The sequence below is a fragment of the Streptomyces deccanensis genome (assembly GCF_022385335.1).
In the GTDB taxonomy this organism is placed as follows: Bacteria; Actinomycetota; Actinomycetes; order Streptomycetales; family Streptomycetaceae; genus Streptomyces; species Streptomyces deccanensis.
The window spans coordinates 7,729,973-7,787,643 of sequence record NZ_CP092431.1 but is presented as its reverse complement, the minus strand read 5'-3'; the positions used below and the strand labels follow the sequence as shown (position 1 = coordinate 7,787,643).

Annotated in this window: 53 protein-coding genes and 1 pseudogene (1 of these 54 cut by a window edge); 34 read left to right on the top strand and 20 right to left on the bottom strand. The window is 68.5% G+C overall.

The genetic code is table 11. From position 1 onward, the window contains the following. The 4 genes from L3078_RS34530 to L3078_RS34515 all read left to right on the top strand — a co-directional run. Positions 1-3,259, top strand: partial view of a hypothetical protein gene (locus tag L3078_RS34530; RefSeq protein WP_239757844.1) — the 3' portion only. The gene continues 53 nt to the left of window position 1, outside the view; only the last 3,259 of its 3,312 coding nucleotides appear in the window; its start codon lies off the left edge, out of view; its stop codon occupies positions 3,257-3,259. Positions 3,260-3,298: 39 nt separating this feature from the next. Further along, positions 3,299-6,442 (top strand): RNaseH domain-containing protein, encoded by a 3,144-nt coding sequence (locus L3078_RS34525; RefSeq protein ID WP_239757843.1) that lies wholly within the window; start codon positions 3,299-3,301, stop codon positions 6,440-6,442. A gap of 465 nt (positions 6,443-6,907) precedes the next feature. Beyond that, positions 6,908-7,474, top strand: a complete 567-nt coding sequence (locus tag L3078_RS34520) for an ATP-binding protein (protein WP_239757842.1) — start codon at positions 6,908-6,910, stop codon at positions 7,472-7,474. Between the two features lie 609 nt (positions 7,475-8,083). Further along, positions 8,084-8,914, top strand: a complete 831-nt coding sequence (locus tag L3078_RS34515) for an RNA methyltransferase (RefSeq protein WP_239760576.1) — start codon at positions 8,084-8,086, stop codon at positions 8,912-8,914. 10 nt (positions 8,915-8,924) lie between these two features. Here L3078_RS34515 and L3078_RS34510 read toward each other — a convergent pair whose 3' ends face one another. The 13 genes from L3078_RS34510 to L3078_RS34445 form a co-directional block, all read right to left on the bottom strand. Then, entirely contained in the window at positions 8,925-9,926 is a 1,002-nt protein-coding gene (locus L3078_RS34510; protein WP_239757841.1) for a glycosyltransferase, read from the bottom strand. Beyond that, on the bottom strand, positions 9,923-10,822 hold the full coding sequence (locus L3078_RS34505) for a glycosyltransferase family 2 protein (RefSeq protein WP_239757840.1): 900 nt from the start codon (positions 10,820-10,822) through the stop codon (positions 9,923-9,925). The genes L3078_RS34510 and L3078_RS34505 overlap by 4 nt, the downstream gene beginning before the upstream one ends. Then, positions 10,819-11,574 carry an HAD family hydrolase gene (locus tag L3078_RS34500; protein ID WP_239757839.1) on the bottom strand — a complete coding sequence of 252 codons (756 nt, stop codon included), beginning with the start codon at positions 11,572-11,574 and terminating at the stop codon, positions 10,819-10,821. Before L3078_RS34500 ends, L3078_RS34505 begins: the two co-directional genes overlap by 4 nt. Next, positions 11,571-12,593 (bottom strand): NAD-dependent epimerase/dehydratase family protein, encoded by a 1,023-nt coding sequence (locus L3078_RS34495; RefSeq protein ID WP_239757838.1) that lies wholly within the window; start codon positions 12,591-12,593, stop codon positions 11,571-11,573. The genes L3078_RS34500 and L3078_RS34495 overlap by 4 nt, the downstream gene beginning before the upstream one ends. Before the next feature lie 108 nt (positions 12,594-12,701). Then, positions 12,702-13,913 (bottom strand): polysaccharide pyruvyl transferase family protein, encoded by a 1,212-nt coding sequence (locus L3078_RS34490; protein ID WP_239757837.1) that lies wholly within the window; start codon positions 13,911-13,913, stop codon positions 12,702-12,704. Positions 13,914-13,930: 17 nt separating this feature from the next. After that, positions 13,931-14,986, bottom strand: coding sequence for a glycosyltransferase family protein (locus tag L3078_RS34485; protein WP_239757836.1), 1,056 nt, complete (start codon positions 14,984-14,986; stop codon positions 13,931-13,933). Beyond that, a complete protein-coding gene (locus tag L3078_RS34480) occupies positions 14,983-16,026 on the bottom strand; it encodes a glycosyltransferase family 2 protein (protein WP_239757835.1) in 1,044 nt (347 codons plus the stop codon). The genes L3078_RS34485 and L3078_RS34480 overlap by 4 nt, the downstream gene beginning before the upstream one ends. Continuing rightward, positions 16,023-16,715, bottom strand: coding sequence for a phytanoyl-CoA dioxygenase family protein (locus L3078_RS34475; protein WP_239757834.1), 693 nt, complete (start codon positions 16,713-16,715; stop codon positions 16,023-16,025). The genes L3078_RS34480 and L3078_RS34475 overlap by 4 nt, the downstream gene beginning before the upstream one ends. Positions 16,716-16,732: 17 nt before the next feature. After that, positions 16,733-17,737 (bottom strand): NAD-dependent epimerase/dehydratase family protein, encoded by a 1,005-nt coding sequence (locus L3078_RS34470; RefSeq protein ID WP_239757833.1) that lies wholly within the window; start codon positions 17,735-17,737, stop codon positions 16,733-16,735. 244 nt (positions 17,738-17,981) lie between these two features. Further along, the gene (locus L3078_RS34465) at positions 17,982-18,242 is read right to left on the bottom strand and encodes a hypothetical protein (RefSeq protein ID WP_239757832.1); all 261 of its coding nucleotides are present in this window, start codon (positions 18,240-18,242) and stop codon (positions 17,982-17,984) included. A 97-nt stretch (positions 18,243-18,339) separates the two neighbouring features. Next, entirely contained in the window at positions 18,340-18,846 is a 507-nt protein-coding gene (locus L3078_RS34460) for a GNAT family N-acetyltransferase (protein WP_275593234.1), read from the bottom strand. A gap of 14 nt (positions 18,847-18,860) precedes the next feature. Then, a complete protein-coding gene (locus L3078_RS34455; RefSeq protein WP_239757831.1) occupies positions 18,861-19,712 on the bottom strand; it encodes a serine/threonine-protein kinase in 852 nt (283 codons plus the stop codon). Between the two features lie 613 nt (positions 19,713-20,325). Next, positions 20,326-20,742 carry a hypothetical protein gene (locus L3078_RS34445; protein WP_103544221.1) on the bottom strand — a complete coding sequence of 139 codons (417 nt, stop codon included), beginning with the start codon at positions 20,740-20,742 and terminating at the stop codon, positions 20,326-20,328. A gap of 611 nt (positions 20,743-21,353) precedes the next feature. Between L3078_RS34445 and L3078_RS34440 the strand changes: the two genes are divergently transcribed. The 14 genes from L3078_RS34440 to L3078_RS34375 all read left to right on the top strand — a co-directional run bounded on the left by L3078_RS34440 (position 21,354) and on the right by L3078_RS34375 (position 36,867). Next, the gene (locus L3078_RS34440; RefSeq protein ID WP_239757829.1) at positions 21,354-22,757 is read left to right on the top strand and encodes a helix-turn-helix domain-containing protein; all 1,404 of its coding nucleotides are present in this window, start codon (positions 21,354-21,356) and stop codon (positions 22,755-22,757) included. Positions 22,758-22,820: 63 nt separating this feature from the next. Further along, positions 22,821-23,819, top strand: a complete 999-nt coding sequence (locus L3078_RS34435) for an asparaginase (RefSeq protein ID WP_239757828.1) — start codon at positions 22,821-22,823, stop codon at positions 23,817-23,819. Positions 23,820-23,852: 33 nt separating this feature from the next. Beyond that, on the top strand, positions 23,853-24,320 hold the full coding sequence (locus L3078_RS34430; protein ID WP_239757827.1) for a PPC domain-containing DNA-binding protein: 468 nt from the start codon (positions 23,853-23,855) through the stop codon (positions 24,318-24,320). A 546-nt stretch (positions 24,321-24,866) separates the two neighbouring features. Further along, positions 24,867-26,105: a helix-turn-helix domain-containing protein gene (locus tag L3078_RS34425; protein ID WP_239757826.1), complete on the top strand. Its 1,239-nt coding sequence runs from the start codon at positions 24,867-24,869 to the stop codon at positions 26,103-26,105. Between the two features lie 109 nt (positions 26,106-26,214). Further along, complete coding sequence (locus tag L3078_RS34420) at positions 26,215-26,655, top strand: hypothetical protein (RefSeq protein WP_239757825.1); 441 nt, start codon at positions 26,215-26,217, stop codon at positions 26,653-26,655. Next, a complete protein-coding gene (locus tag L3078_RS34415) occupies positions 26,655-26,849 on the top strand; it encodes a hypothetical protein (protein ID WP_133910671.1) in 195 nt (64 codons plus the stop codon). The genes L3078_RS34420 and L3078_RS34415 overlap by 1 nt, the downstream gene beginning before the upstream one ends. 216 nt (positions 26,850-27,065) lie before the next feature. Continuing rightward, on the top strand, positions 27,066-28,070 hold the full coding sequence (locus L3078_RS34410) for a hypothetical protein (protein ID WP_239757824.1): 1,005 nt from the start codon (positions 27,066-27,068) through the stop codon (positions 28,068-28,070). A gap of 76 nt (positions 28,071-28,146) precedes the next feature. Further along, positions 28,147-29,676, top strand: coding sequence for an amino acid permease (locus tag L3078_RS34405; protein ID WP_239757823.1), 1,530 nt, complete (start codon positions 28,147-28,149; stop codon positions 29,674-29,676). Beyond that, on the top strand, positions 29,676-31,106 hold the full coding sequence (locus tag L3078_RS34400; protein WP_239757822.1) for a glutamine synthetase family protein: 1,431 nt from the start codon (positions 29,676-29,678) through the stop codon (positions 31,104-31,106). Before L3078_RS34405 ends, L3078_RS34400 begins: the two co-directional genes overlap by 1 nt. 32 nt (positions 31,107-31,138) lie before the next feature. Next, the gene (locus L3078_RS34395) at positions 31,139-31,636 is read left to right on the top strand and encodes a helix-turn-helix domain-containing protein (RefSeq protein WP_239757821.1); all 498 of its coding nucleotides are present in this window, start codon (positions 31,139-31,141) and stop codon (positions 31,634-31,636) included. A 134-nt stretch (positions 31,637-31,770) separates the two neighbouring features. After that, entirely contained in the window at positions 31,771-32,655 is an 885-nt protein-coding gene (locus L3078_RS34390) for a phosphotransferase enzyme family protein (RefSeq protein WP_239757820.1), read from the top strand. A gap of 178 nt (positions 32,656-32,833) precedes the next feature. Further along, the gene (locus L3078_RS34385; RefSeq protein ID WP_239757819.1) at positions 32,834-33,880 is read left to right on the top strand and encodes a phosphotransferase enzyme family protein; all 1,047 of its coding nucleotides are present in this window, start codon (positions 32,834-32,836) and stop codon (positions 33,878-33,880) included. A gap of 201 nt (positions 33,881-34,081) precedes the next feature. Continuing rightward, entirely contained in the window at positions 34,082-36,052 is a 1,971-nt protein-coding gene (locus tag L3078_RS34380) for an ABC transporter ATP-binding protein (protein ID WP_239757818.1), read from the top strand. Between the two features lie 509 nt (positions 36,053-36,561). Continuing rightward, complete coding sequence (locus L3078_RS34375) at positions 36,562-36,867, top strand: hypothetical protein (RefSeq protein WP_239757817.1); 306 nt, start codon at positions 36,562-36,564, stop codon at positions 36,865-36,867. Positions 36,868-36,991: 124 nt separating this feature from the next. Here the strand turns inward: L3078_RS34375 and L3078_RS34370 are convergent, their stop codons facing one another. Then, positions 36,992-37,432 (bottom strand): pyridoxamine 5'-phosphate oxidase family protein, encoded by a 441-nt coding sequence (locus L3078_RS34370; RefSeq protein ID WP_239757816.1) that lies wholly within the window; start codon positions 37,430-37,432, stop codon positions 36,992-36,994. Positions 37,433-38,139: 707 nt separating this feature from the next. Here L3078_RS34370 and L3078_RS34365 point away from each other — a divergent pair. Genes L3078_RS34365 through L3078_RS34355 form a run of 3 tightly spaced genes read left to right on the top strand, consistent with a single transcriptional unit; the run spans position 38,140 to position 41,030 of the window. After that, the gene (locus L3078_RS34365; RefSeq protein ID WP_220645590.1) at positions 38,140-38,682 is read left to right on the top strand and encodes a hypothetical protein; all 543 of its coding nucleotides are present in this window, start codon (positions 38,140-38,142) and stop codon (positions 38,680-38,682) included. Between the two features lie 12 nt (positions 38,683-38,694). Next, positions 38,695-39,801: an MAB_1171c family putative transporter gene (locus tag L3078_RS34360; RefSeq protein WP_239760574.1), complete on the top strand. Its 1,107-nt coding sequence runs from the start codon at positions 38,695-38,697 to the stop codon at positions 39,799-39,801. A 29-nt stretch (positions 39,802-39,830) separates the two neighbouring features. After that, a complete protein-coding gene (locus tag L3078_RS34355) occupies positions 39,831-41,030 on the top strand; it encodes an amidohydrolase family protein (protein WP_239757815.1) in 1,200 nt (399 codons plus the stop codon). Between the two features lie 42 nt (positions 41,031-41,072). Here L3078_RS34355 and L3078_RS34350 read toward each other — a convergent pair whose 3' ends face one another. Beyond that, entirely contained in the window at positions 41,073-41,978 is a 906-nt protein-coding gene (locus L3078_RS34350; protein ID WP_275593191.1) for a helix-turn-helix domain-containing protein, read from the bottom strand. Between the two features lie 817 nt (positions 41,979-42,795). Here L3078_RS34350 and L3078_RS34345 point away from each other — a divergent pair. The 11 genes from L3078_RS34345 to L3078_RS34295 all read left to right on the top strand — a co-directional run bounded on the left by L3078_RS34345 (position 42,796) and on the right by L3078_RS34295 (position 51,838). After that, positions 42,796-43,848 carry a hypothetical protein gene (locus L3078_RS34345; protein ID WP_239757813.1) on the top strand — a complete coding sequence of 351 codons (1,053 nt, stop codon included), beginning with the start codon at positions 42,796-42,798 and terminating at the stop codon, positions 43,846-43,848. Further along, positions 43,845-44,600, top strand: a complete 756-nt coding sequence (locus tag L3078_RS34340; RefSeq protein WP_215449500.1) for an ATP-binding protein — start codon at positions 43,845-43,847, stop codon at positions 44,598-44,600. The genes L3078_RS34345 and L3078_RS34340 overlap by 4 nt, the downstream gene beginning before the upstream one ends. 122 nt (positions 44,601-44,722) lie before the next feature. Continuing rightward, positions 44,723-45,340 carry a WhiB family transcriptional regulator gene (locus L3078_RS34335; RefSeq protein ID WP_239757812.1) on the top strand — a complete coding sequence of 206 codons (618 nt, stop codon included), beginning with the start codon at positions 44,723-44,725 and terminating at the stop codon, positions 45,338-45,340. Then, complete coding sequence (locus L3078_RS34330) at positions 45,337-46,980, top strand: hypothetical protein (RefSeq protein ID WP_239757811.1); 1,644 nt, start codon at positions 45,337-45,339, stop codon at positions 46,978-46,980. Before L3078_RS34335 ends, L3078_RS34330 begins: the two co-directional genes overlap by 4 nt. A gap of 14 nt (positions 46,981-46,994) precedes the next feature. After that, entirely contained in the window at positions 46,995-47,168 is a 174-nt protein-coding gene (locus L3078_RS34325; protein ID WP_239757810.1) for a hypothetical protein, read from the top strand. Between the two features lie 62 nt (positions 47,169-47,230). Then, positions 47,231-47,503: a hypothetical protein gene (locus L3078_RS34320; RefSeq protein WP_239757809.1), complete on the top strand. Its 273-nt coding sequence runs from the start codon at positions 47,231-47,233 to the stop codon at positions 47,501-47,503. Then, positions 47,500-48,162 carry a plasmid mobilization protein gene (locus L3078_RS34315; protein WP_239757808.1) on the top strand — a complete coding sequence of 221 codons (663 nt, stop codon included), beginning with the start codon at positions 47,500-47,502 and terminating at the stop codon, positions 48,160-48,162. The genes L3078_RS34320 and L3078_RS34315 overlap by 4 nt, the downstream gene beginning before the upstream one ends. Then, positions 48,159-49,886 carry a relaxase/mobilization nuclease domain-containing protein gene (locus tag L3078_RS34310; RefSeq protein WP_239757807.1) on the top strand — a complete coding sequence of 576 codons (1,728 nt, stop codon included), beginning with the start codon at positions 48,159-48,161 and terminating at the stop codon, positions 49,884-49,886. The genes L3078_RS34315 and L3078_RS34310 overlap by 4 nt, the downstream gene beginning before the upstream one ends. A gap of 81 nt (positions 49,887-49,967) precedes the next feature. Further along, a complete protein-coding gene (locus tag L3078_RS34305) occupies positions 49,968-50,414 on the top strand; it encodes a hypothetical protein (RefSeq protein WP_239757806.1) in 447 nt (148 codons plus the stop codon). A gap of 102 nt (positions 50,415-50,516) precedes the next feature. Continuing rightward, complete coding sequence (locus L3078_RS34300; RefSeq protein ID WP_239757805.1) at positions 50,517-51,215, top strand: hypothetical protein; 699 nt, start codon at positions 50,517-50,519, stop codon at positions 51,213-51,215. Between the two features lie 125 nt (positions 51,216-51,340). Then, a complete protein-coding gene (locus tag L3078_RS34295) occupies positions 51,341-51,838 on the top strand; it encodes an NUDIX domain-containing protein (protein ID WP_338059539.1) in 498 nt (165 codons plus the stop codon). A gap of 147 nt (positions 51,839-51,985) precedes the next feature. On the opposite strand, the gene L3078_RS34290 is transcribed toward L3078_RS34295, so the two are convergent. Beyond that, positions 51,986-52,879, bottom strand: coding sequence for a hypothetical protein (locus L3078_RS34290; protein WP_239757803.1), 894 nt, complete (start codon positions 52,877-52,879; stop codon positions 51,986-51,988). 48 nt (positions 52,880-52,927) lie between these two features. Next, positions 52,928-53,371, bottom strand: a complete 444-nt coding sequence (locus tag L3078_RS34285; protein WP_239757802.1) for a hypothetical protein — start codon at positions 53,369-53,371, stop codon at positions 52,928-52,930. A gap of 246 nt (positions 53,372-53,617) precedes the next feature. On the opposite strand from L3078_RS34285, the pseudogene L3078_RS34280 reads away from it, so the two are divergent. Then, positions 53,618-54,828 (top strand): annotated as a pseudogene (locus L3078_RS34280) (IS110 family RNA-guided transposase). 109 nt (positions 54,829-54,937) lie between these two features. Here the strand turns inward: L3078_RS34280 and L3078_RS34275 are convergent. The 3 genes from L3078_RS34275 to L3078_RS34265 form a co-directional block, all read right to left on the bottom strand. Beyond that, the gene (locus L3078_RS34275; RefSeq protein ID WP_239757801.1) at positions 54,938-55,624 is read right to left on the bottom strand and encodes an SPDY domain-containing protein; all 687 of its coding nucleotides are present in this window, start codon (positions 55,622-55,624) and stop codon (positions 54,938-54,940) included. Between the two features lie 78 nt (positions 55,625-55,702). Then, positions 55,703-56,011 (bottom strand): hypothetical protein, encoded by a 309-nt coding sequence (locus L3078_RS34270; protein ID WP_420864135.1) that lies wholly within the window; start codon positions 56,009-56,011, stop codon positions 55,703-55,705. Positions 56,012-56,106: 95 nt separating this feature from the next. After that, positions 56,107-56,460, bottom strand: coding sequence for an SPDY domain-containing protein (locus L3078_RS34265; RefSeq protein WP_420864134.1), 354 nt, complete (start codon positions 56,458-56,460; stop codon positions 56,107-56,109). Between the two features lie 331 nt (positions 56,461-56,791). On the opposite strand from L3078_RS34265, the gene L3078_RS34260 reads away from it, so the two are divergent. Continuing rightward, positions 56,792-57,424, top strand: coding sequence for a DUF2461 family protein (locus L3078_RS34260; protein ID WP_239757799.1), 633 nt, complete (start codon positions 56,792-56,794; stop codon positions 57,422-57,424). Positions 57,425-57,671: the final 247 nt, after the last annotated feature.

The window sequence follows — 57,671 nt, the reverse complement described above, 5'->3', positions numbered from 1 at the left end:
GGCGAGCCACCTCTTCCCGGCAACCAGCGATGACGGCACACCCATCGCGTCCTTCCGGCACGTGGCCCTGCTCGCCGAACGCAAACCCTGGTCGTTGAAGCATTGGGAGCAGCTCACAGCAGACGAATACCGCGTCTTCGCGCGCGTCGTGAAAAAGCTGCCCTCTTCCTACACGTCGGCCGACGCTGTTCGCGTTGCGTTCCGGGCCATGCTGGGCGACGACAGCGAACATTCCGTGGACCTGACCGACGGACTGTTTGAGCTGCCCTCCGACGGCACGACCGGGTATGTGCTCTGCTACCTGCCCGAGCCGCCACTGGACTACGCCGGCAGCATCATTCGCGGCTACTACTCCATGGGCAAACGCCCGCGCGCGCTGGCATTCGCCGGCCCGGGCCACTACACGACCCGTGTCGCCTACCTCGGCAAGGATCTCGGCCGGGCCACTGTCGGCCTCACCTTCCCCTCAGCCCCGGACTTCGACGAGGCGCCCGGTCACGACGCCCTTCCCCGCGTCGTCACCGTTCCTGAGACACCCGAGCTCTCGTTCACCAAGAAAGAGATCCTGGAGGTCGCTGAGCTCCTCAGCCGTCCCGAACGCAAGTCCGGGACCAAGTACATCCGCCGGACCGTGAAGAAGTTCCTGAAGAAGCTCCGTTGCCCCAGCGGCAAGGTCAAGGCCCTTGAGCTGATGAACGGCAGCTTCCAGATCCTCAACGCGCCCACCGGCAGCGGGAAGACGGTCCTGGTACGGGTGCTGGCCGCGCTGATGGCCAAGCGGGACCTGCGCCTGGGGATTGTCGTCCCGGACGTCAAGGCCACCTTGAAGATGAAGCGGGACATCGGCAGCGATCTCGACTGGCTGTACGAATTGGAGGAGCTTTCTGAGCCCAAGACTTGCGCTGCGCTGATGTCGCCGGCCAAGCGCCACGAACGTGCCTTGGAGTACGGGGCGCTCATGAAGGACACGCCCATCGAGCAGTGGGACGGCAAGAACCTGGAAGATCTCGCCGAGGTGGGCTACGCGTGCGCCCAGAAGGCGTACATGACAGTCCAGGACCCGTTTCCGGCCGGCGAGGAGAACTGCCTGACGCTGAGCAAGCCCGGAGAAAGTGGCACCTACGCCTGTCCGTTCATCCCGGTATGCGACAAGTTCCGGCCTCTCTACGAAGCGACCCGCGCCAGCGTCATCGTCACCAACCACATGAACTTCGTGGAAGGAACTCTCCGCACCGGCGTCGTCTTCGACGACGACTCCTTCCAGAACACGCCCCGAGGGACCCGAGGAGCGTCCGTGTTCGAAGCAATGGCACGCATGTGTCACTTGCTCGTCGTGGACGAGGTGGACGCCCTCCAACTAAGTGCCATCAAGGGATGCGCCAAGGAAGCGGTCCTCGCGTCCCTGATGAAAAAGTCCCTGCTGGACATCGTCGATGACGACAGACGCAATCTCCCACCACACCTGCGCGAACTGCTCGCAAACCCCCTCAGCCACTCCCGCTTGACCGCCGAGAACCTGCTTCTGTGGCTGGCGACCAAACAGTTGATCCTCAACCCGCCCGCGCTCAGCAAAGCCCAAGACGACAAGGACGACGCCTACCGCGACAACAGGGGATGGCGGACCGCGACGTCCCGGGACCGGGAGATCATCAACTACCTGTTCCCCGACGACCACGACGTCGACGAGCCGATCCCCGACGAGCTGTTCACCCTGCTCAACCAGCTCATGCCCGGCAAAGACTCGGACGAAGACCAGCCCGTCGAGGTGCTGCCGATGCCGGAGGGAGCCGACTGGGAGCGTCTTACCGACCAGCTCTACGACCTTGTCTCTCCACGCGGCCGGCACAACCTGCTTCCCATAAAGCAGGCCATGCACGAGTCCATTGAGGAGACGGTCACCGAGGACACCGTACGTGCCCGTCTCGTCAACCTCATCACCGTGCGCGCCATCCTGCTGGAACTGGGACAGGCTCTTTCTCTCCTGCGTGAACAGGCACAGAAGGTCCAGGACCACGACAGCGCCGCAGCCCGGGACATCCTCGCCATGACCTACCGGAGCACGGTCTCCAAGCTGTACCCGACCGGCATGCTGGGCCGCGACATCCACGGATACCAGGTGACCGGAATCGGTGACGACAGCAAGCCGACAGCCGAGCTCCGCGAGAGCGCCACCATCGGTGACCCTCACACGTTCATCAGCGAACTCGGCCGTCTGACCTCGCTGATGGCGGCCGGGGTACGACGTCCCGTCCTTGGCCTGTCGGCCACTGCGTTCTTCCCCCACGCCTCCGGAGAGCACGTCCATGCCCCCGTGGCCTGGTGGATGCCAGACGTCAAGGAGTCCATCAGAGCCAACAGACTGCCCGTCACCAACAGCGAGGTGCCCGGCGGCGAGGGAATCCAGATCGCCGGCCTCTACGACGAGCACAAGCTCTCGGCACTACGGGAAATGGGCCAGGCGATCTACGAACAACAGCTTCGGGGGCGTCTCGACTGGCTGGCCCGCAACGACCCCGACCGAGCCCGCTGCATCCTCCAGGTCAACGGCTACAAGCAAGGGCTCTACCTCGCCATCGGCATGGCGCAGGCGGAAGGGATGACACATCGCGTATGCGTGCTGCTGCGCCGTGAAGATCTCGCGGAGTACAGAAACATCCTCCCCAAGGGCGTGCGCGCGATCGTCGCCGAGGAGCTGGAGGACTTCCACGAGTTCGGCGACATCCTCATTGCCCCCATGGCCCGGATCGCCCGCGGCCTGAACATCGTGGTCGAGACCCGCTCGGCCATCAGCGACGTCTACCTGTGCGTCCGGCCAGTCCTCAGCATCGAGGACCCCGCGTGGATGCATGGCAGCGTCAACGCATGCGGCCAACGTGCCGCGCGCTCCTTCAGCGGGGACGACCCGTGCGAGGCGATCGAGCACGCCCGTACCGCAGCCCGTGAGCACCTGGTGAAAATCCTGCGCTCTCCCACGCGGTTCTCCAGCATGCATCAAGATCTTCAGATGGAGTTGATCAGCTCGATGCTCGTGGAGCTGATCCAACTCGCCGGGCGGGCACGACGCGGCGACACCGACATGGATCTATTCGTGGTCGATCAGGCCGCCTTGGGCACCAAATACACGACGGGCCTCGCAGAGGTCATTCAACTCATCTACGATGCTTGGTCACCGGAGGAACGCGAGATGATGAACCGTTTGTACGGTCGAGCCATCATCGAATTCCTGCGCTACGCCGAGGTCTCGCACTCTTTCTCCTGACCCCGGCCGGTCTGATCGAAGAGAGGTTCCGGCAGCCGCATGGCCAAGCTCACCACCATCTACACCTCTTCTCTCCTCCTGAACGACGCTGTGCTGGCGGGCCAGTACGCGTACCTGTGGTCCTTCCACGACTGGAGCGACTTCGGCGGAGAAGGACGAAAAGACAAGCCGGAGATTCTCGTCGAGTGGCACAAGTATGGTGCGTGGGCTGGGGAGAGCCGGAAGAACAAGAATCTCCCCGAGGGTGTGGACGTGGCGATGCTCTGGCCGCTCAGTATCGCCACCACCGCCTTGCAAGCCCTCGCCGAGGGCTACGTCTACCTCGACAAGCACTTCCGCTACATGATCTCTCTCAAGGAGATCGACCCCGTCAAGCTCGCCAAGGTGTTCACCTACCTCGAAGCCGCGGTCAAGGGCACGTCGCTCGACAGCGCCTCCGACACCGGGAAATCCACCCTGCCGGGCCTGGTCCGTGCCACCACGCCGGCGAAGCTCTCCCTGGCCGATGTCATCCTCAACCACGGCAGCCTCGCCCCCAACCCGCCCGACTGGGCCTACCAGGCCGTGCGCTGGTGCATGGCCGACAAGTTCGCCGGGACTCCCTTCACCGAGTACGCCATGACGCCGGTGACACCGAAGATCAAGGAGTCCGAACCGGCAGAGGACGAGAGGGAACCAGAGGAGACAGCCAAGCCCCGGCAAGCGGGATGGGCAAAGGACACCGAAACCGCCGTCACCCTCGCCTACCGGCCGCTCAGCGACGGCAGCGTCATCGCCTGGGACCACCCCTTCGGCCCCGCCTTCGCACACATCGGGCACCCGCCAAGCGCCGAAGCGACACAACAGATCGCTGGCAACTGGTCGGAGCTCGCCGAAGACTGGAGCGCCCGGGACTACACGCTCTCCCGCGTTGACACCAAGATGGCCACCTTCACCGGCTACACCAACCCGGTCATCCACTTCCACGGCAGCAACCGGCGCATCAGCAACGCCGTCATCTACGCCAAGACCGCCATGGTGGACTGCGGCGGCGACAAGCCGGTCCTCTCCCTCAAGCTGGACGGCCCCGGAGGCTTGAAGTCCGCCAACCGATACGGACTGGAGATCGCCGCCCGTCTGGACGTCGACCACACGGGCCTGCTCGCGGTCCAGACCCGGGCCAATACGGAGATCGACAACCGCAGCAGCGGCAAATCACTCACCATGGAGGCGCCCGGCAAGGTCCGGCCCCTGCACGCCACCACGCCCAAGAGCAACGGTGTCGGCACCGGCACCGGCACCCATCACCACCGTCTGATCATGGAGCACCTCCACGCCTCCTTCGCCCCGGAACTAACCGGTAACAGCGACAGCGAAAGCGACGCGGTACCAGTGATGACCCTGGTCAGTGACAGCAAAGGCTTCGGCAAGCGGTACTTGCAGGACACATCCCACCTGCAGTGGGCGCAGGGGAAGGCAAGCGACGACGAGAACAGCAAGAAGACAGCTGCCCGTTTCCAGGACAAGGTCGGCCTCCCCTCCCCGGACTCCATCCAGCGTTCGATCGAAAATCAGGGTGAGAACGAGCTGGTGTATCTCGGCCTGTGGTACCGGTATCCCACGCGGCAGCGCATGGTGCAGGCACTCGCCTGCGCCTACGGCATCGATCCCGAGACCATCAAACCCTCACGCAGCGAGATTGAACTCCGCCCCGGTATCCGCTTGGTGCTCCACAAGGCAGAAAAGCTCCTTCAGCACGGCACAGAACGCGCTGGCATCCGCCGCGCCGAAGTCAACACGATCATCAACCGCTACAAGGAGCCGGGGACCCGCCTGGTTGTCTGGTGCGAAACCGAGATGCCCCGCACCGACCAGGACGGTGCAAACACGCCGGCCAACGGCAGCCGCACGGCTCGGAAGAGGGCTGAGGAGACCGAGAGGAACGAGAAGGACGCCAAGCACGCGGTGCGTGGGCTCTTCGCTGAAGCACGCGTGCCCAGCCAATTCACCGTGGGCGCCAAGCTCCAGTACCGCAAGGGCACGGCCGGCCCCGTCCTGACCGAGATCCCCGCCCAGAAGAAGGAGTACCACAAGGACCACGCCGCGTTCAGCGCCGTCCTTGACATGCACCGCAGCCTCGGCGTTGTCGACGACCGGTACGAGGCCATCTTGCACCCCGAAAAGAACCCGCTGCCCCGCATCGCCTACTGCGGCCTGCACTGCCGTATGCAGACCAAGAGCAACCTCTACCGGGGCGAGCCCCTCTGGATCACCACTGCTGCCGTGCTCATCCCACCCAGCAAGCCCGGCGGCGTGTGGACCATGCTCGGCTGGAGCAACATCACCAACACCTGGGCCCCGTACTACGACGCGAACACCGCCTTCCACGCCAAGAACTACCCCCTGCACAACGAAAAAGACGCGAGCAAGACGCGAATGGACCGATGGTGCGAGGTCGGCAGCGACGCTGCCCGTGCGCTGGTACAGCTCCAGCAGAGGCCCGAAATGGCCGGTCTCGATCTCGCCGTCATGCTCGACGGTCACGCATGGCGTCGCATTTACCCTGGCTTCCACAACAGGAGTTTCGGCCTGACCCGCGACAGCCTGCCTGAGGAAGACAAGCGCCTCTGGACCCCAAACCAGGAAATTACGGACGAGCGTCTGCACCCGATCAGCTACATCCGCGTCAACACCATGCAGGACGAACTTCCCCGCTTCGTCTACGCCGAGAAAGAGGCCATGACCAAAGGCCGACTGGCCAAGGGACTCGACCCCTTCATCAAGGTCAGCCAGTATCTGGCCTGGCCCGGCCACCGGCCCGAGGGACACCCCTGGTTCCTCTTCAGCGAATCCCGCACCCACAACCGCAGTCGCCTCGGGGACGACCGCACCCGCTGGCGCGCAAGCGACGAGAGGGACGCGCGGGGTGATAGCGAACTCAACGGCAACTGGCACTCCATCACCACCCGAGAGATCAATCCCATGTTCACCCGCCGCCACTCCCGGGAAGACCTCGCCCGAGCCACCGCCTGCCTCTCCCACCACGCCCTGGCCTGGTCCGAGCGCACCCGCTACCCCGCCCCCCTGCACGCCGCACTCCAGATGGACCTCGACCACCCCCAGTACAGGCGATCCGCCCCCAGTAACGGGGAAGCCGACCAGGAACAGAGGGACATCCTCAACTCAGCAACCGGAGCCAGCTGAACGCCGGCGCACAAACCGTTCCGCATCCAGAGCCCCCAAACGCGATCAACTCCGCCCAGCCAGCCACGCAAGGTTGGCACGAGGAGACTCACTTCGAAGCTTCCGGGCTCCTTGACCTCTTCCCACTCGGCCGGCGGCAGGAACGGGGGGACTCCCGCGAAGCTCCCTCACTCCCGCGCTCCGAATGGAAGATCACGCCGCGGACGACCGCTGCAGGTGGCCGCTGCCATGTTCAGCGCGGCAGGCGATCGTCACGGCCGTGACCTGACACAAGGTGTGGCGGGGTACGGTTCACTCAAGGGACTTCACCTCGACAGCCCCGACGAAGGCTGGCCTCGTATCACAACTCGCCGCAGCGTCAAGGCATCATGCGTGGCCAGCCTACGGACAGACTGTCCTCACACAGCTCTTGCCGGGTGGAAGGCTTCTTTCTCCTGAGGCCGCTACCAAGGTGAGGTTGTCGTCATGGCACGTCGCGATCCCGAACGTCCGAAGTACGGATTCACGGTTGCGGCGGCTGTCGACGCTGTCCCGGGGGCGCGCCGCCAAGTCACCGTGCTGGCCCAGGACTTGGGCCTTGTCTTGTCAGGTCAAACACTGCAGAACATCGAGTTGCTGGCGAGCGAGCTGATCGCCAACGCCGTCCTGCACACAGATGCTCCCTGCGACGTCGCTGTGACGCGGACTGATGAGCGGCTTCGAGTCGAGGTCACGGACACCGATCCCCTCTTGCCGAGTGCTGTTGAGGCTGGGCCAGATGAGGAGAGCGGTCGGGGGCTGCTGCTCGTGAATGCTTTGGCTGACGCTTGGGGGACGCGACCGGAACGGAACGGCAAGACGACATGGTTCGAGATCACGCCGGAGCCTTCGGCCGAGGACACGGACGACTACCTTGCGGATGCACCTCCTTCACCGCACGCGGGTGAGGCTGCCGTCCGACGAACCGAGTGTCCCGCTCGAATGGCGTCGTCGGTCAACTCTCGGTCGTCGTTCGGCGCAGCAACTGCTGAGAATCAACATCAGGCTGCCTGAAGCTGCAATCCGAAACGGCCGCCCCTGGTGAGCGGCGCTGAACGCCTCGCTCGGTGCGCTTGACCGCCTACCACACGACGCACGTCGAACGCCGGACACCGTGATCGTCGCCCAAGCTGGCGTCACTGAGTACTCCAGGCGGTGTTCCCGAGCGTCCTAGATTCGGCGATCCGAAAATGGGTGCCGGCGCACATTTCACGTGGGCCAACGGAACAGCCCCGCAGTTCTGCCTGTTCGACTGGGAAGCCTGGGGATGCCTCCCGCGGACTGGACGCTGCCTGGCTGTGGGGGAAGTCGCCTGCCATCCCGGAGTTGCCCACGCGTACGCGCCGTGAGCGGCACCGCAACTTGGAAAGCCGGGACGGAAAACTCATAGCTCTGTTCTTCCGCGCCACGTTTGTGGGCCCCCACGCTGACGCTGATGACTCTCGGCTTGGTCGTTGCCGACAGGACGATCTCGTGTGCGTTGCCGCCCAAAGCCAAGACGCGTGCACAACGGATGGACACGTACGGTCACGATCCAGACCCGTGTAACCTGCTGGGTGCCCAGTGCCGTGTTCCGCCTGGGACGACCGGTTTCGCAATGATCATCTTCGGCTTGGAGGACGGGTGGCAGTGCAGCGGATCACGACCCGCAATGCCCGTTTCCAGCAGCTGCAGACGCTGCTCAACAACCGCACCAAGCGAGGGCGTGCCAAGGAGTTCCTCGTTCAGGGCGTGCGGCCGATCACGATGGCCGTGGAGCACGGCTGGACCGTTCGGTCCCTGCTCTACGACGCCAGCCGCCCGCTCTCCCGATGGGCCGAGGATCTACTGCGCGGTGTCGGCGCCGAGCGCGTCGCGATGGCGCCGCAGTTGCTCGCCGAGCTCAGCGAGAAGGCCGACGGGGCTGCGGAGGTCCTGGCGGTGGTCGAGATGGCGCCGGACAGCCTGTCGCGGATCAAGGTTCGCGACGACTTCCTCGGTCTGGTCTTCGACCGGCCGACGCAGCCCGGCAACATCGGAAGCATCGTGCGGTCAGCCGATGCCTTCGGCGCGAGCGGGCTCATCGTGACGGGGCACGCCGCGGACCCGTACGACCCCAAGTCGGTCCGTGCCTCCACGGGATCGTTCTTCGCCGTGCCCGTGGTGCGGAGCCAGTCGCACCACGAGGTCATGGAGTGGCTGGAGAAGGAGCGCGCTCAGGGGCGGCCGGTCGCCGTCGTCGGCACGGACGAGGACGGCGATGCCGAGGTCTCGGAATTCGATCTGACCCAACCGGTCCTGCTGCTCATCGGCAACGAGACCGCGGGCCTCAGCGCGGCCTGGCGAGAGAGCTGCGACCACGTGATCAGCATTCCGATGACAGGCTCGGCCAGCTCCCTGAACGCGTCGAACGCCGCCTCCGTCGTTCTCTACGAAGCGCGCCGTCAGCGTCTGGCGAAGCAGCGCACGGCGTGACCTTCCGAGGTCACGTCCAGACCTCGCCGCTGACCGCTCTCTTGTAGACCGCCAGGTACTGGCGGGCGATGGTGTGGTGGCCCCATCGGTCCACCGCTGTTTCGCGCACGGCCTGGGCCGTGGGAAGGGAGGCCAGCACCGCCTTCGCGTCGCCGGGTGTGATCTCCCGCCCGGTCGGCAGCACCGTACCGACGCCGGGGACGATCTCTGGCAGGCATCCGTTGTCCGTGGCGATCACCGGGGTGCCGCTGGCGGCGGCCTCCGAGACCACGGTGGCGCCGGGCTCGATCCATCGTCCGCCGAACGGTCCTCCCCACGGCTGGGACAGCACGAGCTGCGCTCGGGCGCGTGCGACCAGTCGGGTACGGGCGCTGCCGCCGACCTCGCCCACATAGCGGATGGTGTGCGGGAAGTCGGCCAGCAGCGCGTCCAGGTAGTCCTTCTCCCAGGCCGGTCCGGCGACCGTCAGCGGCACGCCGGCGGCGTGCGCGAACGCCGCTGCCTCGCGCACGCCCTTGTGCGCGGAGACCCGGCCCAGGAAGAGGAGATAGTCGTCCTTCGCCTCCTGGAACTGACAGCGTGCGGGGTTGACCGGTAGCCGGATCACCGGGGCGGAGACGGACCCTGCGGCAGTGCGTTGTGCGCGGGAGAGGTAGATGCCGTTGGTCTGGAGCTCCGGCACGCTGTTGAGGTGGTGTGTGCTCACCGTGGGTCTGTGGTTGCCAGCTGGTAGTGCGGCGGTGTTCGAGTGGTCGTGGACGATGGCCGGGCCGAAGGCTTCGATGGCGGCGTGGATGTCGGCCGTCTCCACTGTGTCGGAGACCGTGACGCCGTCCTGGACCGGGCTTCCTGGAGCTCCGAGGAGGAGGATCTCGCACCCGGCCTCCAGCAGTCCGTCCATGAGCGTGGCGACGACCCACTGGATGCCGCCGTAGCCCTGGGGCGGCACGGTGATCCACTGGCTGGGGTCGGCGCCGTAGCGGTACGGCGGGATGACCATGGCTACCTTCATCGGTCGCTCCTGGTTTCGGCGTCGGCGGCGCTGGTCCGGCTCCGTGTGACGGCCTCCCGGCACACTCCGAGAAGAACGCTGGCGGTGTAGAGCAGGGCGAGGGCGGCCCGCACCGGACGGGTGCCGTTCCCCGAGCGGTTGCGGTGCCATTCCTTGGCGATGCCTCGCCGCGCGTCGTTACGCCGTGCTTCGCTGCGGCCCTGCCAGAAGGCGCGGCGCAGCAGGTAGGACAGGGTCAGCCGGTGGGCAGGGATCAGATGTTGCACCTCGGCGTCGTGCAGGATCGTCGCGGTCGCACCGCGCGCGGTGATCTCCCGTACGAAGGTGGTGTCCTCGGCGGAGATGAGGGAGCCGCCGATCCGGCCGAGGCGCTCGTCGAAGCCGACTCCCAGCAAGCGGGCGTGCTCGACGTCGATGGCGAAACTGCCGCCCCAGATCGACGCCGGCTGGGCCGGCGCGTGGGAGCCGAGGTAGTGCAGTTGTCCCGAGGTGAGGAACCATGGGCGGCGGTGCCCTTGAAGGTGGGCGGTGATCCTCGTCCCGGTGACGTGTGCGCCGGCGGTCAGGGCTTCGCGTATGCGGGTCAGTGCCTCGGCGGTGGGGACGATGTCGTCGTCGAGGAAGACGACGTGCTGCGTCGTGGCCTCCTTCATGGCCTTGTTGCGGCTGTGGGCGAGGCCCTGGTTCCCCTCGTTGCAGATGACGCGGATGCGGGACGGAGGCGGCGAGGCGTCTGTGGGCAGCGTGGGCAGGTGCTGGGCGGGCATGTCCGCGATGACCAGGAGGCGGTCCCTGGGGCCCATGGCCGCGGCCGTGCGGGTGACAGCTGGCGGCAGGCTGTCGGGGCGGTTGCTGCAGATGACGATGGTGAGAGGTAAGTCGGCGCCGAGGGTCATGGGCGCACCTCCTGGCGGGGGCGTGGGCTGCGCTCTTGAGGGCTGATGGTCCGCAGCACATCGGCCAGGTCTCCGAGGGCGGCGATGGCCCAGTGCCTCGTGCTTCCCTCGGTTGTGTGGACGCGTTGGACTTTCAGCTCCCGGTAGGCGGTCACGATCTCGGGAGCGACCCCAGCAGGCGCGCTCCAGCCGCTGCCGACGTGGACGATCGCTGCCGAGCAGCCGAGAGCGAGTGCAGGAGCGGCGTCGTGGTCGGGGCGGTCGCCGATGACCATGGTGTGTTCTGGCTTCCAGCTCAGCCGGTCCATGGCCCACTTGAAGAGGCGGGGGTCGGGTTTGGCGTAGCCGACGCGGGAGTCGAGCGCGACGAGTTGGACTTGCTGCTCGATTCCGAGGGCACGCAGGGCGGCGAGGCATTCCGGGGGCTGGTTGGCTACGATGCACACCTCGTACTCCTCGGCGAGGTGGCTGAGGGCGTCGACGGCTCCGGGAACGGGCTGGACCAACGAGGTCCAGCGCTCGCGGACGCCCTGCCAGCTCTTCGTGCCGTTGGGCGGGAACAGGCTGGGCGGGGGTGATCCGGGCGCCCGGCCCTGGTAGAAGTCGCGCATAGCCTGGAGGAAGGCGTCCATGGTGAAGGCGGGATCGTCCGCGCGCGTGAGCTCCCAGACGCCCTGGAGCCAGGCGAGGTCGAAGGGCTCGTCGTAGTAGAGGACGCCGCCGACGTCGACGGCCAGGGTGCGGCGCGTCATGACGTGGCCGCCCGTCCGGCGGCCCAGGTGAACCACTCGGGCTGGTCCGCGGTGTCGTTCTCGATGCTGAGGGAGGTCGCAGGCTCCACGGGGCCGTGTTCACGGGCCCAGGCCGCGGTGCGGCGCAGACCTTCGGCGAGCGGGGTGTCGGCCCAGTCGCCGAGCGTCTTACGGGCGAGGCTGTTGTCGGTGTACGCGGCGTGGACCTCGTCGCGGGCCGCCAAGTGCTTGATGGGGTGGTCGGGGACGCCCATGGCAGTGCGCACGGCGTGCGCCATGTCCAGCACGGTGCTCGTGTGCGAGGAGCCGACGTTGAAGACCTGGCCCCAGGCGGCCGGCTGGTCGGCGGCGGCGAGGAAGGTGCCGACGATGTCCGGGGCGTAGGTGAAGGCGCGGATCTGCTGGCCGTCTCCGTACACGCTGATCGGCTCGCCGCGCATGATCTGGTTGAGGAAGATGGCGACGGCGTTACGGTACGGGTCGCCCATGTTCTGCCGCTCGCCGTAGACGTTGTGCATGCGCAGGGCGAAGTACGGCAGGCCCTGCAGCTGCATGGTGACGGCGAGTTCGCGCTCCACGGCGAGTTTCCCGTTGCCGTAGCTGTCGGCGGGGACGGGCCGCTCGTCCTCGCGCATGGGGACGTGTCCGTGGCCGTACACGGCGACCGACGAGGCGAAGCCGAAGAACCTGACCTTGGCGGCCAGCGAGGCGTTGATCAGGTTGATGCTGCCGAGCAGGTTGACGGAGTAGTTGTGGTGCTTGACGGCGTGGCTGATGCCTTCGGCGGCGAAGGCGGCCAGGTGGTAGACACCGTCGAAGCGGTACGAGGCGAAGAGTTCGGCGACCGTGGCCTGGTCGGCGACCGAGTCGACGACGAGGGTCGCGCCGGCGGGCACGTTCTCGGTCTTGCCGCCGTCGAGGTTGTCCAGGACGACGACGTCGTCGCCGCGCTCGATCAAGGACGCGGCAAGGTGGGACCCGATGAAGCCGGCGCCGCCGGTCACCAGATGTGTGGGCATGGCGTGTCTCCCTTGGCGTGAGTGGGTCCCGCTGCGGCCCAGGGGTGGGCCGTAGCGGGTCGTGCGCGATGCGGTGCGGGCAGGCGGACCGCCTGTGCGACTGGTGGTTCAGGCTCCGAGGAGCTTGTTGATCTGAGCGAAGTCGCTGCGGGCGCGGTCCGTGATCAGTGGGAGCCGCTGCCGCAGGGTGGTGCGCAGAGCGGTTGCGGCGGTGTCGTTGACGAGCCGGTCGATGACCGTGGTGTCCTGGGCGAAAGCGCGGACGTCCGCGTTGATGCCGGCAACGTCGACCGTGTCGCCGTAGGTTTCGGCGAGCACCCCGTTGAACTTGTGCGAGTGGCCGATCGCGATCGCCGGGGCGCCGCCGGACAATGCGCCGATCGCGGCATGCAGGCGCTCGGAGATCACGAGCTCGGCCTGTGACAGCACGCCCTTGTAGTCGGATGCCGTCAGCGCCCCCGGCAGCGCCATGACCTCGGGCAGGCCGGCGGCTTCGGCGATACGGGCGGCGAGGATCCGGTCGTCGTTGTGCGGGCGGGAGTCGTGGCAGTGCGGCACGAGGACGACCGGCATCTTCCGGGTGCGGACGAGGGAGGTGGCCAGTCGCGTCAGTGCTGCCACGTGCTGGGACTCCTCCAGGGTGCTGAAGCGGGTGATGCCCTGGCTGGGGGCGAGGCAGAGATAGGGGTCTTCGGGAGCGAGCCCCAGAGGCCCGAGCACGGCCGCTATTCGCTCGCCGGTAGCGGCCGGCAGCAGGAAGGCGGGGTCGGAAGACAGTCGCACACGGTGTTCGGGAAGGCCGAGCTTGCCCACGACGTAGTCGAGGGAGACGCTCTCCCGGACGGTGAGGAGAGCGCACCGGGCGGCGACCGCGCGCCACGCCTCGGCATCGGCCGGGTCGTCGAAGGGGCCGACGGACTGGCCGATCATGACCGTCGGGATGTCCCGCTGTTGCGCGGCGGTGAGGGCACGAAGGTACGGCGTGGAGACCCCGTAGTCCGAGGTGTGCAGGTCGCCCCCGGTGGCGATGACCAGATCGGTTTCGGCGAGGAGCTGTTCGCGGCGTTCGGCCAGTTCGGCGGGGCTCTCCTGGGGGCGCATCTGCTGCCAGGACCGGGAGACGACGAACGGGTCGGCCACGCAACGGGCGCCGGTGGGGGCGAGGGATTCCGCGTCGAGCACCGGGGTCTGGGTGAGGACGGTGACGTTGTCGCCTCCCCCGGGGCCTTCGGTATTCAGCTGCTCGATGACGGAGCGGGCCAGGGCCTCGACGCCGCGACTCTCACAGCTGGTGATGCCGGTGATCAGGACGTTGGACACAGCAGACCTCTCGGGGATCATCGGGTGAACCGGATGAGTTCGGCCAGAACCGTGCGGTAGTTGAAGCGTTCGTGTACGCGGCGCTGGATGGTCGCCAGCCGCTCGCGGTACCGGATCGGTTCACGGATCATCCGGGCGAGGCTGTCGGCCGGATCGTCGCCGAGCAGGAAGAGCTCCACGTCGTCCCCGTAGAGCGCGGACAGGTAGCCCAGGTCCGGCCAGAGTGCGGGGATGCTGCCCGAGGCGAGGGTTTCGAACATGCGGGGGGTCAGCAGCTCCATCCGCGCGAGCAGCGGACGAGCCAGTACCGGCGTGATCGCCGCCTGGGACATGGTGGAGACCACGTGACCGAACGGAACGGGTGGCGCCACCTCGACACCGTGGTCCCGCATCCAGCCGGACACGTTGGCGGTGGCGGTCGGGTGGTCGGGGTGCGGGGCGCCGGTCCACCAGCGTCCGCACACGCGGATGCGTCGGATCGGCGGCTGGGCGGCGGCTGCGGCCCGGATGAGGCTGGTCATCTCGTTCCAGCGCCACCAGTTCGCGCCGACGTACTGCAGCTCGTACGGCAGTGCCCGCGGGGGCGGGAGGTTGCTGGCGAGCCGGTGGATGTCCGGCATTCCGAAGTAGCTGAAGAACTCGGCCCCGTCGGGAAGGCATTCGTTCATGCGCGGCTGCAGGATCAGATCGCTGAGGTCGGCATACAGCTTGTGCCAGGACTCGGTGGTGTCCGCACCCGCGTTGTCGTCCGCGTCGGCGGTGACGTACGGGCCCCAGTGGCCGTCGGGATCCACGATGATGCGCCGCTGCCGCGGCACGACCTCGCAGAGTTCACGCTGCTGGGTCGAGAGGAACTGTCTGCTCTCGAAGACGAGGACCAGGTGGGTGGCCCAGCTGATGTCGTCCACGAGCGGCAGGTGGCCGTTCACCGTGCCGTCCAGGCGCGACAGTTGGCTTGAGACGGCGACCTCGCATCCGGATGCCGAGGCAACCCGGGCGTACTCGGCGATCATGTGGCTGGAGCCCGCGTTCCAGTGGAAGACGCCGGCGAACAGAATCCGGGGCGTGGTCATCGCGCACCCCTTGCCTGCGGTTGAGCGTGGCTGCCCGTCGGCGAGCCGAGCCGGAGGTGGGCACGTCGCCGGGCCCGGATCAGAGGTGCGCGGCGCACGAGCCAGCACACGGCTTTCGCGGTTTCCCAGGTCCCGCGCCACCAGGTGGTCACTCCGCCCACGCCACGTCCGCGCAGATCGTCCCTCAGCCACCGGGACGCCAGGCGCAGCATGGGCAGCGGGCGCCAGTCGATGTCGGTAAGGAGGTAGTAGTAGCGGTTGCGGCGCATCTGGATGCGCCGGTAGCTGCTGCCAGCCGTTCCTCCACCGCCGAAGTGCTGTATGCCGACGTCGAGCAGGAGCGCGACGCGCCATCTGGCCCAGCGGGCGCGGCGGCACAGGTCGGTCTCCTCGTAGTACGTGTGGAAGACCTCGTCGAGGAGTCCGACGGTGCGCAGCAGCGCGGCGCGTACGAAGAAGGCGGAGCCCTGGACGTAGGCGTGCTCCAGGGTGTTCGGGGCCCGGCCTTCGGGTGGGCTGGCCGGCGAGGGGTGGTTCGGCCAGTCGCCAGCGAAGGCGTGCTGCTCGCCCCAGCGCAGAGCGGACTTCGACCAGTCGTTGTACGCGCCCAGAGCGGCGCTGCCCGACTCGTCGTACTCGTACTGCATGGGGCCGACCACGCCGTAGTCGGTCCAGGTCTCCATGAACTCGGCCAGGTCGCGCACCAGCGACTTCGGGGTCTGGGTGTCCGGGTTGACGAGGAAGACGTAGTCGGCGCCCTCGGCGAGGGCCGCGCGCATCCCGATGTTGTTGGCGCGGGCGAAGCCGACGTTGCTCTCGTTCTGGATGACCCGCACCTCGGGAAAACGGTCCTGGACGAAGGCCGTGCTGCCGTCGTGGGAGTCGTTGTCGACGTACCAGACCGTCAGGTCGACCCCGGGGACGTCGCTGTCCAGGAGCGTGGCGAAGCAAGGCTCAAGCCAGCGGGACTCGTTGGTGCCCACGGTGATGGTGGCCACCCGCATCTTGGGACTCTCGGTCGTGGGCTTGGGCGTGGTCACGGCAGCTCCCGGTTGGCGGGGGCGAACTCGATGACGATGCTGCGGCGGATCCTCGGGGAGGTGTTGCGGCGCGAGGCGTGGGCGATACGTACGTCGTGTACGGCGATGTCACCGGCCGAGAGCGGGAGGGCGCGGACCGGGCCCCGCGCCTGGAGCGCCTCGGCCTCTTCCGCGTCGGGCGTCAGGTGGGAGCCCGGCACGAACTCAAGGCATCCGTTGCCCACGTCGGCGTCGTCGAGGAAGACGCTCAGGTTGCACACGGTGTGCGGAGGAACATTGGTCCGGTCACGATGCCAGGGCACGGGGGCGGCCACTCCCGGCAGCTTGACGATCATGGCGCAGGCGGTGGCGCGTACGGGCCCGCCGAGGATGGCGGCGGCCATCGGGTGCAGAGGGCTGTCGTCGGCGTAGAGGCGTGTCGCCGCCGGGGAGCCCTGGTTCTCCAGGTTGTGGATGCGGTAGAGAACGGGCGCGTCTGTGCCTGCGGGTGTGAAGTGCCAGTAGTCGTCCGATCGGAACCCGTCCTGGGTGAAGCGCCGGATCAGGGCATCAGCCTCCGTGCGGAGGGCTTCGAGGGACTCTCCCGCGATCTTCTGGGATAAGACCGCGTAGCCGTCCGCGCGGAAGTTCTGGAGAAACCCGTCGCCGAGCTGCTGCCTGTGCGACAGGGCCTCGGCGGACTCCGTCATTCGTGGTGCGTGTCGCGTCATCGTTCCCTCACTGCGGTGTCGTTGAGCTGCGCGGCGAACCAGTCGATGGTGTTGCTCAGGCCCTTGCGGGGATCGGTCTCCGGCTTCCAGCCGAACTGCTCCCAGGCGAGGGCGATGTCGGGTCTGCGGCGCTCCGGGTCGTCGACCGGGCGGTCGACGAACTCGACAGGCGCGGCGGACCCGGTCAGTTCACGCACCAGGTGTGCGAGCTCCAAGACCGTGGACTCGGCGGGATTGCCCAGGTTGACGGGGCCGGGGTGGCTGCCTGCGGCCACGGCCAGGATGCCCCGGACCGTGTCGCCGACGTAGCAAAGGGACCGCGTCTGCGAGCCGTCGCCGGTGACGGTCAGTGGCTCGCGCGCCAGCGCCTGGCGGATGAAGGTCGGTACCGCCCGCCCGTCCTCCGCGCGCATCCGCGGCCCGAACGTGTTGAAGATCCGCACGATCGCGGTGTCGACACCGTGCTCGGTTCGGTAGGCGGTGGTCGCCGCCTCCGCGAACCTCTTCGCCTCGTCGTACACGCTGCGCGGCCCCACCGGGTTGACGTTGCCCCAGTAGGACTCCCGCTGAGGGTGCTCCAGCGGGTCGCCGTACACCTCGGAGGTGGAGGCGAGCACGAAGCGGGCCTTCTTCTCTCTGGCCAACTCCAGGGCGCTGAAGGTTCCCAGGGAACCGGCCTGAAGCGTCTGGACCGGCAGACGCAGGTAGTCCTGCGGAGAGGCCGGCGAGGCGAGGTGGAGTACGAGATCGACTTCCCCGGGTATCGGGATCGGGTCGGTGACGTCGTGGACCATCAACTCGAACTGGTCGTCCAGCTGACGGTGTACGACGTTGTCCTCCGTGCCCGTAAGGAAGTTGTCCACGCACACCACCTCGACACCGCTGTCGAGCAGCAGGTCGCACAGGTGTGAACCGACGAATCCACAGCCGCCGGTGACGACCACGCGGCGGAAGGGGGCCCGGTTCGAATCCGGGCCGTGTCTCCGTAAAGAGGTACTCATAGCGCCTCATTCCTCACAATGTGAACGAAAGTTGGCATGGCTGTGCCACACAGCAGGTGTGGCGAGAAGTGCGACGAGCTCAGCGGCGTTCGGCAGGGCCGGCGTGCAGCCGCAGCGCCTGGTGAGCGCGACCAGGAGCAGGCTTCGGTCGGCCTCGGAGATTTCGCCGGTGTCCCTCAGCGGGGGGGGGCGGCGACGCCTGGTCAGTCACTTCGACGACGACATCGCATCGGCCTACCAGGCTTCACCCCGTCGCGCCGGAGTCCCCTGTGGTTCTATCGGCGTCGGCGACGAGTTCGGTCTGTGACCAGAGGCCGTCGTCCTTGACGGCGTCCGGGCCTGGCCAGCCGCTGAAGCAGCGGTGGACGATGCGGCGTGCCACGTCGGCGGCGACCGGTTCGGCCGCCAGGGAACACCGGAGCCGAGGCGTCCTTGTGGACTGCCTGGTGTTGAGCGTCAAGGTCATCATCCGGCCCTTGCCAGACGTGGTCCCTTGCCTACGCACGGCTTCACCTCCATGGGGAGCCACCGCGAGATTCGGAGCACGCGCGGTCGGCCCGCACTCCACAATGACGGTGAACAGCCCTCCTGCTTATGAGTGTTTATGAGCGTGCTGTCGTCGTCCCGTCCGACAGGCGTTCGCGCGTGCGGAGCGTGCTCCTGGCCCCCGGGGCGAGGTTCCTCATGTACGTGATGGCCTCCGCGGAGCGGCCGGTGCGGGTGAATCCGGACTTGATCAGCACCCGCCCGGAAGCGTGGTTGTCGGGGTGGTGCTTGGCGTCAACGGAGGCCAGGCCGAGCGTGGTGGAGGCGAAGTCGAGCACGAGCGCCACCGCCGTGGTGGCGTACCCGTGACCCCATGCGTCGTCTCGAAGGATGTAGCTGAGCGCCGCCGAGGTACGGGCGGGGCGCAGCTTGATCACGCCGACCAGGTCGTCAGCGTGATCGATGCCGAAGCAGTACAGCATTCGCGGCGTCGCACGACGTTCGGCGATGCGATCGGTCACCCAAGCGGCAGCGCTCTCAGCGGTCAGGGGCGCTCGCGGCAGGTACCTCACGGAAGCGGCGCTGTAGATGCGGCGGACCGCTGGCGCGTCGGTCAAGGTCACCTCGCGGAGCGAGATCACGGCTCGACCTTGAGCAGGAGCTCCGCCAGCTCGCCGGCCGTGGGCCTGTCCTCGGGTACGGCAGCGAGCGCGGGGCGGAGGGCGTCCTGGAGCTCGGGCCACACTGCCGGTGCGAACGGCAGACGGCCAGTGGCGATCGCGTCTCGAACCCCGTCCGGGCCCGCGGCCTTCCGGTCGATGCCCGCTGCCTTGTAGTCGAGCGGCCAGCCTCCCGAGGCGCACGTCCACAGGACACCGGCGAGGGCGTACGTGTCGCTGGCGCGCGTCGGTGTCACCGGACCGTCTCCGCGTGCGACGGCGGCAGCGAGTTCCGGCGCCATGAGATGCACGATGCCACCGCTGAAGCCGCTGACCGGCTCCTCGCCCTCGCGCCAGGACCAGGCGAAGTCGATCAGGCGGACGCCCGCCGGGGTGTGGATGCCGTGGGAAGGCTGGAGGTCGGCGTGGATCCATCCGGAGGCGTGCAGGTCGGCGACTGATCGGCACAGGTCAGCGCCACCTTGGAGAGCGGCCTCACGTCCGCCAGTTCCCTCTCGGGCGGGGGTGAAGACCGCCCAGGTGGAGGGGCCGGTGAACCAGGGCGTGACGAGCCACGAGCCGCCGTCGTACGAACCGGAGACCGCCTCGTATCCGGCAACGCCCATGGCCACCAGGGTGGTTGCCTCTCGCATTGTGGCGGCCACACCGTCGCCGTATCCGATTTTCACCGCGACCGTGCCCTCGGGGCCGGCGGCCTTCCAGACCGCGGAGCCACGCCGGTTGGTCAGCTCCTTCAGGTCGACAGTGCCGCCGCAGGCGGCTTCCGCGGCTGCGAGGGCTTCGGGGGGACAGGGAGGGAACGCGACCATGCCTTTACCGCCTGCCAATCGTGTGGGATTCGCTCGAGGACATCGCTCCCATCGTCTACCGCGACCGAGAGAGCATCCGCGAGATCAGGGGTGTCCTTCAGGAACTGCGGGTCGCGGGCTCTCACGGCGGGGCGAACAGGGAGGAACGAACACGGGGGAGGCGGGATCGGGCGGCTTGCTCTGTCGAGCCGCTGCTCGCCTCCCTGGAACTTCCCGAACATGACACCGACAGGGCCGTACAGGTTCTTCAGCGCCCAGTGCGGCCACGCCATCAACTCACGGTGTTCGACTCCTTGGATATCCCCCAGGATGACGACGTTCTCACAGACGAGAGCGCCTCTCGGGCGAGTCGCGAGTGGACGAACCCACTCCGCGGCCTGCACTCCCGCATGGAACAGACCAGCTTCCACGGACTCGGGATCGCTGCTTGCGATCTCGTACACCGTCCAGGCCGTCAGACCGTGCCGAAGGGAAGGTACGAGGTAGGGGCAGTGCGCGGACACACGGTCGAGGTAGCCCGTGATGTCCACGGTCCGCGGAGCCGTGGTACGTGCCTCGACCAGGCGGAGCGCCCTGGCACGGGACCAGGACGCTCCGGGCAGAGGGCCGGTCGTCATCCGGCCGCGAGTGCCGAGATCTTCGGTGCGACGTCGCCGCCGTCGCCCGGGATGGGGCTGCAGTCCCACTCCGCCCACACCTCGCCGGTCTCGCGGTAGCGCGCCATGGCCCGCTCGTCGAGCACCCCGTCCGCGCCGGTGAACCACACCTCGGGCAGCGGGCCGAACATCTCCACGTAGGCGTCGACCCAGGAGATCCGGCCGTAGCCGGTGTTCTCCACGTGGTTGATCAGCCGGCCGGCGCTCTGCGCGCAGAACTCCGCGTACTCGGGCTTGCCCAGGAGCTGGTGCCACTCGGCGTCGATGGCGGCCGAGAACATCTCGGGCGCGACCTGGCCGGCGTCGAACTGCCGGACCGAGACCTGGAAGAACTTGCCCAGCTCGGTCCTCTCGGGGGTCTGGACAGCGGTCACGCTGAACTCCTCTCGTCTGGCGGAAGTGGTCTTGGAACGTGTGCCGGGAATCCCTCGGGACTGACTCCCAAGGCCGGTTGGCACCCGCCGTGCAGTTGATCGCGGAGACTCGGCGGGCCCCGCGCGGCTGCGCCGACCGATCTGGTCGGGGCGCTCGGATGACCGGCATCTCGTGGTGAAGACCCTTCCAGTTCGCACACATCGTGAGCGGACAGGTTGTCCGCAGGTTTCCGGAGCGAGGAGAGTTGACGAATCAGCATGTTGTGCTAGGGGCGGCGAACCAACTGTGCGGATTCGTAGTGCAGTTGAGGGGTCGGTTCAGGAACCCGAAGAAGGGCTTTCAAGGGACCGGCCACCTTGCTACCGAGCTTCTGCCGCCGTGTTTGGGTGATCGGCCGGCGCGGCAAAGTAGTCCTGTGAAAAGTTCGGCAGCTGGGGGATACGCCTGATCACCTAGGGGTGAGACCGGGATGGCTCGCGGGGTGGAACGGCACTGTTCGGTGTGCCGTGCGACGCTCAGCCGATTCAACGTAGGACCGCGGTGTGGGCCCTGCCAGGGGGGTGGTGCAGCACCCCGAGTCGGACGTGAGTTCTGGGTGGAACCCGCAGTCGTGGCGGCGATCCGTGCCTGGGATCTCGGTGTGGTCGTGCGGCTCTTCCGGCAACACACCGGCCTCTCACAGGCAGCGGTCGCCCGGCTCGTCAACATCGACCAAGCCGAAGTGAGCCGGCTGGAGCGCGGCCGGAAGAAGATCCGCGACCGTCGCCAGCTCGCACAGTGGAGCGAGGCCCTTGGGGTGCCTGACGGCCTCCTGGGACCGTTACCCGACGTCGACCGGCCGTCGCCGATGGCGGACAGCCGGGGCAACCACCTGACGCTTCCTGACGGACACGGGCAACTCCTGCTGCCCGCCGGGCGGAACCTGCCGCCTACGGCGCTTCCCACGCTGACAGGGCCAGTCGCCTCCTTACAGGGCGACGCTCTGCTTCTCGCGTCGAGCGGGGAGGCCGAGGCATGGAGTCGGATGCCGCTCAGGGCCCTGCTCGGCGTGCACCACAGCGGAGACGGGACACAGCGGTACTTCGTCACGGACGCGCGCGGGGGCGTCCGTGAGGAAGCCGGAAGCCCCTTCGCCATTCCCATGGCCTACGAGTTCGACGACTTCACCTTGGGGATCCTCTGGGCTGCGGCAGGGTTCGACTCCGCCATCCTTGGCGACGACGCTGCGCTTTACGGAGAACTGGACCTTCCGTCACAGGACTTGTCGGGAGTAGGCCGTCAGTCGGTCACTCTCGACGGCCTCACCGACGGCTCCCAGATGCTCGTCGGCTCGCGGGCATGCGCCCGGTTCATCCTCGACCAGCGCGACGAGCTGGCCGGTGATCCGGTCTTCTGGACCCGCGAACAGCGAGGGGAGGAAGCCGCGACCTGGCTGCTCTTCGAGCACAAGCATCGCTACCTTGAGCTGATGGCTCCCGCGCGAGCACACGACGGTGTCGGGCGAGCTTTCTGCGTTCCCCACCAAGAGATCGCCGCCTCGCCCATGTACGAGCGCGTGTTGCTGTTCCTCGCGATCGCGCTGATGGAGTCGTACGGCATCACGACCTGGGTGACCGACGAGGCGGACCTGCAGCAGACGGAGGGCTTCGCGCTTGTTCCTGGTCACCGGGCCGCCATAGCGACCTGGGTACGCGCTGAATCCGCGCCCCAGACCGCTCTGACTTCCGGGGCGCGATCCCTGCGGGCCTTCGCGGGCATCACGGGCCACGCGCGAGCACATAGCGTCACCATGGGATCGACCTCGGGGGAGCGCTTGGCGGCGACTTCGGACTATCTCGGCCTTGACCGAGCGTGGTTGACGCACCGCTGTGGACAGCTTGCCACTGTGGGAACCACCGGCCTTGCCCGGCCACGAAGCCGCCATCTCAGCCTTGATGCCTTGGACCGGGCCTGCACGTACGTGGCGGCTGAGTTGCGGTCCGAGGCTGGTGCCCCTGTGGGAGCGACCCGATAGCCTGCACGGAAAGATCTCCGAGGACGAGATCCAACCAGGCTGCGTAGATCGGAAGTTGGGGCGATGGCAGGCGTGACACGAACGGTGGCTGTCTACTCTCTCGGCGGCACCATCGCCATGACCACCGACCCGGCGACCGGAGGAGTCGTGCCGGCTCTCTCCGCCCATGACCTTCTGGCGGCTGTCCCCGGCCTGGATGGCCACGGCATCGACCTGCGCGTGCACGACTTCCGCCGGGTGCCCGGTGCCTCGCTCACCTTCGACGACCTCACGGAGCTCGGCACCGAGATCGACAAGGTCCTCGACGGCGGCGACGTCGACGGGATCGTGATCACACAGGGCACCGACACCATTGAGGAGACGGCGTTCTTCCTCGACCTCCGCCACGGTCACAACCAGCCGGTCATCGTTACCGGTGCCATGCGCAACCCCACCATGGCCGGCCCTGACGGACCGGCCAACCTGTACGCGGCCGTCGTCGCGGCAGCCGACCCGCAACTGCGTGGAGCCGGGGTGCTGGTCGTCCTGAATGACGAGATCCACGCGGCACGGCATGTCCGCAAGGCCCACACCACCAGCCCTGCCGCCTTCGCATCACCCGGCGCCGGACCCATCGGCCGGATCACGGAGGACCGGGTACGGCTGGCCTCCCCGCTACCCGAACGACTCGTTCCCCTGGCACCGGCCGTCCGTGACCCACGCGTGGGCCTTTACACGGTCAGCCTCGGCGACGACGGCACGCTGCTCGAAGCCTGGTCCGGCCAGTGCGACGGGCTCGTCGTCGCCGCCTTCGGCGTGGGACACGTCCCTCAGCGACTCGTCGAGAGCCTCGAACGGCTCGCCGTACGCATTCCCGTGGTCCTCGCCTCGCGCATCGGCAACGGCCCGGTCCTGACCGGAACATACGGATTCCCCGGGTCGGAGAAGGACCTGATCAGCCGGGGGCTCATCCCGGCCGGCGACCTCGGCCCGTACCAGGCCCGCCTCCTGCTCCAGGCGTTGCTCGCCCAGGACGTGGCCCGCGAGAGCATCGCTGAGCAGTTCGCCGTTTTCGCGCGCTGATTCCGCACGTCAGCCACGCCCGAGAGGACCCGCATGCGTGCCCATGAACTGACCACCGGCCGGACGTTCGGCGTCACCTTCGACCACGGCGAGGACTTCTTCGACGCGCTCTCCGCGTTCTGCCGTGACCAAGGAGTGCGGCAGGGCTACATTCCCTCGTTCATCGGTGCGTTCGCCGAAGCCGAGATCGTTGGCGCCTGCGAGAAACTCGAAGACCCGGACGCCCCGGTCTGGGCCAAGACGTATGTCACCAACGTCGAAGCCTTCGGTGCTGGGACAATCGCCCACGATCCCGTGACGGGAGGCATCCTGCCGCACATCCACGTCTCCGCCGGACTGAAGGCACAGTCGGCCGACGGCCGAACCAGTCACCTCCTGAGCGCCAAGGTCCAGTTCCTCAGCGAGCTCTTCGTCGTGGAAGTGATCTCACCGGCGATGACCCGGCCTCGAAACCCCGAACTGTACGACGTGCCACTGCTCACTTTCGGCCCTCCGGAGTGATGCCCTCGCGGAACGACAAGGCCGTGATCGTGGACTGCGACGAGCACGCGCGCGGATTCGCCGAGGTAGCGCTCAGTGCGGAGTCGGCTGCTGTGGAGACGCGTGGCGTACCGGCATCCAGTCTCAGCCACTCTCGCCTCCTTCCTCGCACGAGATAGCACGGGTGCCGTACTTCACGAGAGAATGAGGCAACACGCTCAGGTAGTCCCGTCGCGCGAAATGCGTGACCACTGTCCGTAACGGGATACGGCTTGTTGATCGCAGCAGTCGAAGAGAGGCGCGGACAATCTGTCCGTAAGCAATTGCTCCACAGCCCTTGACGACCGGGTCGCAATGGCACTCAAATCTGGACCATTTTCCTCCTCCTTGCCCGTGTTTACGTAAGTTCCTCAAATTGTGCTGGGGGTCTCGGGCGCGACACCAAAGGGCTTCACCCCATGGGCGCCCCGCTGCCAGCTCCGTTAACACTTGGTGACCAGGGGCGCGAGTTGGGGCGTTTTCCGTACCCTGAGGCGAGTGCTCCATCGCGAAGGGACAGATCCACCGATGAGTGAAAACCTGACGCTGGGAGATCGTCTCCGTACAGCACGCAGGACACGGAAACTGTCTGCTGCTCAACTGGCACAGAAAGTCGCAGTCTCCCCAAGCTACGTGCAGAAGTTGGAGTCCGGGGCGCGGAAGGCTTCACCCTCGCTGGTGCTGGCACTCGCGAAGGCGCTGCGCTTCGGCCCCGAGGTCCTGACCGGCCAGCCCTACTACGGTGAGCCGGAAGCCGAAGACGGCGTCCACGCCGTCATCCCTGAACTGCGCCGCCTCCTGCTCTGCTACGACAGCCCCGACGACCTGGAGATCGCACCCCGTGCGCTTCCCGTGCTCGCCTCGGAGGTCGACCAGGTGGCGGCCCTGCGCCGTGACGCCCGCTACGCGCCGATGGGCCCCCTGCTGCCGCCGATCATCACCGAGTTGACGCACGTAGCCCTTGGCGGCGGCAACGGCGACCAGACCAAGGCGTTCTGGCACCTGGCGCGCGCCTATCGTGCCGTGAACTCCCTGGCCCACAAGATGGGTCACCACGACCTGTCGAACACGGCGCTGGAACGCGTCCGTTGGGCGGCCGACCGCTCCGGCGACCCCCTGATGCAGTTCACGGCCGGTTACCTCGTCGCGGGAGCGATGCTCCGCCAGGGCGCGTACTCGCCCGCACGTCGCAAGCTCCTCGCGCTGCGGACCGAGCTGGAGCGGTTCCAGCCGGAACGCTCCTTCACGCAGGACGCGCTTGCCGTCGACGGCGCGCTGTTGCTGAAGCTGGCCGTTCTCGAAGCCCGTGAGAACAACTCCGATCGCGCCGACAACTACCTCCGGGAGGCGGAGCAGGTCGCGGGCATGGCAGGCAACCGCGACTCCCTGGCCTACGAGATGTCGTTCGGCCCGACGAACATCCGCATCCACGAGGTGCACGCGATGATCGACATGGGTGACACCGAGCAGGCTCTCGCCCGCCTCACTGAGTGGTCTCCGGTTTCCGGCGGCGAGTGGGCGCCGCCCAGTACGACCGTCGGCGAACGGTCGAGCCACCACTTCATCGACGTGGCCTCCGCGAAGCTCGCTGTGGGCGATCGGCCCGGTGCCTTCGCGGATCTCAAGCGTGCGCGGAAGGTCGCGCCGAACCACACTAGGTTCCACCCGTCCGTCCGCGAGACGACTGCGGCGCTGCTCAGGATGGACGCCCATCCTTCCAACGAGCTGTCTGCGTTCGGCAGTTGGACGGGACTTAGCACAACCTGAGCCTGTGTCAAGGGCTTTGGTGAGCGAACCCCACGGACAGTCTGTCCGCGCACAATAGCTTGCTGAATGGAATGGTCTCCTCACACCCAGTGGTGAGGAGGCCTTTTCCATGTCCGACGACAATCCCGCAGCTCGCGCGGTCCCGCCGCGCTGGATGCCCATCGGCGAGGAGCCGGAGCTGTGCTCGGCCGGCGAGTGGTGGGATGCCGTACGCGCTGTGGAGGCCGTGGGCCGGCGCGCGATCGAGATCCTCGGCGAGGGTGACGAACCGGTCGGCCCGGTGATCCTGGACCACGAGGGTCCGGAGCCCCGGCTGTACTTCCTGGTTCCGGTGGGCACCGCGGCCCGCTGGGAGGAACCGGGGACCGTTGCGCTGGGACAGAAGTGCCACGTCGTCGTGCCGTCCGCCGAGAGCACGACACCTCCGGGGATGCACTGGCACGTCTTCCCCCAGGCCCCGCGATCGCTGACCCGGGCCGATGCTCTGCGCCGCGCGCTGAGCCAGGCTCGCAGGGAGCGACGGGGGTCCGCGGAGGAAACGGCCTCCTGATGGCTCTGAGCATCTCGTTCGTGCTGTTGCTCGGCATCGTCGTGGTCGTTCTGATCCGCAGCAAGGCCGTGAAACCCGGGCCCGCGATCGTCTGCGCGCTCTTCGGGTTCTTCCTGTCGAGCACGTCGATGGCCCCGAGCATCAACCGGTTCATGACCAGCATCGCGGACATGATCGGCCAGATCCGCTTCTAGGCAGCCCGACCCGGTACCCGACTCGGGCACCGCTTCGCCTCCCAGCGGCGATGCACCACCAACTTCGCGGCCCCACCCCCCAACTCGCCTGAGGCCCCCGATGACACTGACGTTCAACCCAGAGCGCACGACGCCACCTCGCACAGTTCGAACACGCCGGACGAGCGGCCTCGAACTCGCGTTCCGCCGCCGTCCCGTTCACGGCGGGGGACTCTGATGCGCCTCGTGTATCACCCCGCCGGCCACGACGACGACCTGGGCGTGGCCCTGGTTGAGTTGCAGGCCGGCCGCTGGAGAATGGCACGGCAACTGCTGCTGGCCACGGCCACGCATTGGGCACTGCGCACGTCACGCACCCAGTTGCTGGCGGTGGCAGCCGCCCGGTCGGATGTGGTGGGCGTGTGGCTCGGCGAAGAGCCCGGCAGCTATGACGCGCAGTTGATGGGTGCCCGCGTGGCTGTCGAGCGGGCGTTGCGCGCGCACAAACAACGGCATCCACAGACGCTGGAGTTCGAGTTCAGGGCTCGGCGTGATGCGCTGCTGGCGGCTCGTCGCGCGCCGCATGATCCCGTGCCGTGGGTGTGCCTCCTGGCTCTGGCGCAGATCGACACCCGGCAGCTGCGCCAGGAACACCGGGTGAACCCCGGGGAGCCGATGATGCCCAGCGGTCCGTGGGGGCTGTTGTACGAGGTCAACCGGCGTGACCCGTACAACCGGGAGGCCTACCACCGGGTGCTGCAGTTCATGCTCTCCCTGGAGGGCCCGCCGGGTGCCTCCCTGGCCGCGGTCGTCGACTTCGGTCGGGCCGTCGCCTCGCAGCGGCCCGTCGGATCGGCACTGCTGCTTCTGCCCGCGTACGCGCAGGTCGAGCTCCGACGGCGATCGCGCGTCGATCCGCTGTGGCGGCGACAGTGGGCACAGGAGTCGACGCTCGACTACACGCTGACCGCGTTCCACGACTGGTTCCACAAGACGCACGGCGAGCGGCGCTCAGTGGCTGACCTGAGCCTTCTTGCCTACGCGTTGTGGGCAGGCCACAAGTACCTGGAAGCCGCCGAGGTGTTCGAGGCGATGGGCCCGTACGCGGCCCGCGAGCCGTGGGCGTCGGTGCATGAAGGGGCCGTAGGGCCAGACCCGGGTGAGGCGCTGCTCCTTCGAGCGCGCGCCGAGTCCCTTTCCTACGCCCGTACCCGTAGGCCGCGCGCCGGGCCGCACCCATAACCGGAATCCGTTTCCCACGAAGCCGCATTGGCATGAACCTGCCCATTTGTTTCTCTCTGAACTTGGAGGCTGACCTGTGTCTCGCTTGAGTCCGAACCACCGCGCGTCGTCCCGGAAGCCCGATGACGCATACCTGCGGGAGCTCGGCTACGAGCCCGTGCTGACCCGGCGCATGGGGCCGTTCGGAAACTTCGCGATCTCCTTCAGCGTCATCAGCGTCCTGTCCGGCTGTATGACCCTGTACGGCTTCGGCCTGAACACCGGCGGCCCGTCGGTGATGCTGTGGGGCTGGCTCGTCGTCGGCGCCATGGTGATGTTCATCGGCGCCGCCCTCGCCGAGGTGACCTCCGCCTATCCGACCTCCGGGGCCCTGTACTACCAGGCGGAGCAGCTCGGTGGCCGGAAGTGGGGCTGGTACACGGGCTGGCTGAACCTGCTGGGCCTGCTCGGGGCGATCGCCGGCATCGACTACGGGGCCGCGCTGTTCACGGGTGCCCTGTTCAACCTGCAGTGGGGGTTCGAGCCGACGCCGGGCAAGATCATGGTGATCTTCCTGTGCATCCTCGCCCTGCACCTCGCCCTGAACCTGTTCGGGGTCCGGCTGGTCAGCATCCTCAACAGCATCAGCGTCTGGTGGCACCTCGGCGGCGTCACGGTAATCGTCGGCGCTCTGGCGATCGTCCCCTCCCACCACCAGTCCTCGGACTTCGTGTTCGGCGAGTTCGTCAACAACACCGGCTGGAGTCCCCTCTACGCGGCGGTGCTCGGTCTGCTGCTGGCCCAGTACACGTTCTGCGGATACGACGCCTCCGCGCACCTGTCGGAGGAGACGACCGACGCCCAGGTGTCCGCGTCCCGCGGGATCATCCACGCGATCGGCTGGTCGTGGCTGGCCGGGTTCGTCCTGCTCGCCGGGCTCACGTTCGCGATCCAGGACTACGCGGGCACCGTGGGCACGGCGACGGGGGTGCCGCCGGCGCAGATCTTCCTGGACGCTCTGGGTGTGGCGGGGGCGAAGGCACTGCTCCTGGTGGTGATCATCGCGCAGTTGTGCTGTGGCAATGCCGAGACCGCCGCGGCCAGCCGGATGGTGTTCGCGTTCTCGCGTGACGGGGCACTGCCGGGCTCGCACCTGTGGCGGCAGGTCGACCGCCGCACCGGCACTCCGCGCATGGCCGTGCTGCTGGCCGTCGTGTGCGCAGCCGTCCTGGCCCTGCCGAGCCTGTACAGCCCCGTCGCGTACGCGGCGATCACCAGCATCAACGTGGTCGGCATCACCCCGGCCTACGCGATCCCGATCTACCTGCGCATCAAGAACCGGGACCGCTTCCGACCCGGCCCATGGAACCTCGGCAACTGGGGCGTGGCCGTCGGCACGATCGCCGTTGTCTGGGTGGTGTTCGTGACGGTGCTGTTCTGTCTGCCGCAGACCCGCCCCGCCGACGGCGGCCTGGTGTCCGTGGAGACCTTCAACTACGCGCCGGTCGCCCTGCTCGTCGTCCTCGCGCTGGCATGGGCGTGGTGGCGGAAGCAGGGCAGCTCGTACGAGGTGCCGACCCAGAACTTCGACCGCTCGGCGGCCACGTACGAAGACGAGGTCGTCTGATGACGAGAACCACGAGCGGCAACGGCACCGTGGCACGCCTGACCGCCGCGTCCGTCCCCGAGCAGCGCGGGCGCTCCGAGAAGGCGTTCTCCCTGTCCGACCTGCGGAACCTCGTCAAGGCGGGCGCCATCGACACGGTGCTGCTCGCCGTCCCCGATCTGCAGGGGAGGCTGAAGGGGAAGCGTTACGACGCGGACCACTTCCTCAAGCGCGTCGCGCACCACGGCGCCGAGGTGTGCGCCTACGTCCTGGCCACCGACATCGACATGAGCCCGGCGGACGGCTTCGCTCTCACCTCGTGGGAGACCGGCTACCAGGACCTGTCCGTGCAACCGGCCCTGTCGACTCTGAGCCCGGTGCCGTGGCTGCCGCGAACCGTTGTCGTACTCGGCGATGCCGTCCACCACGACGGAACGCCGATCGACATCGCGCCCCGCCAGATCCTCCACCAGCAGCTGACCCGGCTGTCGCGGCACGGTCTGCACCCCAAGGCGGGGATCGAGACCGAGTTCGTCCTCTACAAGGGCACGTACGAGGACGCGGAACAGGCCAACTATCAGGGCCTACGGCCGTTGACGACGGAGAACCTGGACTACGCCCTCGACCACGACCCCGTGTCCGACCGGTTCCTACGCCGTCTTCAGCGGGCGCTTGCCGGCGCGGGGATGCCCGTGGAAGCGATCAAGACCGAGGCCGGTCCCGGCCAGGTCGAGGTGACCTTCCCGTACGGTGGCGCGCTCACCGCGTGCGACCGGCACCCCCTCTTCAAGCACGCCGTACGCACCCTGGGTCTGCGCGCCGGTCTGGCACCCACGTTCATGGCAGCCCCGGAAACCGGCCGGGCCAGCGGCCTGCACCTGCACGTCTCGCTGTGGTCGAAGGCCGTCAGCCAACTTAACGAGCCCGGGAGCGAGTACGGACTGTCCCAGATCGGTCAGCACGCCATCGCGGGTCTGCTCGCCGGCCTGCCCGAGCTGGGCCCGTTCTACGCACCCAACGTCAACTCCTACAAGCGGTTCACGCCCGGCTCGTTCGCGCCGACCACGTTCACCTGGGGCCGCGACAACCGCACCTGCGCGGTGCGCGTCGTCGGCCGCGGTGAAGGGCTGCACCTGGAGATCCGTGTGCCGGGCGCGGACGCCAACCCGTACCTGGCGCTGTCGGCGGTACTGGCGGCCATCGACCACGGTCTCGAGCGGAAGCTCACCCTCGGTCCCGAAGCGACCGGCAACGCCTATCGCGCAGGTGGGATCCCCGTGCCCTCCACCCTCGGACCGGCCCTGACCGCCTTCGAGAACAGCGTCATCGCGCAGAAAGCCTTCGGCGCCGGCGTGGTCGAGCACTACGCCCGTCTCGCGCGCCTGGAACTCGCCCACGACGAACACCTCGTCACCGACACCGAGCGTCAGCGATGGCTGGCTCGCGCCTGACACGCCCCGCCCCACAGAAAGGCCGCACCACCGTGAGTGCCCGCCCGACCCGCCCGCCCGCGACCCTTCCGCTGACACCCGCACAGCTTCGGATCGCCCAGAAGGTCGCGGAGGGCGAGAACACCCACGCGATCGCCTCCGAGCTGTCCATCACCGTCGGCACGATCAACGTGCAGCTGAAGCACTGCGGACAGAAGCTCGGCGTGAGAGGCCGGGCCGCCGTCGTCCACGCCTGCTTCGTCACCGGGCAACTCCCGCGTCCCGAGACGGCCGCTTTCCCGGAGGCCTTCTCGGAAACGAAAATCAAAACATGGCGGATGGTCGCGATCGGTGCGACGTCACAGGAGTTCGCGAACCGGGCCCGCATCAGCCGTGACAGCGCGCTGGCCCGGGTCAGGGCCCTGCGGGAGCGCGTCAAGGCCGAGAACGACCCGCACCTCGTAACGCTCGGCTGGAGCTGTGAGGTGCTCGACGAGTCCCTGACCGAGATGGCCTCCGGGACCGTCCTCCACGTCCCCACCCCCAGATGACCAGCTCAGGCCGCACTGTCAGTGCCCCCTGGCAAGCTACCCACCCACAACAGGACACTGAGCGCATTCGACCCGTCACCCATCGTGGCGCGGGTCGGAGGGCTCGGCGAGCGGAAGGGCGCACCGTGACCGACATGCCCAGCGCACTCCACCACCTGGTGGAGTCGGTGACCGACACGTACACGGTGGTCGCCGAGCACCCCAGGCCCGGCGACATCCGGCCTTCCGTCTGGGAGATCAACGGGCCTGATGGCGAGAGGTGGTTCGGGAAGCTCCACGCGGGCCCGAAGCTCCACCACCGCGAGGTGACCGCGTACCAGAAGTGGACCGTGGCCATGGGCGCCGGCCGTGCACCCGAGCTGGTCGCCGCGGACACGCAGACGCGCACTGTCCTGGTCGCCGCCGTGCCCGGACGCGGTCTCGACACGCTGCGTCTGCCGGCCGAGCAGGAACGGGCGGCCTACGAGCAGGCCGGCGAACTGCTCGCCCGGTTCCACACTGCGGCAGCCGACGAGCCGACACCGGAAGCAACGGAGGAGGCGTGGGACGAGGCGGTCGCCCAACTGCTGGACCGTACGGCGGCGTACGCGCCGGAGCACGACCTCGCGATGGTGCGCACGCTCGCCGAGGAAGCTCCGCCGAGCCTGCCCCAGGTATCCCAGCACGGCGACTACATGCCCAAGAACTGGATGTTGGACGAGACCGAGCAGAGTCTGCGGGTCATCGACTTCGAAAGGGCCGAGTTTCGGTCCGCCGCCTACCGGGACCTGAGCCGGCTGCGCTACCGGATCCTGAGCCACCGCCCCGACCTCAACGCCGCCTTCCACCACGGATACGGCCGCCCCCTCACCACGGAGGAACTCGTCGCATGCCGGGCGTACGGGGCACTGGATGCTCTGGACTCGCTGAACTGGGGGATCAAGCACCGCGACGTCGGCCTGGTCGACGAGGCGCACATCATGCTGGAGAACCTGCGTCTGGAGACCCGCAAGCAGGTGTGGGTCGGGTGGCGTACGTGAACGTCTTCGCTCGAACCTCCGCGGTTCCGCACCTGTTCGGCGTTCGTCGCGATGACTTCGAACTGACCGTCACCAGCACCCTCACCCCCTTCGTCGACAGGCAAGTGCTCACGGAGAACAACGCCTTCACCCTCCTCACGGCATGCCGTCCCTCCGCACACGAAGGTCGGTGATCTGTGTGGACGAAACAGGCTGGGGCGAGACGTTGACCGCTGACGTGCTGGAAGACCGGTACGGGCTGGTCGCCGACATCGTCGAACCGGTGCACATGGGCACGGACACCATCAACCGGCGGGTCCTGACGGACGACGGGCTGCGGCTGTACGTCAAGCAGTACCCGTCGATGGCCGACCTGGACGAGGCGCGCAACGCGTGGGACATGTCGGAATACTGCCGGGCCGCGAAGCTCCCCGTTCCGCGGGTGTGGCCCGACGCCAACGACAACCTGGTCACCATCGCGGGAGGCAGTGCGTGGGCCGTGGTCGACGAGGCTCCCGGACGGGTGAACCTCTCGGCGATGACGGTCCCCCTCGCCGAGCACATCGGCGTCGTCATGGGACGCATGCACCGTGCGCTCGCCGCGTACCCGCTGCCGAAGCGCGTGCAGCAGACCCGCTGGCGGACCGAGCCCGTCGAGGACGCCGCAGCGAGATGCGGCGCCGTGCTGGCCAGAGCCACGAGCCAAGGCCACGACCGTCTCGGCCAACTGCGCGTCGACCTTGACCAGCGGCGTGAGGACCTGCGGGCCCACGTCCACCTGTTGCGGGAACATCTGCCCGAGACCCTGGCGGAACAGGCGCTGCACGCAGATCTCAGCCGCACCAACCTGATCACCCTCGCCGACGTAGTCACCGGAGTCATCGACTTCCGCTGCGCCAGCGCGATGCCGGCCTGGGAGTTGGGGCGGGCGGCGTTCGACCCGCGCACCGTCGCCACCAGCACCGAGTGGGCCGCTTGCGCCCTGGCGATGGCCAGGGCCTACCGCTCGGAGCACCCCAGCCTCCCGATGCGGGAGGTGCGGGCATGCGCCCGGATCGCGCTGCTATACATGCTGTTCAGCTTCTACGGCGCCACCACCGCCGAGTACGACCTGCCGGGGGAGGCGGAGGCGGATCTTCAACGGCACTGGCGTGAGCGCCAGATCGCCATCCGCCGCCTACTCAGTGACCTTGAGGGCCTCGAAGGCGAGCTCAACGGCCTTGAGGCGAGCGGAGGCACGTCGTGACCAACCAGCACCTTCCGACCGCGTTGAACGAAACGGCTGACGAGCGACAGCCTCAACCACCAACGGCACACAGGGGGACGTCTTGGCGTATCAAACCGTGATCGGTCCGCACCTGGTACTCATCCGCGAACAGCGTGATCCGCTGGGGCTCCGTACGCACTCCCCGGCCGGGCACCGCGTGTCGGCGGAGGGCTGGAGCCGATGACAACCATCCCGAAGCCCACCGCGACAACCGCGCCGACCGGCGAGGCGGAGGTCTCGGATGAGGAACTGAAGTTCGTCATCCCCGGCGACCGCCGTATCGAGGCCGCCAACGCGATCACGACCCGTGCGATGGCCCGACGACTGCCCCAACTGATCCGCCGGTCCCTCGCACTGGGCTGGCAGGTCGACCGCGCCGCGGTCATCGCCCTGCTGGGCGTGCAACTCCTCTCGGGGGTGCTGGAAGCGTTCGGGCTGATGGCCACCACCGGGGTGATCAAGCCGCTGATCGCCTCGCAGCACATCAGCGGCGACCAGCTCCGCTCCGCCGTACCCTCCCTTGCCGTCCTGTCGGGGGCCATCGGTCTGCGCGCCCTGCTGGGCATCGCCTCCACCGCGCTGTCGGCCCGGCTGGCCCCGCGTATCGCCCGGGAGGCCGAACTCGAGCTCCTCGACGCGGCGACCAAGGCGGAACTCGCCGCGTACGACAACCCCGGATACAACGACCGCTGGGACGCGGCCGACCGCGGAGTGGAGGTCTCCAGGGACCTCCTCACCGAAGCCCAGTACATCCTCGCCGCATCGGCTTCGCTGATCGCCTCGGCGTTTGTCCTGACCGCCGTGCACCCGATCCTTCTGCCATTGCTCCTCCTGGCGGCCCTGCCGAAGGGCGTGGCCAGCGTGCGTGCGGCGCGCATCAACTACGTCGCCTCGCTCGCCACGACGAAGGACCGGCGGCTGCTGGGCATGCTGCGCTGGTACATGGTCGACAAGCAGACCGCCGACCAGGTCCGCTCCGGCACCATGGCGCCGTTCCTGCTCGACAAGTACCGCACGGCCGGAGCGCGGATCGACAGGACCACCGACCAGGCCACTTGGCGCTCGGCCAGGATCTCCCTGGTGGGCGGGGCAGCGGGAGGTCTCGCCCACGCGGTGGTGTGGGTGGCCCTGGCGCTGCTGGTGTTCGCCGGGCAGATCTCGATCGCCGCCGTCGGCACCGCGTTCCTCGCATTGGGCCGCGTCAGCGCGGGACTGGACGGGGTCGTCGGCTACGGGGCCCAACTCTTCCGTACCGGAATGTACTTGGATGACTGGGCGGACTTCATCGACGAAGCCGGCGGGCATCGCATCGACCGCGGCTCTCAGGCGCCGGCCGCCCCCACCGTCGTACGCGCCGAGAACATCACCTTCCAGTACCCGAGCGCCGACCGTCCTGCCCTCGACGACGTCTCCTTGGAGGTCCGGCGCGGCGAAGTCGTCGCGCTGGTGGGCGAGAACGGCTCCGGCAAGACCACCCTCAGCAAGATCCTGTCGGCTCTGTACCTGCCCGATCAAGGAGCCGTCTCCTGGGACGGAATCGACACCAGGGACTTGGACGCGCACGCCACCTGGGAGCGTGTCGCCGTCGTACCGCAGTCCTACGCGAGCTGGCCTCTGTCGGCGCGAGAGAACATCACCCTCGGCCAGGCCACCGAGGAAGGGGACGCCGCAGTGCTCGCCGCAGCGCATGCCGCAGGCGCCGACGAAGTCATCGACGGGTTGCGCAGCGGGCTGAACACCCTGCTGGCCAAGGAATGGTGGGGTGGGCAGGAGCTGTCCGGCGGACAGTGGCAGAGGATCGCGCTCGCCCGCGCCTTCCATCGGCCAGCAGGACTGCTCGTCCTGGACGAACCGACCGCGGCCCTCGACCCAAGGGCCGAGCACCGCATTTTCACTGGGCTGCGCCGCCTTGCTGCCGACCGCGCTGTCGTCCTGGTCACGCACAGGCTCACCAACGTGACCATCGCCGACCGCATCGTCGTTTTGGACAAAGGCCGCGTCATCCAGCACGGCACCCCCGAGGAACTGCTGGCCCAGGAGGACGGCTTGTTCCGCGAATTGTGGGATCTGCAGAACGAGCGCACCGGTCGTGTACCTGCCCCGGCTGGCTCCGAAGAGAACGTGCCACTGAACCAGCCAGCCCTGTTCTGAACGATTCGACGCCTGGAACGGTGGGGCACCAGAATCATGAGCAGCCCCCGCAGCCGACGCAACGCCCACACCGTGACATCGCGGTGCGGGCCGTAGCGGCCATCAACTTTGAGGCACACGTCCACGGCCCCAGGGCCGTCGCCCTGTACGGAGGGGATGAGGGGCAAATGGGCGCGAAGTGCCGGCCCATGGCACTGACGAGAGCGGCCTCGATCACCGAATCTGCGGGCCATCTGGCGGCTACACGGGCAGGCGGGCAGCCCGCGGAGTACTGACCATCGCCTTGGCCGGGATCGCCGACTGCCTCACCGCGGATCACATCAACGCGTACACCCGACGGGCCGGGGCGGCGGTCCACGATGAAGGACCCGCAGCATCATGACGGCGGCCGACATGACGCAGGACGAGATCCTGACTGCCGTCGCCTACCTTCAGGCTGTCTGGGATGGCGAACCGACGCGGTCAACGCGTTGTCACACCGTGAAGACTCCGAGCGAGACATCCTCGACGTGGTCATCGACCTCGCCGACCGCTTCGGACAAATATCCATGCTGTTCCGCCTCGGCATTGCCCCAGACCTCGACGACGAATACAAGGCAGCAGCCGACGCCAAGGTGGGCAGCGATCCCACCACCGCAGTCACAGCAGTGCTTATCGATGCCTACCGGCGATGGGCCAAGTCAGCCGAAGGCCCTGCGGTCAGGGAACTAAGCTTGTCCGTGATCGACTATCTAGCGATGTCGACGAAGGCCGCGGAGGACGAGATCCCGAGGCTCTTCGAGAGGCTCCGCGACGCTGCCATCACCAACAACTGAGCGTCACGTCACCTGGGACGCCGCGCCAACGCCAGCCTCAAGAGCCCGTCGGCACCGAGGGCTGTGTGGGGATCGGCCTACGCCGCGTGCCGCCGCCCGTACGGCGACAGGGCGGGAGACCAGATCACACGGCACGTTCAGTCGACGCAGGGCGGGGAAGTGCGGCCAGTCCCATGGCCCGTTCGACCCTGATCTCGATGACCACGCGCTCGGGGTCCGGGGCCGGAGTCCGTCCGTACCGGTCGGCGTAGCGCGCCACGGCATCGTCGACCGCTGCCGCGTCGGTGAGCACCTCGGCAGTGCCTTCCAGGGTGGCCCAGCGTCCTCCGTCGACCTGGCAAACGGCCACGCGGGCTTCGCCGGGACGGAACGCCTGAATATTGGCGACCTTCCTGCTTGATTTGCGTGTGATAACCCGGGCGACTCCGGCGTCGGCATCAACGGTGACTCCGACGGGCACCACATGCGGACTTCCGTCGGGCCGCAGAGTGGTCAGCGTGCACAGATGGTATTCATTCCAGAACTCAGAGTGTTCAGGTGTCTGGCTGAATTTGTCACTAGGCATGCCCGGGATCGTAACGCGGAGCTCCTCGCGGATTGACACAGAAGTGACCGCTTCCACACAAGCCCTCACACTCAGAGCGCCGACATTATGCGGTATTAACTACGACATGCCCGCATTACGCCGTTGCGGAATATCTCAAACCGGTAACAGAAGTGTGAGCTCGCCATGCGCGAGCGACCAAAATGACCACAAGTGAATCAGCAGTTCAGGGCCATGATCAAAACTCGGGAATGGATGATTTGGCAGGTTTTATTGGTACTGATCACCACCTTTCATTGATCTTCAAGATGTCGCTTTCCGGCCTTGATCTCATGCGGGCCTCACGTAAAGTCCGAGACTGTTCCCGTGAGCCTCACCGAAGGGCTTCGACCGGGCCGAATGCTCGTTCGCGCTAGCGACCGTGCATGTCCGGAGGGGATCGAGCGTGTCCTCGCGGCTCAATCGCTGGGGTCGGCGTGTGCCCTTCGGTCGGTGCCGGTCTCGGCGTCCGTGATCACCTTCATGAGTGCCGTCCGGGGACCCGAACATCGTTGACCCGTGGTGGCTGGCGCCCGGCTCCGAGTAAGAGCCCCGATCAGCCGGTACGAAGGGATTGCTCAATGTCTCCGGGAGAAAGTGGTCGCGACGCTCCGGAATCTCCGGTGCCTGCGCGAGAGCAAGCGATCCGCCGGCGGTTGGGGCGGTGGCGTACGACTGAGAGGCGGACCGTGGAGCGCGACCTCCACCGCCGGCTGCGGCAAGAGCTGCGCAACCTCGGCATTCACCCGCCCCTGGACGTGGAGGAGCTGGTCCGGGCGCTCAGTGAGAGGCGCGGACGCCCGATCGTCTTGCGCCCCTTCCCGCTGGAGAAGCCGGGACCCTCGGGGCTGTGGATCGATATGCCGCAGATGGACGTGATCCTCTACCAGCAGGAGACAACCCGGCTGCACCAGCGGCAGATCATCCTCCACGAGATCCTCCATATCCTCGTCGCCGAGTGGGAGGAGGATCAGGCCGAGGAGTCGCCGGAGGAGTCCCCAGACGACTTCGTCGAGGGCTGGGCGACCCTCATCCCCGTACTCGATCCCAAGCTGATCCGGCGGGTCGCCCGCCGCTGCTCGTACGAGGAAGAGGAGGAGTGCTCGGTCGAGCTCGCGGCCACGATCATCCTGGAGTGGTCCTCGGTGCTCGACGAACTCCCGCCGCTGTCCGACGACCCGGAAGTACGTCGAGTGCAGTCCGCCCTGGGCGACCGGCGAGGATGGTTGTAGTCCGTGACCGAGATGCTCCTGCTGATCATCGCGGCTGCCGTCATTTGGCGGCTCTACCTGTGGTCGCGCGCCCCGCACGACGCTCCCACCCGGTCGGTCGCCCTCTCCCTCCTGAGCGCGGGCCTGTCGTATCCGGTGGCCATGCCGGGGGGCACCACCGGCATCGACACCGTGGCCGGGCACGGCACGGCGAAGCTGGTCCAGAACGTCCTGCTGTTGCTGACGGTCTACTTCCTGATGTGCTTCTACCTGTACTCGGCCGACGGGCAAGCAGCGCGTCGTCGCGCCCGGTGGGAAGCCGTCGTCGTGGCCGCAGTCACGGCGGCGATCATCCTGGCGGCCGTGAACGCGCCGCACGAGGCGCTCGCCGGCTCGTTCAGCACGGCAGACATGAGGATCCCCCAGGTCGCTTTCTTCTACGCCGGCGCCGGCCTGTACCTGATGTATGCGCTCGGTGCTGCCGGACGGTGGTCCGCCCGCTACGCCCGCATGTCCCGTCGCCCACACGCGACGGGGCTGTGGATGACCGCGATCGGCCTCGGCGCGATGGCAGCGGCCTGCGCCGTCCGCGCGGTCTTCGTCGCCGTCCGGTGGAGCGGAGGTCCCGTGCCGCACCAGCTCACGACGAGCGTGGCGGTCGGGCTGGTGGTGTCGAGTCTGCTCTTCGTCGCGGGCATCACCTATTCGGCGGTTCGCGCCAGGATCACAGCGACGCGGCTGTGGCTGCGCCGACGGCGGGATCACCGTCGGCTGATACCGCTCTGGCAGCTGCTGATCGAGGTCTATCCGGAGAACGAGCTGCCCCCTGCCTCCCGCGGGCTCTGGGACCGGTGGCGGGCGCGTGGCGTGCACCGCCGCTACCACCGGCGGATAGTGGAATGCCGGGACGGACTGGTTGACATCAGCCCCTACCTGGCCCGCGGGGAGGACGGCACCGGCCTGCTGGACCTTGATCCGACTCAGCTGGCCCGGCGCCTGCGATCCGCCGCGACCATGATCAAGAACGGCGTCCCGGCACCAGGTCAGGCGGTCGCCCTGGCAGTGCCGCAGGAAGACGACCGGAACGCTGATGTCCGTCAGCTGATCGCGGTGTCGGAAGCGCTCCGGCTGACTGCGTGACCGTGGAAGAACGAGGGAGACGAGACGAGATGCTGATCACCGCCGGCCGGGTCCTGACCGGGTCCGGGACGTACCTGGAGGACGGTGCCGTCCTCGTCGAGGACGACTCGATCATCGAAGTCGGGCCGCGCACGCAGCTCGCTGACCGCGCCGGGGCAGACGGGATCCTCCTGGCGTTTCCCGACGAGACGGTGGTGCCCGGGCTGATCGACGCCCACGTGCATCTCGCGTTCGACGGCGGCGGCGACCCTGTGGCCACTCTCCACGAGTCCAGCGATGAGAGACTGCTGCAGGACATGCGCCAGCGCGCGGAGCAGGTCCTGTCCAGCGGTGTGACGACGGTCCGCGACCTGGGCGACCGCAACGGCCTGGCCCTCCGCCTCGACATGGAGATCAGCCGGGGCAGCACTCCCGGCCCGCGCATCGTGTCCGCGGGCACACCGGCTACCCCGCCCGGAGGCCACTGCCACTTCCTGGGTGGTGAGGTATCCGGCGTGGCCGAGGTCCGTGATCTCGTGCGCCGCAACCTCGCTGGGGGTGCCGGCGTGATCAAGGCGATGGTGACAGGCGGCGGCCTGACCAAGGACGGGCCGAAGAGCTGGCAGAGCCAGTTCTCCGCAGAGGAACTCCAGGCCCTGGTGGACGAGGCACACCAGGCCGGAGTGCCGGTGGCCGCGCACGCGCACGGAGCGGACGGCATCGCCGCGGCCGTGGACGCCGGCGTGGACACGATCGAGCACTGCACCTGGATGACGAGCGACGGATTCGACCTCCGTCAGGACATCCTGAAGAAGATCATCGACCAGGGCATCGCGGTCTGCCCGGCCGTCAGCCCGCACTGGCAGATGCTGCCCCGCTTCTTCGGAGAAGAGCGGGCAGCAGCCATGTTCGCCCTGGTCCGCGAGATGGCCGAAGCCGGCGCCAAGCTCATCGCCGGAACCGACGCCGGCGTTCAGCGGGCCGGGTTCGACGGGCTCGTGCCGGCGCTCGCGTTCTACGAGCACCTGGGCCTGCCCAACGGCCGGATCCTCGACATGGCCACTGCGGACGCGGCCGGAGCCCTGGGGCTGGGCGGGCAGACGGGCCGGATCGCGCCCGGGCTCCGCGCGGACCTGCTGATCATCGGCGGAGATCCGCTGGACGACCTCGGTGCCCTCCAGCAGGTCCGTGCCGTGATCGCGGCAGGACGGGTGCACGAGGCGAGCTCGCCGGCAGAGAAGCAGCAGTAGCCACGCCGCCGGCCCGCAGCCCAGAAGCTGCGGGCCGGACTACTACTTGGTGTCCGCTTCCTTCTCCGTCATCTCCGCCACCAGCTCGTTGACCAGCGCCAACGCCTTGGGCGACAGACCCTGCGAACCCAGGCCGCGAGCTCGCACCCGGCCCACGGCGCCCTTCTTCGCGGCGGCCAGCAGCTGGAGACCCTCATAGACCTGGGCGGCCACGGCCTCGTCCGGCTCGAAGTACATCCGGGACACACCGACAACGGCGGCCAGCGCATCCAGGACCACGGGCGGCGCCGTGTCCGTGACGCCGGCCCGAAGATCGGCGAAGTCTTCCCCGGTGATGATCTCCGCCCCGGCATGGGCATTCACCTCGGCCGCCATCTCGGCGTCCGAGGGGGGTCCCTGCGGACCGGGGTAGGAGCGCTGCAAGATCAGAGTGATCTTCTCGGCGAGGGATCCCGGCGGCCCGCTGAACTCCGCAGCGGCGGCTTCCTGGAGTTCGGACTCCCCCGCCGTGCCGTTCTTCCTCGCCTCTGCGGCGGCCATGGAGCGGTCCTCGGCCCGGCGCAGCTCGGCTTCACTGACGCCGTATCTCGCTGCCAGGGCCGCGACGTACTTGTCCTTGAGTCGGCGGTCACCGCGCTCGGCTCCCGCGACCGGTCCGGCGCTCTTGGTTCCGATCACCGCGGCCGTCCCGTACTGGTAGATGCCGGCGTCGCAGCGCAGATCAGCCAGATCAGGCAGGCCGCGACGGGGAAACAGATCGTCCAGGTCACCCCTGAGGGCCGCCGCGTATGCGGGCAGCTTCTCCGGATCGGGCGAGGAGTGGCCGGCCTCCCAGTTCGCCACCGCGGAGTCGGACACGCCCAGCTCTGCCGCCACCTCACTCTGGAAGATGTCGGCAGCTCGCCGTACCGCGCGAGCACGGTCTCGGTCGAAGTGACGGGCAGGCATCAGACCTCGCTTTTTCTCCAAGTTGAAGTGAGTGCATCTTGTTGACTTTTACTTCTGGTGGGAATAGCTTCAGCGTAGCGAAAACAGAGCGCCTTCGCATACCGCTCGCCCTCTGGATTCGGCCTCCCCACCAGCACCTCTGGGCTGCGGTGAGGTCCCGCACCTCGTGTGAGAGGTCTCCTCTTCTCGGCGGCGCGGCGTGTTCCACCGCGTACCTGGGGGTCAGCAGTCCCAGCAGTAGTCCCCCGGCTCCCTAGTGGATACCCCGTTTCTCCCCTCCCCGTCAGGAAGTCCGCGCCATGCCGCAGCACCCCTTAAACCCAGCGGCCAGTCCGCTCGGTGCGTGCGACGCCTGACTCCGGGGATCACTTCTCCTTCGCCTCGCTCCGCCTCCACGACCCGCCCTGGGCGCCGCCCGACGAGTTGTCGAGAAGGCAAGAGCTAAGTCTGGATGTCTTCGCAGGCCACACGTATGTTGCTGGTCCCCCGCCGGGCATCCGCCCGGCGACCGGCACGGAAGGAGATGCGTGAGGCGCGCACCGCCCACCGCAACGGGGCACGGCCCCATAAACGCCGACGGCGTCTGAGAGCGGGAACTCTCAGACGCCAAACGGCCAGGACACCCGCGCCCCGGGAAGGGCGCGGAGATCACCCAACGAATCCGCTCTGGTCCCTTTCCACCAGCACCGGAACGGATCTGCTTCAAGGGAGAGTTTCGCATGCCGACTGCCCTGCGTGAAAGGCCGAAGACCCCGGCCTGCGCGGCAGCCTGTGCCCGTGCCACCCCGTCAGTGCGGCGGAGTGGCGGTGATGCCTGATGGCACGTATCCGCACCGTCAAGCCGGAGATGTTCGAGTCGGAGTCGCTGGCGGAGTGCTCGGTGACCGCCATGCTCACCTTCATCGGGCTGCTGACGCAGGCTGACGACTCCGGCCGTCACCGCGACCATCCGGCGATCATCGCCGGTCGGCTGTGGGCACTACGCCCGGAGCACACCGCCGCGCACGTCGCGCAGGACCTGGAGGAGCTGGCCACCGCCGGGTTGATATGCCGCTACACCGGATGCGACGGACGTACCTGGCTGCACGTCGTGACATGGGAGCAGCACCAGAAAATCAACAAGGCCACGGCATCCCGGGTGCCGCGCTGCGCCCGCCACCAGGGCCACCAGCCGTGCGGAAAATGCCAGACCGGCGCCTGCCCCACCACGCGCACGGCACCATCCGTGACGTCTCACGGAACCCTCCCGGAGCACTCCGGGAGCCCGCAGGGAGGGGTGCACCGCCCGGTCGCGGACGCCACTCAGCCCGCAGAGACCACTACGGGCCCCGGAGAGACGTTTTCCATGCCGCAGACCGGCCCAGCCGCATCCGCTGCGGCACCGCCGGGGAAGAGTGCAGGTCAGACGGCAGTCCCGGAGGACTCCCGGAGGACTACGGGAGGACTCCCGGAGGACTCCCGCTCTGGATCTAGGATCTTGGATCCTGGATCTGTACCTAGGGGGCGCGAGGCGCCCGCACCCGACGCCGTCCCCGGATCGGTCTCCGCGAAGCAGCTGGTCGCCGAGTACGTCCGGGACTGCCAGCGCCGACCGCCGGAGGACGTCCTCGGGCTCCTGGGGCGCAAGATCCGGGTTCTGCTGGACGAGCGCTTCGACCCGCAGGACATCCGCACGGCCCTGGAGCGGCTGCGGGCCAAGGGCCTGCACCCGAGCGTGCTGCCGAGCCTGGTGAACGAGGTCGTCAACGCAGCCCCGCAGGCCACCTCGGCGGCGTCATCCGCCTCCGGCGCGGGGCCCTGGGCCAGCACCTCCGGATACACGCCCTACCTCAACCCGACCGAGCCGACGACGTTCGGAGGCCACCTGTGACCCGCGCACACCTCGCCGACCCTCAGCCCGCCATCGGCGAGCGGCTGCGCGCCCGGTTGGAGGCCAGGCTGACCGAACGCGGCATCGACCCGACTGCGCCGCTGCCGGACACCCCGGAGCCGATCCCGGCGCTGGAGGCCGCGCAGGCGCGTATCCCGGTCGACTACCGCGACGCCGTGGTCGAGCACCCCGACGTCGCCGCCTGGGTCCGTTCCATCACCGAGGCCGCGGTCGAGCCGAACGCCGGCGGGCTCAACCCGCACTTCGGCGCGGCCGGACGCCGGCGGATCGCGCACGGCCCGTCGCTGCTGCTGTGGGGCAGTACCGGGGCGGGCAAGACGCATCAGGCGTACGGCGCGATCCGGGCCCTGACCGCCGCCGGGTGCGGCGTGTCCTGGCAGGCGACGACTGCCGCCGACCTGTACGCCGACATGCGCCCGCAGTCCGGGGTGGACCCGGAGCACATGCTGCGCCGGATCGTGCGGGTGCCGCTGCTGCTGCTCGACGACCTCGGCGCCGCGAAGGGCTCGCAGTGGACGGAGGAGATCACCTTCCGGCTGGTGAACTGGCGCTGCCAGAACCGCCTGCCGACGATCTTCACCACGAACCTGCCGCCGGTCCGCGACCGGGGCGTGCCCCCGCAGCAGCCGGTCCTGCGCGACGTGATCGGCGACCGCGTCCTGTCCCGCCTGTCCGGCATGTGCACACCGGTCCACTTCAGCGGCCCGGACCGGCGCTTCCAGCGCCGCTGAACCGGCCGCTCTCGCAACCGACTTCACCTCCGGTGCGGCACCGCCGCGCCCCTGCCCCGCCTCATCACCGCGCCCACCCACGCTGGTGCCGCGCGACCGCTGAGGCGTACCCGGAGACTGACTTGCGCACCATCACCACGAACGACACCGCGCGCCCGACATTGCGCGGGATCGCCGACCACAGCTGGAACGCCCGGGGCTTGTGCTACGGCATGCCGGCCGAGGACGCCGACGAGCTGTTTTTCCACGCCCCACGGGACCACGAGGCCGCCTCGGAGGCCAAGTCCATTTGCGGCCGGTGCCCGGTCAAGAAGGACTGCTTCAACTACGCCCTGGACAACGACATCCGGCACGGGATGTGGGGCGGGCTGACCGAGATCGAGCGCCGCCCCTGGCACGCCCGGGTCAGCAAGCGCCTCGACTACGCGCGGGTCAAGGCGGCCTTCCAGGGCCGCGACGTGCACCTCAGCGACGCCGAACGTGAGGCCGTCGTCCGCCACGCCTACGCCCGCGGATGGTCCCCCGAGCGCCTCGCCTACACCCTCCAGCTCGAACTCGACTGGGCCCGGGACCTGATGCGTCGAGCGGCCCATGCCGTCGCCGACCGCGACCGCTACTGGGGCCTGTACGACGAGGCCGAGCCCACGCCCGACGACGAGGAGGACGAGGTCACTTCCTCGCCCGTGCCCCGGCAGGTGCACACCCACGCTCTGATCACCGCGCTCGGAAGGGCAGCATGACCCACCCCACCGCCATACCCCTGGCGGCAGTCCCCTTCGGGCTGTCGCCCGTGATCACCGCCGCCGTTGCGCTGCCGGTCCTCGCCGTACTCGTGGGCGGGTGGCTTACCCTGCGCCGCCGTGGTCGCGCCAGAACGGAACGGTCGTCTGCGCTGGCGGTGTGGGTCGCCGCGCTCGCCGCGATCGGCTGCACCGCTTACAGCGCCGACACCAGCTGGCGGTTCGCCGCCGACTACCTCGACATGGCCGGCACCACCGAGCGTGCCGCCATGTTCGGCGCCGCCGAACTGGCGCTGTTCGCCACCGCGCTGATGGCCCGCCAGAACCTCACCTCCCAGGGCGCACCGGGCCTGCCCGGAGTCCTGGTCTGGATGATCACCGGCGTGCAGGTGATCCCCGCCTACGCCGAGTCCGGCCCTGTAGGCGGGACCGTGAGGGCCTTCGTCGGCCCCATCATGGCGGCGATGCTGTGGCACCAGGCCATGGGTATCGAGCTGCGCCTACGCAAACCCGGCGCCGCCTCGCACGGCATCCTGGCCACCCTCGGACGGGAAGCACGCGAGCGTCTGCTCTCCCGCCTCGGCATCGCCGAACGCGACCGGGACGCCGCCCAGATCACCCGCGACCGCGCCACCGCCAAGGCAGTCGCCCTGGCCGCCCGCCTGGCGGAACGTTCCGCCAAGAGCCGCCAGAGCTGGCGGGGACAGCTGATCACCCGGCGGCTGTCCAAGGCCCTCGCCAAGGCCGACGTCGGCACCGACCTGAAGCAGAGGCGCGCTCTCCTGGACCAGCTCGCCGCCCGCCGCCATGCCACCGCGCTCGCGACGGTCGACCTGCCCTCGCCCTGGACTCACCCGTCACAGGACACGAACCACACGGCCCACGATCCCGTCCGCCCGTCCCTCGCCGACGGGACGGCATCCGGGGACCGGCCGATCCGCCTGCTCACGGTCCCCAATGCGAACACCACACCGATCGGGGACGGTCCCGAAGAAGACCATGCAGATCCGGTCCCCGAGATGGCACCCGCCGAAAGCGGGGACCGTCCCCCCGCGGCCCTGGAAACCGGGGACCGCACGCCGACTGGGGACCGGGACAACGCGCTCCCCGGGACCGACACCACACGGGACCGCACAGACGCGAGCCCGGAACACGGGGACAAAACCGCAGCTCAAAGCCCAGATCTTCCGTCCCCGACGCCGGTCCCCAATGGGGACCACGATGCCCGCGACTCCGAAACGGGGACCGAGTCCAACGGGGACCGTCCCCAACCGGTCCCCAACGAGGGGGACCACGGTGACCCCGACACCGGAACGGGGACCGAGTCGGGCGGGGACCGTCCCCACTCGGTCCCCGCGCGCAGGAGGCCGAAGGCGTCCCGGAACCGGTCCCGAGGTGGTCAGGGCAAGCCGTCCCGAAGGCAGGGGAAGGTGAGTGTGGACCAGCTCGTCACCCAGCTCCGTCCCCACGTGCCCAAGCTGCTGGAACGGGACGGGAACGCCGAGGTCACGCGCAGCCAGCTCAGGGAGATCATGCGCGCCCACGACATCGGCATCCGCAATGACCGCCTTACGCCGGTCCTGGAGCGTCTGCGCCACGAAACGGCCACGTCCACGACGAAGAAGAGGAGTGCACGGTGAGGACGTGCCCGCGCATGTCGCACATCAAGTCCGACTTCGAGAAGGACATCCGCTTCCTGACCGCCTATGCGGAGCGCAAAGCCGGCACCCCATCGGCCAAGACCAGCGCGAAGCAGGCGATCACGCTCAAAGGCAATATGGCCAGGGCGATGAGCCGGCACTTCGCCCGCTGCCCCGAGTGCGGCTGACACCTGCTTAGACGCAGGTCAGGCGACTCCACTGCACTCAATCGCTGCGGTGGCCCGGCTTCGTGCGGGGCCACCGCCCCCTCCGGAAGGAAAACGCCATCCGACGCCCACGCCCACGGACGTACACCCCCACCGCCGCCGAGGCCGCCGCCTGGGCGGACGTCCTGATCCACCACCAGCTCCTGCACGCGGCAGTGCTGGCGCCGAACGGCCAGTGGCTAGTCCAGGTCACACCCGAAACGTGCGTCCGTGTCCTCGACGGACCGGCCGCCGTGGTGGACCTCGCCGCCGAAATCCAGCACCGACTCCGCGCCACCAGGAACCGCACCCGATGACGAACTCGACTACGAGCCCCACTCCCACACCGGATGAGCCGGTCCCCAACTCGCTTGCTGAGCGAGCAAGTTATCGCAAGAGCATTGCTCCCGACGGGAGCAATGCTCTTGCCTCCCCCGCCCCTGAAGTGGCGGGAGAAGTCCGGCGCCAGGGGGCGCCGAACGAACAGGACGCGACCGAGGGCGGCTCGCGTCCGGGGGAAAAGCACACGCATACCTGCCACACCGAGCAGTGCGCCCACACCGCACCGTCGAAGCCGCACGTGCAGCAGCGCGAGCGCCTGCGTGACGAGCACAAGCGCGTGCGCCAGCCCAGCTGCCGCATGAACGACGACGAGTACCAGCTGCTCGCACGTGCAGCGTCCGCGTGCCGTATGAGCGTCGCCAGTTTCCTTGCCCACGCCGCTCTCAAAGCCGCCCGCGATCTCGACCGCACCGCCGCCGAGATTGCCACCGAACGCGAAGTGCTGAACGAGCTGTTCGCCCTGCGCCGGCACCTCGGACACATCGGCAACAACGTCAATCAGGTGGCCAAGGCCCTGAACTCGGGTGCGGACGCCCCGAACACGGTGGCGGTCCTCGACGCCGTGACCCGCGCGGCCCGCCGCGTGGACGCCTTCACCCGGCACTACCTGGAGACCGAGACCACCGCGGCATGATTCCCCGAGTCCACGATCGCGGGCAGCGCACCATCGGCCTGCTCTACTACCTCTACGGGCCCGGCACCCACGAGGAGCACATCGACCCCCACCTGGTTGCCGCCTGGGACAGCCTCGCCCCCGACCCCGGCCGCGAACCGAACGCCACATACGCCGACCTCCAGCAGCTGCTGGACATGCCCGTCGAAGCCCTCGCCAAAGGCCGTCGGCCCAAGAAGCACGTATGGCACCTGTCCGTCCGGGCGGCCCCCGAGGACCCCATCCTCAGCGACGAGCAGTGGGGCGACATCGCCCGGCGCATGGTCGCGGCCACCGGCATCGCCCCCGACGGCGACGACGCGGCGTGCCGCTGGGCCGCCGTACGGCACGCCGACGACCACATCCACATCATCGCCACGCTCGTCCGCGAGGACCGCCGCCGGCCACGGCTGAACAATGACGCCGCCCGGTCCCAGGCCGAAGCCAGGCTGATCGAAGCCGAGTACGGGCTCAAGCAGCTCAACACCGGTGACGGCACCGCCGCCAAACGTCCCACCAGCGCCGAGCGCCACAAGGCCGAACGCGAGGGCCGCGAGCGCCCCGCCCGCGAGGAACTGCGCGAGACCGTACGGCAGGCAGTTGCCGGCGCCACGAGTGAGGAGGAGTTCTTCGACCGCCTGGCCGACGCCGGCGTACTGATCCACAAACGCCTCGCGCCCTCCGGCGACCTCCTCGGCTACAAGGTCGCGCTCCCCGACGACCGCAACGAAGACCAGGAGCCCGTCTTCTACGCCGGTTCCACCCTCTCCCCCGACCTGTCCCTGCCTCGTATCCGTAAACGCTTCTCCAACGGCACCCCCTCACCGAGCGCCGACACGTCCTCGGACCAGGCCACCCCCCTGGCGCCTAGCGGCCCGGCCACGGCACGGCGCCGGGCCGCCACGGCCACGTGGCAGGCGGTGCTCGTCATCGACGGCGGCCAGGACGCGGCGGTGGCCGCGCAGATCGCGGCGGCCGGGGAAATCCTGGACGCACTCGCCCAGACCTCCGCCGCCCACACCCGTACCCAACTGCGCGATGCGGCCTTCGCGTTCGAACGGGCCACCCGCTCTCACGTACGAGCTGAACGCGGGCGCGACCGCGCCCTGCGCGAAGCCGCCCGCGACCTCGTCTACAGCGGACCCGCCCTCGGCCGCGGAGAGGACGGAGCCACCACGGCGATGCTGATCGACATGGCGTTCTTCCTCGTCACGGCCGCAGCCCACTGGCACGCGAAGAAGAACCACGCCCAGCAGGCCGCCGCCGCCCGCCAGGCCGCCGAGCACCTGCGCGCCGCCTACCAGGCCGCCGCCGGCATCCCATTGGGGGTGCTGTACCAGCGGGGACGGCATCTGTCGCAGCCACTGCGGCACAAGCAGGCTGCCTGCCTACGAGCGGCGGTGCCGCAGTTGGCCGAGCAGATCCTGGCTGAGCCGGGCTGGTACGCCCTCGCGGCCACCCTCGCCGACGCCGAGAGCGCCGGCCACGATCCGGCGGTGCTGCTGGCCGAGGCCGCCGCGCGGAGAGAGCTGGGCACCGCAGACTCCATCAGCGACGTGCTGGTGTGGCGGCTGCGTCGCATGGCCGATCTGCCCGCCGACGCGACCACGATGCCCATCGACTCCATCCCTACCTCGGCCAGTACGCCGGGGCGTGCGACAAAGCCCGCAGCGGGCCGCGGCGAGGGTCCGGGCAAGGCCCGCTGATTACGGAGTCTGAGAGTTGAAGCAGTTCAGGTGCATGAGGCACCCTCCTTGTGGCCTGTCAGACGAAGAGAAGGAGAGCGGATGTTCGGACGTGCTCGTGCCCACCGTGAATTCCGTGAAGCCCAGCGTGCCGGCCACGCCCTGCTGCACACCATGCAGTCGCATCCCGGCTTCCAGCCTCCGGCACCCCCTGCTGATCAGGCTTCGGACCCCGCCGCGGAGGCGGTAGTGCCCGACTTCCTGCCGCCGGATCTGCGGGTCCCCTCGCGTCAGGAGGTCGAGGGCCTGATGATGCGCTGGCAGCAGCCACTCGTCATCGACGGCGAGGTCCGTTCGTGCCCCGAGTGCGGCGCATACCGGGACTGGATCATCTTCAGCATGTGCGACGACACGATCCACCTGCGCTGCCGGGCCGGCCACACAACGCCGGAGCCCCGCCTCGACCCGGTGTGGTTCAACCGCAACTCCGGTCCGGTCGATCACTTCCATCCCACCCTCGCCGAGGGCCTGCGCCACCTCGGCCACTGAGCCGGCGAAACCCCTGAAACCTCAACTCCCCTTCTCTCTGCCGGTGCCCGGAGGGCCGGCCCAGTCAACCTGTCCGCTTCGCAGGCCACTTAGGGGTTTCGCATGCGCCTTCCCACCACGACCGTCCTCAGCCTCAGCGCTCTCGCCGCTCTGGTTCTGACCGGCTGCTCGACGGGCAGTACCACCTCCGCCGAGCCGGCCTCCCCCACAACCGCCGCGCCGCGCACGGTGGGCTCGAATACCGCAGCGTCGGCGCCGCTGTCCTCGGCCGCACTGAGCAAGCGGCTCCTTGACGAGAGCGACCTCGGCGAGGGCTACAGCCGCAAGCCGCAGCGCCCGGCCACGCACGACGATGTCACCGTGATCGGCTGCCCGGCACTGGCCAAGCTCGGCAGCAGCGCGGCGGCCACCGGCACCGGCCTGTCCTTCCCCCGCAAGGCGAAGGCGTCCTTCACCTACGCCGGCGGCAGCGACTCCGAGGTGTCCGAGGAGCTGTACAGCGACACCGCGACGAAGCTTTCGCAGGGCATCGGGGAGATCTTCGACGCGATGACCGCCTGCCCCACGTACCAGCTCGTGTCGGGCAGCATCGTCATCGACATGGGTACGAAGCAGACGGCCGCCCCGGACCTGGGTGACGAGCAGTGGAGCCAGCTGCTCACCTACGCGGTCGGCGGGCAGCGCAGCGTCGTCAAGCAGACGGCGATCCGCACCGGCACGATTCTGGTGGTCCTGTCCGGGGCGCCCGCTCTCGTCGACGCCCATCTCGCCGACGCCGTCCAGGCGGCGCAGGCCCGCTGACACTCGACGCTCCGTCGCGCCCCGTTCTCCCCGCTGCCAGGCAGTGGAGAACGGGGCGTTCGTCATCCAGCATTACCGTGCTGCAGGGCCCTGCACACGGCGAGGGCCATGCTCCGGCTTCGGCCGTGGGCCATCCGGACGCTGTCGTACGAAGAGAGGTCACCGGCGTGGTGGACCGTCCCACGAAGACCCGCGGGTGTTTCGCGTTCGTCACTACACCGCGCCGTGAGGTCGTGCTGCAGCTGCGGGACGACAAGGCCGGCATCGGCTGGCCGGGGCGCTGGTCGCTTCCCGGCGGCGGACGTGAGACGGACGAGACGCCGCTCGAGACGGTCCTGCGCGAGTTGCTGGAAGAGACTGGCATCGTACCGACGGTGATCGAGGAAGTGGCTGTCACCGCCTACGAGGAAGGCAAGACGCCACCCCACGTGTTCGCCGCAGTCTGGGACGGCACCGAGAGCGAGCTGGTCCTCGGCGAGGGGCAGGCCCTTCGTCTGTTCCCGCTGGACGCTCTGCCCGAGCCGATGCCGCCCCATGTCCGGCACTACGTCGAACAGCTTGCACTGCGCCTGCCACCCCGTAGGAACGACCCCTCGCCACCCACATCCTCCGGGTTCCTGTGAGCACCGGGACGGAACGGCACGGCCTGGCGCAACGAAACCGGGCCCAGTTTCCTCACCTTGACGACGGTGAGGAAACCGGGCCCTTCGGTGATGCGGCGGTCAGGCACGGCGCGTCCAGAGCAGGCTGGTGCGTGCCGCCACAGGGGGTCATGGCAGCGTGGGCATGCCCGCCTCCGGCGCGTGCGGCCGTTCGATGGCAAGCAGGCGATCGGGGTGAAGGCCCAGTTCCACGATCTCGTCGGCGGCGGGGACATAGACCAGGGCGGCAAGTCGCCGACTCCGGCCGGGGTGGGTCACGGTCAGGACGTGGTGCTGGTCCGGGCAGCCGGAGAGCGTATAGGCGTCGCCGGAGTTGAGGCCATCGGCACGGCCCTGGAAGGTGTCCAGTTCACGGCGTTGGTCCCACCAGCGGGCGCGTGCCCTCATGTGGGGAAGCGCGGCGGTCCGCCGGTCGCGCTCGGTCCTCCATGCTCGGCGGCAGGGGGCGCATTCGTTGGTGGCCTCGGGGTTCGGTCCGGCCAGCGGCGTGTCGCACAGGCCGGTGCCGGTCGCGGCGCGGCGGCGGTGTCCCGTGACGAGATTGGCATGGCCTTTGGGTGCCCACAGCAGGTCCTCGTCGCGCGGGCAGGATCCGTCGAAGGACACGCTCACGTCGCCCGCGAGCCGGTGGAAGCGCTCCAGGGCCGCCGCGAGCGCCGAGCAGTTGGCGCACACCCGGCGGGCTGAAGTCGAGTGAGGGTCAAGGGACTTGCCGCAGTAGCCCAGCAGATGGCCGGGGATCGGCAGGTGGGCGGTGGCGCCCTTGCCGGTGCCGGCGGCGGGCCGGAGATCTCGTTCGCCGCCGGGGTGCGGCTGCGTGGTCAGAATCAGCCAGGCGCGTGTACAGCTCTGGCACAGAGAGTGCGTGGTGTTCTCCGCGACCGGTGCGAGATCGGTCGAGTGCGTAGCGCACACCGTCAACGGTTCGGTGTCGATCAGGACGCCGTGGTGAGCGGTCCCGTTCGTGGGAGAGATGGACAGCCGGATTATGGGCAGGGGCAAGCAGACCTCCAAGGGTCAGTGTGGGGCGGGTGGGTGACGAAAGGCTCGTCAGAGAAAGTCGAAACGGCCGGGCAGGGTGGCAAGCGTGCGCGCGTCCTCGGCCGCTCTGTAAGCCTCGACGCGGGCGAGCGTGACCGCGCATTCGCCGTACTCGCGCGCGTTCCGCTCTCCGGCCTCGGTGCACTGCCCGTCTTCGATGATGTACCGGGTCACCGTCCGGGCCGGGCCCGAGTCGGTGGGGGCATCGGACACCAGCGACAGCACCGACGACCCGCACCGATTACCCGCATCCTCCAGGGCCCGGTCTACCAGGCGCGTCAGACGGTCAAAGCGCTCCATGCTCACCGGCCCGAGCACAAGGGTGTTGCCGCCCAGGTAGAGGAGTTCGGCGAGCACTTCCTGGGCAACCAGCGGCCGGATGACGCGCAGGTAGTGACGTCCCGGCCCGGCCGCCGCGATGGCATTGGCGACCGCGAGTCGTCCAGGGGACAAGTATGAAACCGACAGATCGGTGTCCTTACGTTGTAGGTGGGTTGGTTTCGGTCACTCGTAGGATCGAAAGACCCGGGGATGCTGGGTGTGGCTCATGGGTTTCCGCCCACTGGTGGCTTGAAAGGATTGGCCGCTCGGCATCCCGCGACGACTCGACCACTCATTGGGATGCGCGGCACAAGATCGCTTGGTAAGGACACGCTGGCGAGGTCGTCTGCTGGGCTGTGAACGGATACGACTTCGGAGGTGGCCGTGCCCGAGCTGTGGGCCGGTACGGATGCGGGCAAGGCCGCGCATCACTGCGTGGTGCTCGACGCGGACGGCAAGCGCCGGCTGTCGCGGCGGGTGGACAACGACGAGACCGCGCTGCTGAAGCTGATCGCCGATGTGCTGGAGCTGAGCGACGGCGCCCCGGTGACCTGGGCGATCGACCTCAACGCCGGCGGGGCCGCGCTGATGATCGCGCTGCTGACCGACAACGGCCAGCAGGTCCTCTACATCCCCGGCCGCACCGTCCATCACGCCTCCGGCTCCTACCGGGGCGACGGCAAGAGCGACGCCAAGGACGCCTTCGTCATCGCCGACCAGGCCCGCATGCGCCGCGACCTGGAACCTGTGCACCGAGGCGACGACATCGCCGTGGACCTGCGCATCCTCACCTCGCGCCGCCTGGACCTGGCCGCCGACCGCACCAGGACCATCAACCGGCTGCGAGCCCAGATGCTGGAGTACTTCCCCGCCCTGGAACGCGCCTTCGACTACAAGACGTCCAAGGCGGCCCTGGTGCTGCTGACGCAGTACCAGACCCCGGCCGCCCTCCGGCGCGTCGGCAGGACCCGGCTCGCGACCTGGCTGAAGAACCGCAAGGTCCGCAACTATCAGCTCGTTGCGGCCACCGCGGTGGAGGCCGCCGAGGCCCAGCACACCGCCGTCGCCGGGGAGAAGCTGGCCGCCGCCATGGTGGCCAGGCTCGCGAGGAGGTGATGGCCCTCGACGAGGAGATCGCCGAGACCGACGCCCTGATCGAGGGCCGGTTTCGCGACCACCCGCACGCCGAGGTCATCCTGAGCATGCCCGGCCTCGGCCCCGTCCTGGGCGCCGAGTTCATCGCTCACACCGGCGGAGACCTGAGCGTCTTCGCCAGCGCTGACCGCCTCGCCGGCGTCGCCGGCCTGGCCCCGGTCCCCAAGGACTCCGGACGCATCAGCGGCAACATGCGCCGCCCACGCCGCTACTGCCGACGCCTGCTGCGGGTCTTCTACATGTCCGCCATGGTCGCCGCCCGCTCCTGCCCCGTCTCCAAAGCCTTCTACGAGCGCAAACGAGCCGAGGGCAAGGGCCACAAGCAGGCAATCATCGCCCTCGCACGACGCCGCCTGAACGTCCTGTGGGCACTCATACGCGACGGCCGCGCCTTCGAACTCACGGCACCGCAGACCCCCGTCATGCTGGGCTGACACGCTCACAGCGAGTCACCAACGCGGGTTGACAACTCCATTGGGAATCCTTTCGCAGCGGAAGCGACCGCCCGGGGCGAGGGGCGGCCGGCATGAGAAGGCGTCGTCGTCAGTCACGGCGCACGACGGTGAGCCGCTCTTGCGCGCCCTCGGGCAGGGTGCGCCGAGGCACGGGGACCGGGGAGGCGAGCGAGGCGGCGAAGGCCGCGACCAGGTCGTGCGGGACGCTGGCGCTGAAGCTGGCGCACCACAGATAGGGGGCGCCCAAAACAGGTTCCGCCCACGCCTGCCAGCCCATCAGATCGGGGCGCGGGTCGGCGTCCTGAATGAGCTTGGGCAGTTCCTCCAGCGACACGCTGGAAGCGAAGCCGGGGTCCGTGGCCGCGGTCGCGGGGCGGTCCACGTCCCGGATCCAGCCCTGGGAGACAAGCGCGGCCATGACCGCCTGAGGCCCGTCGAACCCGGTGTCGGGCGCCTCGCGGGCATCGAGCGCGACGAGGAGATCGGCAAGCGCCTCGTGCGGGACGCCCGTGGTGAAGTAGGCGTTCCACTCCGTCAGTGCGCTCGTGGCATGCGGACGGGCGGACAACTGCCACGCCACGGGCAGTCCGCCGAGTTCAAAGGGGTAGCTGGCGAGGATCCACTCGGCGCCGCGCAACTCGTCCGGGCTCACGTACAGCAGGGTGTGGCGGGAGGTCGGCCACAGCCGCCAGCCCAGGCCGGTCAGCAGGTCGCCGATCCGCTCGCCGAGCGCGCCGTCGTCGCCGGCCAGGTGGCGCGGGGTGACCCAGTACACCGCCTCCTGCGGGTCGGGGTGGGCAGGGTCGTGGGGGTCGTGCGGGTGCAGGGGCGCCTCCGTAGGGTCGTTGGTGGTTCAGCTGCCGTCGTCGCGTGGCCCGGTCGCCCTGCGACGGCGGCGTGCGGGAGCCTCGGTCGGCTCGTGCCAGGTGAGTTCGACGGCGACGTCCGGTGGGAGGTGGCCGACCTGCTCGGCGTCCTTGGCCTCGGTGATGAAGACCAGCGGGTCGCCGTTCTCATCCTGGGCAGCGATCACCCCGCCGACACGGTGGGCCATGGGAAAGAGCGGGTTGATGGCGAGCCGGGCCGTCGCTTCACGGTCGCAGGCGGCCAGAAGGTCGACGAGTTCACCGACGGTCATCTCGTGCAGATGCGGTTCGTCCACAGCGTTCTCCTCGCGGTAGCGGACAAGGGTGTCCCGAAGCTGGGCAGGGTATGCGGCGCGCAGGGCGCCCGGTGGTGTGGCGTCGGTCCCGCTGTTCAGAGCGGCTGGGAGGTGGCGAGGACCTGGGCCACGGCAGCGGCGACGATGGCGGCCGGAGTCTCGGTGTCGAACGACATCCGGTACCCGCGGACCTTCGCGGTGCCGGTGACCGCGATCACCCAGCCCTCACCGTCGGTGCCGGGACGACCCATCGGGAACCACCCGAGATAGAACCGCCCGTCCTTGCTGTTCACATGGACATCGGCGCGGTCGTCCACGACCAGCTTGAAGTCGGCGTCCGTGAACTGGTCGATCACCAGCATCGGTCGGCCGGGACCGAGTTTCCATGAGTGCAGCCGCAGCGCCTCGACAGTGGTGGCGAATCCGGGCTGGGCCACGTCCAAGGCCACAGGCATCACCTCTCTGACCTGGTGTTTTCCGGGAAGGCGTCTACGTTGACATGCCCTAGAAGCGTTGGCCAGTCTTTTCGGGATCTTTCCTGTCTGCCACAGGCGAACTGTTGACCGCTGTTGTGGGATCTCAAGTTCGGCTGCACAATCTCACCGCCCGCTTCATATCGACTGCACTTTCCGTGTTCCTCGACGAACTCGCCCACCGCGCACGGCACATCGAACTGGTCGGCGAGCCCCGCCGCAGCACCTCCCACCTTGTCTGGGGTTACGCCTCGCTGCCCGTCTCACTCTCCGCGCGCGCGGATCACGGGTGAGCTATCCTCCGCGCATGCGCGGACAGTTCACCGGTTGGCCGGAGCAGGCTATGGACGTGTTGTGGCAGCTCCAGGGCGAACCGACCCACGCGACCCGCGAGCGCTACCGCGCGGACCGCGAACGCCTGGTCCGGCAGCCGATGATCGCCCTGCTCAACGAGGTCGCGGACACCGACCCCCGGTACGAGGACTTCTCCGTCTGGCACTACCGCACCGACTCCTGGTGGTGGCAGCACCAGGGCGCGGTGATCCGGCTCGGCCGCAAGATCGAGATCGGTCTCCGGTTCGCCTTGGACGGCCTGCGGATCCAGGGCGCCTGGTGGTACCCCGATCCCGGCCAGGTGGACATGTTCCGCAAAGCCGTGGCCTCCGAGGGGAGCGGCCGCGAACTGTCCGCCATCGTCAAGGACGTGCGGAAGAAGGGCTACGACATCTCCGGGGACGTGATGAAACGCCCCCCGCGCGGCTACCCGACCGACCACTCCCGTGCGAACCTGCTGCGCCACCGTTCGCTGATCGCCGCCCGTCCCCTCGGCTGCGAGGAGTGGCTGCACACCCCCGAGGCGGTCGACCGGGTCCTCTCGGCCGCCGCCGACCTGGACGCCCTGCTGATGTGGCTGGTCCGCCACGTGAAACGCACCGCCTGACATCACGAGGGCGCCACGCGGCACGGGAGGAACCACGCCCGTGCCGCCGGCCCCCGCACTCTGACGGTGATGCGCACTTTCAGTGCCGACCGGTCGTCCATAGCCCCGATAACCGTCCGGCACCTCGGCCAGGGGGACGGCACCGTCGAAGATGGGCCCCGGATCGAGGGCCCCGGAGAGCGCATCCGGCAGGAGTTTGGGAATGCGGGCGCGGACCGGGGCGATGCCCCCGCGCAGCGTGATGTTG

Coding starts and splice junctions, on each gene's coding strand:
- L3078_RS34415 (WP_133910671.1), top strand. CDS start 26,655: ATGGCTCTGAGCATCTCGTTCGTGCTGTTGCTCGGCATCGTCGTGGTC.
- L3078_RS34315 (WP_239757808.1), top strand. CDS start 47,500: ATGACGAACTCGACTACGAGCCCCACTCCCACACCGGATGAGCCGGTC.
- L3078_RS34360 (WP_239760574.1), top strand. CDS start 38,695: ATGCTCCTGCTGATCATCGCGGCTGCCGTCATTTGGCGGCTCTACCTG.
- L3078_RS34470 (WP_239757833.1), bottom strand. CDS start 17,737: ATGAGTACCTCTTTACGGAGACACGGCCCGGATTCGAACCGGGCCCCC.
- L3078_RS34430 (WP_239757827.1), top strand. CDS start 23,853: ATGCGTGCCCATGAACTGACCACCGGCCGGACGTTCGGCGTCACCTTC.
- L3078_RS34380 (WP_239757818.1), top strand. CDS start 34,082: ATGACAACCATCCCGAAGCCCACCGCGACAACCGCGCCGACCGGCGAG.
- L3078_RS34520 (WP_239757842.1), top strand. CDS start 6,908: ATGGCACGTCGCGATCCCGAACGTCCGAAGTACGGATTCACGGTTGCG.
- L3078_RS34355 (WP_239757815.1), top strand. CDS start 39,831: ATGCTGATCACCGCCGGCCGGGTCCTGACCGGGTCCGGGACGTACCTG.
- L3078_RS34400 (WP_239757822.1), top strand. CDS start 29,676: ATGACGAGAACCACGAGCGGCAACGGCACCGTGGCACGCCTGACCGCC.
- L3078_RS34260 (WP_239757799.1), top strand. CDS start 56,792: ATGCGCGGACAGTTCACCGGTTGGCCGGAGCAGGCTATGGACGTGTTG.
- L3078_RS34370 (WP_239757816.1), bottom strand. CDS start 37,432: ATGCCTAGTGACAAATTCAGCCAGACACCTGAACACTCTGAGTTCTGG.
- L3078_RS34425 (WP_239757826.1), top strand. CDS start 24,867: ATGAGTGAAAACCTGACGCTGGGAGATCGTCTCCGTACAGCACGCAGG.
- L3078_RS34435 (WP_239757828.1), top strand. CDS start 22,821: ATGGCAGGCGTGACACGAACGGTGGCTGTCTACTCTCTCGGCGGCACC.
- L3078_RS34390 (WP_239757820.1), top strand. CDS start 31,771: ATGCCCAGCGCACTCCACCACCTGGTGGAGTCGGTGACCGACACGTAC.
- L3078_RS34525 (WP_239757843.1), top strand. CDS start 3,299: ATGGCCAAGCTCACCACCATCTACACCTCTTCTCTCCTCCTGAACGAC.
- L3078_RS34455 (WP_239757831.1), bottom strand. CDS start 19,712: ATGGTCGCGTTCCCTCCCTGTCCCCCCGAAGCCCTCGCAGCCGCGGAA.
- L3078_RS34325 (WP_239757810.1), top strand. CDS start 46,995: ATGTCGCACATCAAGTCCGACTTCGAGAAGGACATCCGCTTCCTGACC.
- L3078_RS34330 (WP_239757811.1), top strand. CDS start 45,337: ATGACCCACCCCACCGCCATACCCCTGGCGGCAGTCCCCTTCGGGCTG.
- L3078_RS34345 (WP_239757813.1), top strand. CDS start 42,796: ATGGCACGTATCCGCACCGTCAAGCCGGAGATGTTCGAGTCGGAGTCG.
- L3078_RS34420 (WP_239757825.1), top strand. CDS start 26,215: ATGTCCGACGACAATCCCGCAGCTCGCGCGGTCCCGCCGCGCTGGATG.
- L3078_RS34510 (WP_239757841.1), bottom strand. CDS start 9,926: ATGAAGGTAGCCATGGTCATCCCGCCGTACCGCTACGGCGCCGACCCC.
- L3078_RS34300 (WP_239757805.1), top strand. CDS start 50,517: ATGCGCCTTCCCACCACGACCGTCCTCAGCCTCAGCGCTCTCGCCGCT.
- L3078_RS34310 (WP_239757807.1), top strand. CDS start 48,159: ATGATTCCCCGAGTCCACGATCGCGGGCAGCGCACCATCGGCCTGCTC.
- L3078_RS34410 (WP_239757824.1), top strand. CDS start 27,066: ATGCGCCTCGTGTATCACCCCGCCGGCCACGACGACGACCTGGGCGTG.
- L3078_RS34485 (WP_239757836.1), bottom strand. CDS start 14,986: ATGACCACGCCCCGGATTCTGTTCGCCGGCGTCTTCCACTGGAACGCG.
- L3078_RS34500 (WP_239757839.1), bottom strand. CDS start 11,574: ATGACGCGCCGCACCCTGGCCGTCGACGTCGGCGGCGTCCTCTACTAC.
- L3078_RS34350 (WP_275593191.1), bottom strand. CDS start 41,978: ATGCCTGCCCGTCACTTCGACCGAGACCGTGCTCGCGCGGTACGGCGA.
- L3078_RS34495 (WP_239757838.1), bottom strand. CDS start 12,593: ATGCCCACACATCTGGTGACCGGCGGCGCCGGCTTCATCGGGTCCCAC.
- L3078_RS34505 (WP_239757840.1), bottom strand. CDS start 10,822: ATGACCCTCGGCGCCGACTTACCTCTCACCATCGTCATCTGCAGCAAC.
- L3078_RS34475 (WP_239757834.1), bottom strand. CDS start 16,715: ATGACGGAGTCCGCCGAGGCCCTGTCGCACAGGCAGCAGCTCGGCGAC.
- L3078_RS34305 (WP_239757806.1), top strand. CDS start 49,968: ATGTTCGGACGTGCTCGTGCCCACCGTGAATTCCGTGAAGCCCAGCGT.